Consider the following 57,671-nt stretch of genomic DNA (forward strand, 5'->3'; position numbering starts at 1 on the left):
TGGGGGGACATACGTAGATGATATTGAATCCGTAATTACCAAAATGGTGCATGAGGGATGGAGCGTCAGAGCAAAACCAATCGGTGGTACAGGTAATACGGTTGGGATATTAAAGAAACCATTAGAGCTAATAGTCGGCTATGAAGTAGACGAAAGCCTAGTCCATTTAGTAGAAACGGCAAAGTTAGCTCCGGAGCGTGTCATTGGTAATGAAAATGGCAAAAAACAACAAGCATCAGTTGAGGCGAGCGTCGAATCCGGAGAAGTAGATTACCCGACAGACGAAAAAGTATATAGAGAAATCAAAACGAGAAGAGGTCAGGCTCAATTTCGAGAGGCGCTAATATTGGCTTACCAAGGCAAGTGCTTCGTCAGTGGCAGTGCCGTCAGGAACGTTCTCGAAGCCGCACATATTGTGCCGCATTCAAACGAAAGCAATTATTCTGTTAACAACGGGGTATTGCTGCGAGCTGATATTCATACTTTGTATGACCTTAACTTGCTCGGAATAGACGGAAACGGAACTGTTCACATTCATCCCGAGATTGCAGGCAGTGAGTATAAAAAATATGACAAAAAGCAAGCGAACTTCGAGGTTTCTGGCGAGTTATCAAATAATTTGAAATCCCGGTATGAAGCGCACTTTTGGGAAGAAAGTTAACAGTACCTGCTACGGACAAACGCTTTATGTTTTTGACCACATATTCGCCTCCAGCATCAGAACGAGTATCTTTAGTACTCACACATAGTTTTGTAAGGGCAAGTTGAGGCTATACAACCAATATAGTTGTTTGAAGCGGATAGTTGCTCCAGGATAAAAACTGAAAAGCAACTATCTACATACTTGTACTAGCTCAGACTTGATCTGACAGTTACCGGTTTGCGTGGTGGCTGTCAGATTATATTTGAGTCAGATTTTTTTCACCCAATTCTGTTTTCCATTCGGGAAAGTATTCATTGGCGGTCTGCCATCACATATCTTGTACAGAGAAGTCAGGTCATTGATTAAATATACCAGTCAGTGATTTCTGAATATGCCTGAAAAACATACACTGGTTAAGTAAACAGTATGGCGTGATTTTAGAAACTGCTTAGTATGTGATTTATGAATGGTGTCGCATGGTATAGCCAATTCAGCGAAATGGCAGTAAATTTTCCGTGCTGGCGCTCTAGTTTGATGATTATGGTTAGTTTCTCAAGCCACCCTGATGGTGCAGCAAATTTTGAAAGCATATACAGAATGGTTATTTTCAGCAGTGCAAACAGTAAATGGTTGTGTTAATAATAGAAACGTAACAAGGCAGTTTATATAAAACATTAATAATTGAAGCTAGGTATATGGATATGGCAAAGCTTACATTAAGAAGGAAAAGTGACAGCGCTGAAGCTTTGTCAGCAGCTCAGTCTGCGATGGGGCTTATGTCATCCCAGCAAGTTCACGTCTGCGATAGGCACTTTAAAAGCATCGATGAGCGTTTTATCACTCACTATCATCATGTTATTCCTTTTAAAGCAGCACGTTATTCACCGCTACCTAGTGGTTTAGATGCGCGTTTAACAGAATATTTGCGAACCTACACTTCGCAACTATATGACCATCAGGCTGCGGCACTGTATCAGCTTCTCAAACGTAAAAATGTGTTGTTATCAACTAAAACTGCCAGTGGCAAGTCGCTGGTGTTTATGACATATGCCATAGATAAATTATTAAAAGTACCAGAGAGTCGGGTATTGGTATTTTACCCAACAAGGGCACTGATAGAAGACCAATTGTTACGATGGCAAGAAATCAGCAGTAACTTTGGCTTTAAAGCTGGCTTTTTACATGGGCAAGTTGAACGGGAAGATAAAATCAAGGTTCTTGAAACTTGCCAGATTGTGTTGTGTACACCAGATATCATCCACTATTGGTTTATGCCTAGCTTGCATATACCCGCAGTTGCAAAATGGCTAACAGCTCTTCGTTTTGTCATTATTGACGAAGCTCATGCTTTTTCCGGCGTGTTTGGCACCAACGTTAGTTATTTATTAAATCGAGTTGAGCAATTCGCCAAAAGCATTCAATACTTCGCATCGACAGCAACAATTTCTGGTGCTAATCAATTTATGATGGAACTGACTGGCAAGGAGTTCGTAGAGGTTGGGCTACCTGAGGATGGCTCCCCAACTTATCGCAAAGATATATTATTTGTTGAGCCCGCTGATGACGAAGCTATTAATGCATTACTGGCTGAGGTCATTAACAGCAATACTAAGTTTATGTACTTTAAAAACTCCAGGCAGGGTATTGAGTTCCATTTAGCCCAATTGCTTGAAGGGGATTACGGTTCGGCGATATTGCCGCAAATTAAAGATGGTTTTGTGTGTACCTATCGTGGTGGATACGAGTCCAAGGATCGTAAAGTCATCATGAAATCGCTGAGGTTAGGCCATTTAAAAGGGGTGCTCTGTACTAGCGCGCTGGAAGTAGGGCTTGATATTGGTGATGTCGACTTAGTAATCATCGACGATATATCGCCCAGTATAAATGCATTTTGGCAACGATTGGGCCGTGCAGGACGACAAGGCCCATCATTAGTCATACAAATATTATCTGGTAATTCACTGCTTGCGCCAGCAGACTATCTGAAAAGTCCGCTACTTAAACCTAACCTGTATCAACAGCTACCTTTCTTTAAGAAGTGGCACAGCGACTGTGCTTTGCAAGAACAAGTCATGTTCAAAAAACGGGCTGCTATGGTTCATAAGCTACAGTTTCGGCATAGTTTTCGTAATATGGGCGCCACTTTTAAACTGGGTTTAGAAATCAATCAAGATTTAGATTTAGGCGATGTAGACTACGAGCAATATTTAAATGAAGCATTTCCGGGCGCAATTTACCGCTATTTCGGCCGTCCACATCGCGTCGGATGGCGCAACAAAAACTTTATTAAGTGCTATGTAACAAAAGATATCAGCGTTTTCCGAGAAGAAATTATGTTCTCATTGCTTTCACCTTCTCACCTGGCTGAGGGATTTAGCAGTTATCTAACAGCGGCGCAAACTGTACGTGCAATAATTGGCTTTTCACAGTTCAATCATAGTTTCTATTACAGTGCCAGCTCGAGTTGGTGTAAAAAGCCTATATTTAAACTATATGATTCAACTGCATTAGTAGTTGATGTTGCAGCAGACCGTCAACCAAATTCCGCTCAAATAGCAGAACTCATTAAGGTTTTTGCCATTCAAGCTGCTTTTGATAAAAATGACGTAATTTATCATTTTGACGATGTCAGATCGTGCTTGATAATTCAGGCAATAGTCCCTGATACGGGTTTAATAGAAGAAGTTTTGTGGACACAAAAAGATATGCTGCTTGGGCTTCTTGCTAAGCAACTTGCCGACGAAGAGCCGGAACTTGTTAAGGATACCCGCTACTATTTAGAGTCTCACCAGTTAGACCCGCTAAAAACGTTGCTTGTTAAAGGTGCTAAGTATGGCTTTTATGTCGATGAAAAAGCCGGTAAATATGTGTTTTTACCTTACCGTTGCGTCAATGAGCAAGGTTACTATGAAATCATGACTGGCACAGTTGCTAGCAGATTAATCAGCCCTAAATACTTTAATCAGGTTTACGAGCAGCCATCTCAAGTCATAGCTGATTTAATGTTGAATGGTTACGCCAACGTAATTGAACCTGAAAACCTATTAACTGATATTACAGAGCTACCTGATGCAGAAGTATTAGGTCAACATAATGGAACTGAGCATTGTCTAGCTGATTTAAATTTGTAGAGAAAAACTCATATTTTATATTTTTAAATAGATTTTTTTCTAAAATTTACTTGGCTGGGGCGTGAAACTGACGAGAGGGACGCTCTGAAGTATAATTTCTACTATCAAGTTCTTCATGTAGAAGACGGTAAAGTATTGATGCCCCTCTGGCACCATTAATAGTTTGAGGTTGTGTGGTATTTAACAAGTGCATTTTATTTAATATCTCGTCTGTACTCATATTTTTAAACTCAGACATTTCGGTTACCCTGGTTAGTATTTTAGTTCAGATATGTTAGTTCATCTCAGATTGGTCTTTTTAGAACAGCCATTTAAACAAAAAATAAAGTTATAGCATTTTTTGTTCAATCAGAATTAAAGCTTAATTTTTTAACTTTATCACTGTAGTGTTACCTCTTGATTTTGCTGGATATAAATAAAAGAGGCAGTAGCTGATGCTTCATTTAGAGTCTGTTTTTTAAAATCCAACTCTCCGCCAGTTCCGGCACCAGACTAACTGCATCCCCAGGCCAAACTGTAAAACCAATAGGCGCTTGGTGAACGGTTTTATCAATCAGGTACTTCTCTGCTGCTACATCGCAGCTGTATAGCAAGCTGGCTGCTGGTTCTACCTGAAGTGAACTGCCGACAACTAGTACTTTGCCTGCGGTGCTTAATAGTTCACTGGCAGGCATAAGGTTGGCAACAGCTTCACCAAACCAGACAATATTAGGCCGCCACAACTCTGCTTGCCAGATTGAACCATCTGGTGCTGTGTTGCCCGTTGTAAACATGCTATTGCCTACGTCATATATTTGCCCTGGATTTTCCATTGAACGTAGCTCATTTAGTTTGCCATGCAAGTGAATAACCAGGCTGGAACCAGCGCGTTCGTGTAGATCGTCAACGTTTTGCGTTATTACTACCACCTTATAGTGCTGCTCCAGCTTGGCAATCGCCAGATGGGCAGCATTGGGTTGTGCTTTTGCTGCGGCCAGGCGCCGGCTTTGGTAAAAATCATTGACCAATTGTGGGTTAGCGGCAAACCCGTCAGGCGTAGCCAGCTGATAAACATCATACTCTTGCCAAAGCCCGGCACTGTCTCTAAAAGTTGGTAAGCCGCTGCCTGCACTCAAGCCTGCGCCGCTAAACACGGCAATAAAGTTCGGATCAGGTATATCTACATAGTTATTGGTCAATGTAAATCCCTTCTAATATTTATCCAAATAATGGTTTTAAGTTGGCTGGGTTCAATCAGCTTCAGGTTCCTGCTCTAACTTTAAAACATAGCGGCTTGATGAATAGTTTATAGCTAAAAGCTGTTTAGGTAGTAGCAGCAGATTTCCTTCCCGTGCCAAGGGCATGTATGTGCCCTGCAGCATAATGGTTAACCTGTCTTGTTCTGCAGTATTGTTTGTGTTTGATAAAATTTGCACCAATTTAGTTTGCAATTCTGCAGGCAAAATATGCCAACACGTTGAGTTCTTAGTCGGTGTAATAACATAATCCTGCTCAGACAACGCTTCAGGCAGGATCAAGAAATTGTCGCAACGCTCCAGAGGTATAGTGATCACGGTAATCTCGCAGTCATCTTTGTAATATTGGCTATTTTAAAGCGATGTAGCGACAACTTAAGCCGCACTGACATAATGCTGACAGACATTATTCAACATGCGTGAAAAGCGTACACTGAGTAATTAAACAGTATGGTCAGATTTTAGAAACTACTTAACAATAGCAGTCGTTACTCTGTAAATATGGAACGCAGTGGGTTATGACAGCAGCAAGATACCTTACCAAATCTCGTTTTAAGCTGGTGCTGGTTAAGAATTATTTTCCACAAATTACTGATGTTCATAGTTAATAGCTTTTCTATCTAATTCAGTCTGTTAGTATTCATGCGCATGTTGTTTGATATCGAATAGTACTACACGAAGCATCGTGTTATTTGTGAGGTAGAATTGAGTTTGATTGGTTGGGTCGATTTTTCATCCTTAGAGCGTGAGCGCGTTGCACAAATTATGTCTATGCTGCAAGAAAAAGGCACACTTGATGAGCTAGGCATTGGACAACTACGTGATGCGTTTGCTGACAAACTTTTTCCAGGTTTTTCTACGATACAAACACGTGCCAAGTACTTTGTGACCCTACCTTTTTTGTTTCATGATTATCGACAACTTAAAACTCATGAGCGTCTCAAAACGCCGTTAACTGAGTTTCTTAGCGAGCGTGAAGATAAACTGGCTAGGATGCTTGTTAAGAATCACATTGATGACATGCCTTATGGAATTATTGGCAAAGACAGTTTAGACAAAGGCGTCGCAAGAAAGCCATCATCGGTTTATTGGAATGGTATTCGCAAGCTTTCTATCGCCAATACCGACCTGTCATTAAAAGAATTTATTCGTCAATTTGAAGATCACTATTGTTCAGTGAGGGATGCTCACGCAGATGACGATCATCAAAGCTCAAATCTTGCTGATTGGATGACAAAGCCTGATGGTTACTCTCCTGACTGGTTGACCAAAGCAAAGATCGAGTTAACTCTGAGGGAGGCCGAATTTCTCAAAGATAAGCTGTTAAACACAAAACGTATCGAGCATAGCATTCCAGCACAATTAATTAAGCATAACCTAGTCAATGAGGTGCTAGAGCTCAATGAACATTTACCCTCAGGCAGTTGGCAGGCATTCTCATTACATGAGCAACTCAAGAACTCAGCTGTCTCGTCCCAGACTAAGAGCACACTCGCCAAAGCTCTCGAGTTTAGTTTTGTGTTAGAAGGTGCCCACATTCGATATAACTTACTCATCGCACAACGAGCTGAAAACTCAGCTTTCATCGATAGGCTGAAAGAAGATTTTAGCGAGTGGCAGGCGAAAGCACTAAGCCAGCGAGATAGTTTCACTGAAAATGCGATTAACAATTGGTATTTATCCGCTTTTGACGCACAGAAAGCAGCCAGCAGCCGAACCCGTCAATTCATTGAAAATTGGTGTCAATTGGTAAGGGATGAATCGAGTGAAGATGACTTGGATCAATGTGTAAAACGTCAAGCTATCGCTAACAAAGGTGCGCGATGCTTACTGAAAAAGGCCTTGAATTCAGACCAGGGCTGGGTTGGGATGCGCCTATTAGAGTTTAGGTGGCCGACAGCAAAGATTATTCTTCGCGATATTCAGGAGGGGTTGAGTGTTATTACCTGATAAGAATCGCTTGGATTATGGAGAGCAATTGATTGCTCCAGAAGGCTATGAAATTACTCATGCTATCGCGACAACCTTTAGTCTTGATCTTAACACCTTACTTACGGTGCCCATTGCCATGTGCTTTGGCCACACGCTCGAAGGCTCTGTCGAGCACATGCGAATAGCACTGCTGGATGCACTGGGCACACTTGGTGACAAACTGACCGTGTTTTATCAGCAAGGTAATATTAAAGTTCCTGACAAATACAATAGCCTCTTCGGATTGTTAGAAAAAAGCTTAGTGCCCGTTGTACCAAATTCAGGGCTTGAAAACTCCGCTTTTTCATCATTCCACCCGAAAGTGTGGTTGTTGCGTTTCGCCAGTAACGATCCGGAAGCAAATATTAAATACCGTTTGATGGTTCTGTCTCGTAACCTGACATTTGATCGAAGCTGGGATCTCTGTGCAGTTGTAAATGGCGAATCTAGAGGAAAGCGAAAGCCGGGGAATAGAGCGCTAGTCCGTTTCTTTGATGAGGTGTATAGATCCTCGCATAAGCAAGGTTTCAGTGATGTTATTGACCCGGAAGAACTGATGCGGGTGCTTTGGAAAAAGCCAGACAACGTTTCGAATCTGGATTTTCTCTCTAGCATTTTTGAGGAGGGGAAACGTCAAAGGCCTATTGATATCCCACGTAGCAGCCGAGCGATGCTTGCAGTTTCTCCATTTATCAGGGGAGGAAGTAGAGTGGATGCATTGGATTGGCTGCAAAGTTTTGCGCCAGATGGTAAACGATACCTCTTTAGCCGAAAAGAAGAGTTAGATCTTGCTGGAGAGAAAGCCTTAGCGGGTTGGAACTGTTACTCATTTAATGAGCATTTAGTAAACGCTGAAGAACTAGAAGAGATGGAGCAGTCTCAATTCGTTGAAAATGACCTCAATTTACACGCGAAACTACTGGTAACTGATGAAAACGCAGCTGAATCAAGCTGGCATTTAGGCTCGGGGAATATTACTCAAGCTGCGCTAGGGGATTCGACTCATGCGCCAAGAAACACTGAATTCATGCTGCGCCTAACTGGCGATCCAAAATATATGGGGGTTCAGGCGTTAATCACGCAATGGGTGAATGCAGAAAATACCGGGTTGTTCGTAAAGCACGAGTTTTCAGTTTTGCAAGATAACCAAGATGACGCATCAGAACGAGAGTTACGTCAACTTACGTTCGAATTAATAAAGACAAAATGGTACCTGAAAGTTGAGCCGAGTGAAGATAACTACAAATTAATATTGGATGCAGAACCGATTGATTTACCAGACCATTTTAACGTCAAAGTATCGACACTAAGCATTTCACAGCCCCGAGACCTTGCTGAACGGGTTGAATGGGATAAGTTAAAACTTTCTCAAATAAGCGCATTACTTCGGTTTGATATTGTGCAAGATGGCATTGTGGTACAGCACTTAGTGACACAAGCCAATTTGAACTTTCCCAATAATTTGGATAGAGATAGTGCCATAACCAAAGAGCTTTTGGCGAACACCTCGCAGTTCATGGACTATATCTCGATGTTGCTACAGATAAACCCTAGTAAGCAAGATTTGTTCGATAGCGAAACTCACCAGAACGGTAATGGTGTTGGTGCTGAGTTTTTCAATTCCGATAGCGTTATTTTTGAAAAGCTAATGCGTGCAGCGGCAGTGACCCCAGAATTATTTGAACGGATCGACAAGCTTCAATCGCAAGTGGATGAGTCGATAATCCCACAACAATTTAAAAAGTTATGGTTCGTCTTTGCTCAACTCATAGCAAAGAAAATGTCAAAGCAGAACAAGAATAATAAATGATAAACATAGAGATAGATCAACAATTAGAGCGAGTGTTAGCCAGCTTAAAAGACTTTCAATTCGCGACAGTAAACAACACCTTGGTTAAATTTCAAGATCTTAAGCACAGTCATCGAGTATTGGTTGCAGACGAAGTGGGCTTGGGCAAGACGATAGTAGCAAAAGGGGTGATCGCCCGCCTGTTACGTTTGCATCTAGAGCGCGAGACAGGCGTTCCGTTACGTGTCATTTATATCTGTTCGAATTTAGCCTTAGCAGATGAAAATAAGCAGAAACTGGCCATATTTAAAGGAGAGCAGGCTGCCCGATGGGTGAAACCATCAACTTTTGGCCGCTTGGTTGAGCTGGCTATAGAATTGAAAGAGGTCAGTCAAACGAGCAGTCACATTATTGAGGTTTGCACACTAACACCAGCGACGTCTTTTACTCTTACAGCAGGGGCTGGCAATCGCAGAGAGAGAGCTATATTAGCTGTGCTTCTGTCCCAAACTTCCATATTTAAAGACAAAGCACCTTCGATTTATCAGCTGTTCAAAACCAGCTACATTAGCCGAGATGATCGCTGGAAAGATGAGATTTGCTATATCAAGAACTCGTTCAATATCGACCCAAGGGTAATAGTTGACTTAGAGGAGCGTTTAGCCAGGCAGTGTTTATTGCCGGGACTTTCTTGCAGGTTCAAAACGCTAAAAGAAGCAGCTTTATATATAATCACCGACTGGGATAAACACGGCGGTGAAACTGAAGTCAATAAGCAGCTTTTGAACCTGTTCAGAGCTGAAATTCGCAGGCAAGTCGCTCAGTGCTGTGCATCTCATTTGCAGGCGGATTTATTCATTTTGGATGAGTTTCAACGTTTTCAATCATTAACTGATCAAAGCTCTGAGTCAGAAGAATCACTCATTGCTCAACAAGTTTTTAATAGTAATGTCAAAAAAACAACAGCAAAGCCTAAAGTGCTTTTGTTGTCAGCGACGCCATTTAAGGCAATGACTACCTTGCATGACGAAGATGATGAGACCAGCCACCATGAACAATTGCACAAGTTGCTGGATTTTTTGTCCAGCAATGATGTCGATTTTGTTACTCAGTATGAGATAAACCGCGACTTGCTTCATCGCGATATGCTGGTGCTCTCCTCTGGCAGCTCTGACTTCGAGAACATTAGAGATATTAATGCTCGCGCAGTTGAAAAGCTTCTTCAAACTTATATTTGTAGAACTGAACGAGGTCAAATCAGTAAAGGATTTGAGCAGCTGATTGAGTCAAGTGAGCTATGTTGTGGCGAAGACTTTGACATAACAGAGGTACTGGGGTACCGAGCACTAGAAGCGTTGAGTTCTTTGCTGCCTAAAGGCCGCGGCGGCGTTTCATTGATTGAATTTGCTAAAGCAACACCTTGGGCGTTGTCTTTTCTCCATGGCTACGCGTTTAAGGATCTTTATCATCGCAATATCCAGAAACCTGAAGTTAAAGCACTGCTCAGACATTCAAAGCACAGTGAACAGCATCTAGCATGGTTGTCCCGTAGTGCTATTCAACGCTATCAGTTGAATGTCGGGCAAAGTGCACCAAGCGCAAAGATTAAAGCGCTTAGCAAAGTTATTTTTGAACAACAACCAGAAAACTTACTCTGGGTGCCTCCGTGCAAGCCTTACTACGAATTTGATGGTGTTTTTAAAAGCAATGATAACTTTACCAAAACACTATTGTTTTCCTCTTGGGCGCTCGTTCCCAAAGCACTAAGTTGCCTTTGGTCTTATGAAGCTGAGCGCAGGGTATTGAAGGGGAAAAGCAGAGTAGTTGAATATTACAGTGATAAAAATGCCTCTCCGTTACTCAGATTTGAAGGTAAGTCAACGCTTAATGTTTGGCACTTGCTTTATCCCTGCAAGTCGATTTCTGAGATAAGTTTCTCAGGGCAAAATCTTTATGAGCTGCTGCAGCAACAGACAGCGTTGATTAGAGAAAAACTTGACTGTTTAAAACGTTATGAGAGCGAAGAAAAGAGTAGTAGTAATTGGTATCTACTTGCACCTATGTTACTGGACAAGTTATCTGGTAAAGCTGAGCATGTGAAGTACTGGCTGCAAGTCACTGAATCTCATTTAAACAATCAAGGCCGCTTGAAGCACTTTTGCGAAATCAAAGACTTGTTTGAAAAAGATAAAGCCTTGTCGTTGGGCAAAATGCCTGATGATTTAGCACAAGTGTTGGCTTATTCGAGTATTGCGAATCCCGCAGTGTGCGCGATGAGGACAATTCAAAAGCTCTGGGCGAAAGATATACCTGCACAAGAGCTTATTGGCTGTTCGGTTAGGCTTGCCGAATTGACAGTGAGACTATTCAACCACGAGTATGCGATCCCTATCGTGAAGCGCAACATTAAAGGCACCCTTGAAGCTGGTCGAACTGCGTCGCCGAATTGGTACAAAGTGCTAGTGTATTGTGCTCATGGCAATTTCCAATCGATGCTTGATGAATACTGTCATTTACTCGCCTCATCAGGTTGTAGCTTAGAAGCTGCATTGCACAAGATTGAGCAATCAATGGCAATTAGAAGCTCTAACGAACAAGTGCATTTCTGGGAAGACAGAGCAAAAGCGAAAGATAAATGCTCTTCGTCAATGCGTTGTCACTTTGCTGTCCCGTTGGGAAATCAGAAACTAACGGATGATAGTGGTTTGCAGCGTGTTGTGAGTGTGCGAGATGCGTTTAACTCTCCATTTAGACCCTTTGTTTTAAGTTCTACTTCTATTGGTCAAGAAGGGCTAGATTTTCACTGGTATTGCCGTCGAGTTGTTCACTGGAATTTACCCAACAACCCGATCGATATTGAACAACGTGAGGGGCGAATAAATCGTTACAAGTCTTATGTGGTAAGAAAGCGTATTGCTGAAAGCGTTTCACCTAATCTTGATGGCCAAACAGATATCTGGGAGCAAATGTTTGAGTTGGCAAGAAAAGTGGGTGGTGAAAATGGCAATGATTTAGAGCCATATTGGTATATACAAAGTGGTACAGCGAAAATAGAAAGAATAGTACCCACTTACCCCATGAGTAGAGAAGTTGCCAAGTACAGAGATATTAAAAGAATATTGGTTCTGTATCGGTTAGCGTTTGGGCAACCAAGGCAGCAAGAGTTGCTTGAACGGTTTACCGGTTGCGATGTTAACAATGAAAAATTTCAAGAAATCAAAGACTCGTTGATTATTAACCTTGCGCCAATAAATGAAAAATAAAACTGTTAATGAGTTTTGAGGCGAAAATACGTAGTAATAAAGGTTTTGCACTGGTAATTTTCTTTTAACTTACTTCCAGCATATGGAGTAAATAGTAAATATATTTGCATTTACTGAAAATATATTACATATCTGCTGGTGAAAAAAGCCGCTTGCTGTTAGGCTGCATTAAAATGTTTCTGGTTTAGTGAATCTATGAAAATCCTTATCTCCTGGCTGGGTAAAACTGATATCGACAATATGCAGGCAAACGAGCTAGCCTCTATAGCAACTCTAGCAACTAAGCATGCCCAACCCTTTGATAAAGTATTGATCCTGGCTAATGCCTGGGAAGAGCACTGGCAAACCTATGAGAGCTGGTTAAATAAACGGCTTGCTGTGCTGCATCGCCCTGCAACCGCAGAAATTAAACATCAGTCGCTTAGCTCCCCAACAGATTATCAGGCCGTCGCGGCGATTATGCAGCGAAACCTGCAAGCGCTTTGTCGTGCTGACAATCAGATTTATATAAATCTTACCTCGGGCACGCCAGCGATGACGGCAGTATCGGTTTTACTGGGGAAAGGGATTTATCAGTGTAATTTTTTGCAGTCCGCTCGTGATAACACTATTGAAGATGTGCGCATACCGTTTGATTTTGACGCAACTTATGCCAAAGCTGCATTAAGCAGTATTTCGGCTAAAGTCGTCGCAGGTCCCAAGCTTTCAAGTGCATTTGATGACATGGTCTCTGAATCTGCGGCAATGCAGGCAGTAAAGCAAAAAGCACAAAAGCTGGCTATGACTGAGCTACCAGCCTTGCTGCTGGGCGAAACCGGCACCGGTAAAGAGGTATTAGCCACGGCTATTCATGCCGCGAGTAATCGCAGTGCTAAAGCGCTAAAAACCGTTAACTGTGGTGCTTTACCTGAAAACCTGGTCGACTCCATTTTATTTGGCCATGTTAAAGGCGCGTTTACTGGCGCAAATAACGACCATGCCGGCTTATTTGAGCAAGCTGATGGCGGCACTCTGTTTTTAGATGAAATTGGCGAGTTAACGCCCGCGGTACAGGTAAAACTGCTGCGGGCCTTACAGCAGGGCGAAATAACCCGGGTAGGCGATAGTAAAACCCGCCAGGTGGATGTGCGGGTTATAGCTGCTACCCATCGCCAGTTAACGGCTATGGTGGCTGAAGGCACCTTTCGGGAAGATTTGTTTTATCGCATAGCGGTGGGGGTGATTGAATTGCCGCCGTTGAGAAATCGTATCGCCGATATACCTGATTTTGTAAAAATATTTTTAGAAGATATTAATTCCGTCCATTCCAAGCAACCCGGTTATGAAAGTAAAATAATTAGCAACTCTGCAATTAAATTTATAGAAGAGCAGCTCTGGCCGGGTAATGTCAGGGCACTTTGGAACGCGTTAAACCGTGCCGTGCTATGGGCAGATAATGCTGAGTTAACGGTTAAAGACATCAAAGACGCGATAGTAGAAACTAGCCATTCAGCAGAAAAACCGACAGTTGTACCTGAATTAGTTGCCGGATTCGATATTCAGCAATATATTGATGGCATTAAAGAAAATCTCGTTAAAGCGGCGCTGGATAAAACCGCAGGAAATAAATCTAAGGCAGCAAAACTGCTGGGGCTGGCTAACCACCAAACGCTGGCCAATTGGATGAAGCAGCTGGGTATTGAAACTGAAAATTAAGTTGCGTTTCAGGTTTGGCGCTAAAGTTGCGACATGGATGATAAGGAGTACAGTGGAATGAAGCACGCACTGAGTTTTAAACATCTTGAAGCGCTACCGGAATTATATCAACTGGCTGCTTTTGCCCAGGGGTTATCTACGCCGGCGAGCGACTTGAAATATGCAGTCGGCAAGAGTTGCAGCAGTTGATGGAGCAGGTAAACCTTGAAGTGTTTAGATTCACCGTAGCCGAGCGGAAAGCCAGTGAACTGCTCCGCCGGCAGCAAGCATCAAAACTTGGTTAGTATGGCTATTTTGATGGCTAGCGTTTAGTCGATTGAGTAAAGGTCCTGCTAAGCAATAACTGTGTTCCTGTAAGGTAACAATTTCTGGTATGGTAACTAAAACATTTAATTAAAAGCGAATACATGAAGATAACGGAATATCACGCTAAATACTTCGCGCATGAGTTGTCCATTCTCCATGCAAACAACGGTGTTGACAGACTGTCTCAGTCATTATTTGACGCTAGTGTAGACTTAAACCCACATCAGATAGACGCAGCGCTGTTTGCCCTGGAGAACCCTTTAAATAAAGGGGTGGTATTAGCTGATGAGGTTGGCCTGGGTAAAACTATTGAAGCAGGCCTGGTGCTTTGTCAATATTGGGCAGAGCGCAAACGTAAGCTACTGATTATTTGCCCTGCATCATTAAGGCGGCAGTGGGCTCAAGAGCTACTTGATAAATTCAATCTTCCCTCTCAAATCCTGGATGCCAGAACTTTTAATCAACTGCAAAAAGAAGGAGTTTATAGCCCTTTAAATAACAAGCAAGTCGTGATCATGTCTTACCACTATGCGGCGAAACTCGAAGAGCAGTTAGTAGGCCACATGTGGGATCTGGTGGTTATAGACGAAGCCCATAAATTACGAAACGCACATCGTGAAAGTAACAAAATAGGTCAAGCGTTAAAACGTGCGCTATTTGGCAGGAAAAAATTGTTGCTTACTGCAACGCCATTGCAAAACTCGCTTATGGAACTTTATGGCATGTCGACGCTGATTGATGAGCATATCTTTGGCGACGATAAGGCATTTCGAAAGCAGTATATGCAATCAGACAGTGGCCAAGCTGAGCTCAAACAGCGTTTATCGCATTTCGTCAAACGCACTTTAAGAAAGAATGTGCTGGAATATGTCAAATATACGCAGCGTAAGGCTATAACAATACCATTTACGCCTTCAGACAAAGAGCTAGCGCTATATGACGCCGTATCGTCAATTTTAGATAAAGAGGATAGTTACGCGCTTCCCAGGCGGCAGCGGCATCTAACCGGTTTAATTTTACGCAAGCTTTTAGCATCAAGCTCTTTTGCGGTTTTAAACACACTTGAAGTAATGCAACGGCGTTTAATTGACCTAAAAAACAATAAAAAGAAGCTCAGTGACGACGTTTTACTTCAGATCATCGAGGATGACGATATCGAGACAGACTATCTCGATGAGGAAGATTTGCAGGCCATAGTTACTGAAGAGCACGTCGGCGAAGCAATTGATCATCAAAAGCTCACGTTAGAAATAAAGGAACTAGGTGCCTATATTCAGCAGGCGCAGGACATCAGAAATGACGAAAAAGCCAATGCCTTGCTAAAAGCATTGTCACTTGGTTTTGAACAAATGAACACCATGGGTGCAGCTCAAAAGGTGATCATTTTTACAGAATCTAAGCGAACACAAGCTTACCTGGCAGCATTTTTATCTGAACACGGTTTCAAGGACAAGTTAGTCACATTTAGTGGTTCAAATAACCATCCTGAAGCAACACGAATTTATCAGCAATGGCAACAAACTTATGCCGGTTCAGACAGAATAACGGGTTCCCCCCAGGTTGATAGACGTACGGCACTTATAGACTATTTCAGGGACAGTGCCGAAATTATGATTGCTACTGAGGCTGCGGCTGAAGGCGTTAATCTGCAATTCTGCTCACTATTAATAAACTATGATTTACCATGGAATCCACAAAGGGTTGAGCAACGGATCGGACGCTGCCATCGGTATGGTCAAAAATTTGATGTTGTCGTTATCAACTTTATTAATCAACGTAATTATGCCGATCAGCGTGTATTAGAGTTACTCAGTGAAAAATTTAATTTATTTGATGGTGTTTTTGGCGCGTCGGATACGGTGCTAGGCACATTGGAAAGCGGCGTTGATTTTGAAAAACGTATTCAACAAATTTATCAAGAATGCCGTTCCCCAGCTGAAATTGAGTCAGCCTTTGCTGCATTACAAAAAGAGCTGGAAGCCGATATCAATGAGAAAATGCAGCAAACCCAACAAGTTTTGCTAGAGCATTTCGATGAAGATATCCACGACCTATTAAAGATTAAGCTCGATCAGGCCAAAGATCGTCTAGACAAAGTGGGTCGGTGGTTTTGGTCGGTAACAACCCACCAATTACAACAAAAAGCGTTATTCAATGAATCGGATTATAGCTTTATGCTAACAAATTCAGTTGCGGAGCAACCGCCAGGTAAATATCAGTTTATCCGTAAAGGTGATGAGCAAGCACAAGTTGTTAATAAACACACCCGCGTTTATAGAATAAGCCATCCGCTTGGTGAATATGTAATCGACTCTGCCAAAGCCGCAGACACACCACTGAGTTTATTAAAGTTCAACTACCAAAGCCATGATGGTAAAGTGTCGGTCGCTGAGAAACTACAAGGGCAAGCAGGTTGGTTATCGTTGCATTTGCTGAGTATCGAAGCTTTTAATATTGAGCAGCACCTGGTATTCACAGGCGTTACCGATTCAGGTCAATTAATAGATACAGAGGCGTGTAAAAAACTGTTTAATATTGGTGCGGATGCAACTGAAGCCCCAGCATTATCTACTTCCCCTGAAAAGCTCCGTGAAGCACAGACACGCAATCTTGAAGCGCAATTAGCCATCGCGATGGATACCAACAATAAGTACTTCCAGGATGAGCGAGATAAGTTAGACAAATGGGCTGATGATAAAATGCTGGCGGCAGAGCAAGCGCTTACCGATACAAAAAATCAGATTAAGTCGTTAAAACGAGAAAGCAGACATGCTATTTCGGTTGATGAGCAGCAACAATTTCAACAACAACTTAAAGAGCTAGAGCTTAAGCAACGCCGCTTGCGGCAAAACATCTGGGATGTTGAAGACAGCATCGCTGAGAAACGTGATGAGCTAATCGCCGCCTTAGAAGCGAGAATGAAACAAAAAACCGATATAAAAGAATTATTTACGGTGCGTTGGAAAGTTATTTAAACCAATAGTAACCAACGTACTGTTTACCCGTATTAAAGGAACTGCATTACCATGAGTAAGTACAACGAGCTGGTAAAAAAGCTAAAAGAGATTTTTCAAATCGATAAGCCAGAGCTGGATTTTGGAATTTATCGAATCCTTAATATGCGCGCTAAAGAGATAAACGACTATCTTGATAATAAACTCAAAGCAAAAATTCAGGCAGCGCTTGCTGACGCGGGTAACGCTAATAAAACCAATATAGAGCAACAATTGCAAGCTGCGATAAAAGCAGCGACGGATGCCGGTTTTGAGCCTGAACAAAGCCCAAAAGTACAGGAGCTTAAAAAGCAATTAGCAGCAACAGCGTCGGGTGTTAGTGAACACGAAAATGCCGTGTACTCGCATTTGCTTACGTTCTTTTCCCGCTATTACGATAACGGCGATTTTATCAGCCAACGCCGTTACAAAGGGGACACTTACGCTATTCCTTATGCCGGTGAAGAAGTAATGCTGCACTGGGCTAACAAAGACCAGTACTACATTAAAAGTGGTGAAAATTTTGCCAACTACTCTTTCAAACTCACCGATGGCCGCAAGGTCAGTTTCAAACTGCTAACGGCTGATACAGCAAAAGACAACCGGAAAGACAATGAGGCTGACAGACGTTTTGTGCTTATTGAGCCCCATGTTAGAACAAAAATTGATGAAGATGGTGAAGAGTACGAGCAGCCCTATAACCCTGTTGAGGTTGTAAAAAACCGCATCATTCAAGATGGTCAGGAAATCGAGCGTGAAGAGCTTATCATTCATTTTGAATATAAAACTGTTAACAAAGGCACTAAACAGGATGGTTTGGTGCAGGACGCTATTTCTAAAATATTGGCTGCCCCACAGGTTCAACATCATTGGGCAGATTTAGCAAACCGAGCGCCAACAGAGACAAAGCCCAACAGAACAGAGCTTGAACGCCATCTTACTACCTACACACAACGTAATTCGGCAGATTATTTTATCCATAAAGATTTGGGTGGCTTTTTAACCAATGAGCTGGATTTTTACATCAAAAATGAAGTAATGAATCTCGATAATTTGCAAAATGCGCAGGTTTTCGCAAGTGTTGAGAAGCAGTTACGGATGATTCAATGTTTACGTAATGTTGCTCAAGAATTGGTGATCTTTCTTTCTCAACTTGAGAATGTACAGAAAAATATTTGGCTGAAGAGAAAATTTGTAGTTTCGTGCGATTACTGCGTAACACTTGATTTATTGCCTGAAGAGCTGTTTGATGAAATTTGTGCAAATAAAAAGCAGTGGGATCAATGGAGGTCTCAAAGAGTAGTAGAACAAACGCAATTGGCTAATATTGGTTTTCTAAAACAAAATCTTGCATTAATGATTGATACAACTCTTTACTCCAGAGAGTTTAAAGAAAAACTGCTTCGTAGTATTGACAATTTAGATGAGCTCATTAATGGAGTTTTGATTGGTTCTGAGAATTATCAGGCAGCCAAACTGATGACCGCAAAATATAAGGGGAAAGCTGACTTAGTGTACTTAGATCCCCCTTACAACACTGATGCAACCCCGATTCTTTACAAAAATGGTTATAAAGAGTCTTCATGGGCTAGCCTAATGGGAGACCGAATTTTAGCGTCTAAGTACTTACTTACAGATGACGGAGTAATTAGTTACGCAATTGATGATACAGAAGCATCGTTGTTAAAAGAGCTCGAAAAGCAAGTCAACCCGGAACGCGAAGTCTTTCAATGTATTGTAGAGCATTATCCTGGCTCAGGTACTGGCCGTTCAAATGTGTCTAGAACTCATGAGTACTGTATTTTTTCTGTACCTAATGGTGCTGACATTCTGAGAGGTGATGCGGTAGAAGATGGTATAAGAACAAGGGGCTTTAGAAGAGCAGGAACTGGTGATAACAACTTTAGAATTGGTAATCCTGGTCGACCTGAGAGCTTTTTTGCTGTATTGGTGAATAAAAATACTTTTAAAGTGGAAGGAGTCGAGCCTCCTCCGCCACCGATTGAAAAAGGTAATTACCCTCTCGAAGACACTGTCGAAGGATTCAAACGAGTATATCCACTTGGAAAAAATGGTGAGGAGAGAGTTTGGTCTTTATCTTATGAAGGCGCTAAACGAGCTGTTGTTGATGGACGACTGATATCTTCGAAGGACTTTGTTATTAATAGATTATATCACGATAAAGCTCGAAGATTGTTGTTGCCAAGCATTTGGCAAGGTACTCAATATAATGCCACAACAGGCGGTACAAATCTTTTAACAAATTTATTTGGTGATTCAGGTAGGTTTTCTTATCCAAAGTCACTTGGTACGATGAGCAGAGTTTTAGATTCAGTATTTCACAGTAAGGAAACTTCACTTACGTTTGATTTGTTTGGTGGCAGTGGAACCACAGCTCATGCTGTGATAAATCGGAATCGGGCTTTTGATGAGAATCATAAGTACGTATTAGTTGAAATGGGGCAGCATGCAGATTCGGTAATAAAAGAAAGGATATGCAAAGCAGCCTTTTCTGACCAGTGGGTCGATGGTAGGCCTATCAATAACTCTAACGGTATTTCTCATTGTCTAAAGGTTATAAAATTAGAAAGCTATGAAGATGCACTGAATAATATAAATGATAATCAAAATCACAAATTGGAAGATTTGTTTGGTAACAATGCGGTGGAGAATGAGTATTTTGTTAAATATTCATTCTCGGAACAAATTAATAAATCAAAAATAAATACAGAACACTTTAGTAAGCCTTTTGATTGTATGCTTGATATCGCTGTGGACTCTGCCGGGTCGCGAGAGCCTAAGTGCGTCGATTTGGTTGAAACGTTTAATTATTTGATTGGGCTTCATGTCAAATCAATAGAGTCAAACCTTGATCGAGGTTATGTACGTATTGAAGGTACATTACCAACTGGTGAACTCACCTTGGTCTTTTGGCGCGATTGCGACAAAATAGGTTATGAAGAGCTTGCAAAATACGCTAACCGTTTTGATTTGTATGCCAAAGAACAAACATTCGATGTCATTTACATTAACGGCGACCATAATTTGCCGACAGCTTTTACCTTGGATACCGAGCAGGGTGAAGTAACGCGCAGTTTAAAACTACGCCAGATTGAGCCAGAGTTTTTAAGCCTGATGTTCGCAGAGGAGGCTTAATAATGGCAAGGACTCAGACTGCCGGTAAAGCGGTTAAAAAGCAAAGCAATAGTAAGCTAAGCTTTCACAAACAACTGGTTTTAAATCGCTTTATGTTTCGATTTTTCAAAGACGGAACCTTGCATGGCCTGAAAATCCGCCTTGGTGAAGATCGGTTTGAAGGTATACATGAGGATGGGCAAAGCCTGTTTTTTCATGAGCTAAGCAACTATTTATTTGAAGTTGATCGCATCGATTTAGCTGATTTGCGCCGTTACGATTTAAACATTGTAAAACATTGGCAAACGATCACTGAGCATCGGAATAAAAAGGAAGATACTGTACTGAATATGAAATATTTTCAGTATCTATCTTTGCTTTTTACAGAGATTTACCTTGATTGGCATTTTAACCGCAAGCAAGAACTGTTGGATAACCTGAACAAAGAATTGGCGGCCTATAATGCAGAAAATAACCTGACGTCTAAAGATAGGGTGAATCAGTTTAGAAGCTATATTCTTGATGATCTCAACAAGTTGGCGTATTGGAATGCCACTGGGTCGGGCAAAACACTGCTATTGCATGTAAATATTTTGCAGTATCTGCATTATTTCCAAAACGGTAATCCGCACGCTTACCCTGACAAGATTATTTTATTAACGCCGGACGAGCGCTTGTCGCAACAGCATATGACAGAGTTGTATGATTCTGGCTTCTCGCAAATTCAGCTGTTCAACAAAAGCAAAACAACCCCGTTTAAAGGCACCATTGAAGTTATAGATATCAATAAACTTGCCGATGAGATGGGCGATAAAACGGTTGCCGTTGAAGCCTTTGAAGGTAAAAACTTGGTACTGATTGATGAAGGCCACAAAGGTACTGGCACAGCGGCGGGAGCCTGGATGCGCCGCCGCGATATTTTAACCCGTGATGGCTTTGCGTTTGAGTACTCAGCGACTTTTGGCCAGTCGGTTTCCGATGGCAAAACCGTTGAGGCTGTCGAAGATGACATAAAAAAGAAAAAAGCCAAAATGCTGTTTGAAACCACAGCGCTAGCTAGACTGACGCAGGATCAATTATCACAGCTCGCTTTAGATACCGGAGAGCAGCGTGAGGCTCGAATTCAAGCGACGCGTGAAGTTTACGGCAAATCAATTCTATTCGATTACTCCTATAAGTTTTTTTATGAGGATGGTTACGGCAAAGAGTCACTTATTCTTAACCTTAACCCAGAACAAGATAAACAGGAGGATCGTCGATACGAGTATTTCACCGCCTGTTTGCTGAGCTTTTATCAGCAACAGTACTTATTTAATAAGCATAAAGAGCAATTGAGTGAGTTTAACATTGAGAAACCACTCTGGGTTTTTGTGGGTAATACCGTAAACGGTGAGGACTCGGATATTCATGCAGTGTTGCGCTTTTTAGCATGGTTTTTGAACCATGAAGCGCAGGCAAAAGCATGGATTAAAGATTTGGTGGATAATAAAGTCAGGCTTCTCGATACCAAAGAGCGCAACATCTTTGATAAGCGTTTCACGGCTTTAATGAATGGCCCAGAGGATATCTATGCCGATATTTTGGCGAAGCTGTTTAATACATCGCATTCCGGCCAACGGCTTAGGGTGTTAAACCTGATTGGCAGTAAAGGCGAACTGGCGTTGCAAGTGGGTAGCTCTGAGCCCTTTGGCTTAGTGAATATCGGCGATTCTCCATCGCTGTATAAGCTGTGCGAAGAAGATCCGACTTTTGACTATCAACGGGATGACTTTGCGAAATCCCTGTTTCATACCATTAATGCTAGGGACTCTAAACTTCATATCTTGATCGGTTCGCGAAAGTTCACTGAAGGATGGAGCAGCTGGCGTGTCTCAACTATGGGCCTGTTAAATATGGGCCGTGGTGAGGGTTCTCAGATTATTCAACTGTTCGGCCGTGGTGTTCGTTTAAAGGGGCGGGATTATTCGTTAAAACGAAGTACTCCTGGTCAGAGACCAAAAGGAATTCACCTAGATAAACTTGAAACGTTAAATATTTTCGGTATTCGCGCAGATTACATGGCGACGTTTAAGCAATACCTGGAGGATGAGGGGATCACACCGAGTGATGAGATACTGGAACTGAATTTTGAAACGCGCCCGAATTTACCTGCAACAAAGCTTAAAACACTAAAGTTGAAGGATGGCTACAAAGACAATCAAAAGCATGGATTCAAGCGCATTCACTTCCCTGATTTATATCAGGTTCCTAGTGAGTTTCAGGGAAAGATAAAGCTGCCACATATCAAACTGGATCTTTATCCAAAGCTTGAAGCTATTGATACGACGCGAAAAGGCGATAACACGCCAGTTAATGTTCGTAATGAAGGAAAGCTGGATTATAAGGTTGTCGCTGCGTTTGACTTTGAGCGTTTATATCTCGCGGTACAGGATTTTAAATTACAGCGTGGTTGGTCTAACCTTCGTCTTGATAAACAGCGCTTGCAAAGCTTTTGCATGGGACAAACCTCAGCATCTAACAGTTGGTATACGCTGCTGATACCAAAATCGGAGCTGGATATTAAACGTTTTGCTGATGTTAAAAAGCAAGAAGATATCATGCTGCGCCTATTACTTGATTATACTGAGCGTTTTTATCACACGCTTAAGAACGCTTATGAAGGGCAGTTCTACCAGGTAACGCAAGTTCAGGAAGACGACCCTGGCATGATTAAGATGTATCACTTCGAAATAGAAGATACAGATGACGGTAATGCTTATGTTGAACGCTTAGAGCAGTTACAAGCCATAGTTGCCAAGGGGGATATTGGTAAAGCGAAAGACTGGGATGCGCCGGGGATGGTTGCTGTGACCTTCGATAGGCACTTGTATTATCCGTTGTTGTCTGTTGAGAAAAATGCAGATTTACCATTAAAGATGCGACCAACTGCATTTGATGCACCCAGCGAAATAACGTTTTTACAAGATCTTCAGATGTTTGTTGAATCACATCGTGGCCAGGAGATCATCGGTGACAAAAGCTTGTACCTGTTACGTAACGCTGACACTAAATCTAAAGGTTTAGGCTTTGCTACAGCGGGTAATTTCTATCCAGACTATTTACTGTGGCTTGTCGACGATGCTACTGGTAAACAATGGTTGAGCCTGATTGATCCAAAGGGAATACGTAACCTAAACCTGGATGATGCGAAGTTTGGTTTGTACAAGGAAATTAAATCGTTAGAGCCAAAACTTGCTGACAAGGACTTGAGTTTAAGCGCCTTTATCGTATCTGAAACTCATCATGCTGACTTACTGAATGTATCAGAGACTAAAGAAACGCTTGAGGAGCGAAATGTGCTTTTTATGGAAGATTCTGGCCCTATTTACTTGGAGAAGCTACTTACGAAAATGGTGGCCTGATTAATCAACCACATAAAGCATACCTAATGGTGTCATAAGCGCCAGTGAGCAGGGATCTTAATTTCAAAGCTTGATTCAACGTAGCGTAAGGTGCCAAGAATTTCTTGGTGCCGACGCTGGTTGTAATCTAGCCCAGCCTTGCGCGCTTCAACAATCTGCTTCAACTCCTCTAAGTTGAACATACCCAGCGCATAAAAATTGCTCCACGTTGGCTGACCAAATAGATTATAAATTACGACAGTGCTATCACGTTCACTGGCCAGACGTTTTTCGCCTGTTATTTTATTTACGGCAGCTTCCGCTTCTTCTCGGTCTTCGTAGGTGTTGAGTAGTTTCACTTATTGCTTCGCCTATTTTTAAATTTGAATAATGTTGCAGAGTTTAACTTACCAGGTAGCCAAGGCCGATATTTTTCTATATTTTTAACGTGTATTTTTAGTAATTGATTTTAATATGATTTTAAAAGACAAAACCCAAACCAGTTCTGCATCCATTAAACTCGATGCTGGTATCAAGCAGGAACATGATGTGGCGTTTTACCTGCGTCGCGCTTATAAGCATAGCGAAAAAGTTATGGTGCTTAATGACCTTCGCATTGAGCATGATGGCGAAAGCGCACAGATAGATCACCTTATTGCGTATAGCTACGGCTTTATTGTGGTGGAGTCGAAAAGCATTCGCGGTGAGGTGAAGGTTAACGAATACGCTGAATGGACGCGCAGCTATAAAGGGCAGTGGAGTGGTATGCCATCGCCGATTAAGCAGGCCGAGTTGCAGCTAAAACTGCTAAAACAGTATCTGTGTGCGAACACCGAAAAGGTAATAGGCAAGTTTTTGGGTATTCAGCAGGGGCTGGGCATGCGCTGCTATGATGTATTTTGCGCTATATCCAGCGATGCCATTATCGATAGGACCAAAGCACCTAAAGACATTGCCGATAAACTGGTGAAATCGGAATTTGTCACCGATGTGCTGGATAAGAAGATGAACTTTATTAAGTTCTATAACGTGGTAGGCAAGGTTTACGATACCCGCCCGACGTTTAACCAGGAAGAATTGCAGAATATTTGTCAGTTTTTACTTGGTAATACAATTCAGCATGAAAGCAATAGTATTAATGAAGCTCGCGCGGCCTGGCCGGCGCCAACAAATATCACAGCGACAACTTTTGCAAAGCCTTTCACAGCTTCAGAGTTAGCCGAAAAAACCGAAAAATTAACAGTTAATGAGGCAAAGCCTATTGTACTGGAGGCTATTACTGCACAGTGTAAACACTGTGGCGATTGCAGCGCACTCAGCCCGCAGTCTGGCCGCTATGGTTACTATGTGCAATGCGGCAAGTGTGGTGGCAATACGCCGCTAAAGCGGCCATGTCCGGCGTGTAATGGCCTGAATACTAAAGTCAGCAGAGCAAGATCAGCATATAGCCTTATCTGTGCAAACTGTTCGACGCCGACTAAATTCATACTGAAAAGCAACTAACCCAGCGCTAGCTCCTATGCAATATCAGCTCTGCGCCACCAATGACCTTACCAAATGGCTTAAAAGCATAATGATATGAATACTTCTTTACTGCTTCGCAACGGCCAGCCATAAGATTGCAGCAATGTAGCTGGTGTCGCACTCGCTACTGAGCAGCAGTAAAATTTAGTGTGCTACTACTGATTAGCTGGTAATCGTTGATGTTTCCAAAATGCCGTCGAATATCCGTTAACCTGCCTGAAAAGCATACACTGAATAAGTAAACAGTATGGCGTTATTTTAGAAACTACCTAAGATGAGTTCAAAGGATGGCATGTCATTGTCGCTGTGTAGTGGAAAAGGTGCAAGATGCAGTAACAAGATATAAGAGATGACAAGTTCGATTATTAGGTCGCGCATATGCTTATTATAATAAGTCATTATAGTTAAAGCAAAAATCAATTTTTCCAACAACGTCTGACAATGCTCACGATGGAACGTTAGGCAGATAAAATTTTGTAAAAAGGAAAGTGAAATGCGAATAGATGAGAGTAATAAAATCTATCTTTTTAAAGATAATGAAAAAATGGATTGTATTGAAAATATCATTGCATCAGCTTTTCTTGAAGACATAGATGATCTCTTATCGTGGTTTATTTCGTCCTCGGAAAAAATAAAAGAAAAGTATTTTATTCAATATTTATATGATGATGGCTCTATTATTAGAGCCCATTCCGGCAAAGATGGGTATGTTAAATATGTCAGGTTATGGAAGTTTGATAGTGTATATGAGCACAGTGGCGAAGTAATACTCAATTTTTCTTATAGTAATAAAAGCGGTTTAGGCAATAAATCAATTAAGCTAGCCGAATTTATCGGAATATTATTAGACAGTAATATTCAGAAGGGCAACTTCTTCCAGATTTTCAGACCTCATGGGAATAGCCAGCATCCCGACTATCCGAAAGAACCAAATGTAATAATTACCGGGCGCAAAGCGCTGAATGACGCCAAAAGAATAGAGCTTGTAAACAAAATACCGTGTTTTAGTCTTGAAAGCGCAAAGCTTGTTCCTCATAAGTTAACGATTGATACGGACAAGTCCAGCACATCTCACTTAATAACGAAAAAATTTGAATTGTTGGATTGGATGAAACTGTCTTTCAGTAAACTTTTTTCAATTGATAACTGTGATTGCCATTATTTATCTGTAGATTTCAAAACCGATGATAGTTCACTAAATAATAAAAGAATTTTGCTTTTACGTGGCATAACCTCCCACAACATTTCAAAATTAAAGATGGATTTAGATTTATATCTAGATGAATGTAGTGTGTCGGGCGTCAAAGAGATTTCTTCGTCAGAAGAATTAGTTGATTTTATCTTCAATATTACTTTACGTGATAAGGATTACTTGGTTTCTGAATTTAGGATAAAAGAAGTCACTGAAAAGGTGAAATTAGTGAAAAAATTAGAAACAAAGCCATCAATTCTCATGCGAGATAATCTGGCAGAACTGGACGAAATAAAATCCCATTTGAAGATGCCGCTCAATAGTGTAATTCGATTTGAGCTAGATAATTATTGGTTGGAGACTGCACCAATATCCACAGATACTTTGTGCTTTAACTTTTTTTATCCAGAAGCAGAAGAGCCTATAGCTTTTTTTGCAGATCATAAAATATTAATCCCAAGTGCATTTGAATTAAGTCATTGGGAAAGCAATACATTCTGTACTTTTGACTGCAGTTTTAATGACGATTTTGTCGATGAAGCTGCCGTATTTATAGATCAAATATTTACTCATCTTTTTGATAGAAAAGCAGTTAAGATGTTTGACGTGTCAATTGAAGTTATTGATGATGGGGTTGGTGTCACTGAATATGCCAGTGACATGATTGATATATACCATGATGCCGGAATAGGTGCGGATTTCAGCCATTTTTCTGGTTCTGAAGAATTTAAACAACTAGAGATAATTTCAGAGAGTCAGTTATTTAAGGATGTAGAGGGGCTTTATAAAAAACTGGAAAAAATCAACCAAGAAGGAAGTTTTAGTAGAATATCTCCAGAACATCTCAAGGAAAAGCTTAAGTTGTTGAAGGAGTATTTTTACAAGAATTGCCTGCTCTACTCTGACAATAAAATTCTATTACAAATTTATCAAGAAAATGACTGCGCCAGTGACAGTGATGGCACTTGTTTTAACGCTTGGTACTATGAACCAGTAAAAAAACATTTTGACGCTTGGGAAATCGATGAATATAAAAAAATGTCTGAACATGTTCGCCGAATCTTTAATAGACCAGATGCTTTTTTATACTTAGATAAACGTTTGGAAAATTTAAAAAAGGTAATTCAACAAGTTAAAAAAGAGCCTGGCATTGAAAGGAAGAGCTTATATGTAGCACTTGACTTGAATGCTCGTTCTTACAGTTCAATAATTACAACTGTATTAGTGGATAATGGCATTATCATGGAAGAACAGCAAAAAAGTAAAAGAAGGTTATATCCATTATGAATATTGCTGATTACTCGTATTTATCAGCTACTTTTAGGCATCAAATATCGTGAACAAATTTAGAAAATCAATTATCGGTATAACTCGTCAACTAACTAATAAAGTAGAAGTTAAATAGGGATAATATGAAGTTTATTCACACCTCGGATTGGCATATTGGCCGTCAATTCCATAATGTTTCGCTGCTCGAAGATCAGCAGCACGTACTTAAGCAGTTACTCGCTTATATCGAGCTGGAAGCGGTTGATGCACTGGTTATTGCCGGTGATATATATGATCGCTCTATACCGCCGGCCGCGGCCGTCGAGTTACTGGATACACTGCTGAATACAATCTGCCTGGAAATGAAGGTGCCGGTCATTCTTATTCCCGGTAATCATGATTGTGCTACTCGCTTGAGTTTTGGTGCCCAACAGCTAAGTAAATCCGGCTTGCACATACTAGGTGATCTCACAAAGGTTATTGAACCCGTCGTTATCTCTCATTCTGACGGTGAAGTGGCTTTTTATGGCGTGCCCTATAATGATCCGATGACCGTGCGTAATCTATTTGCTGAAGAGGTATCAACTTATGATGAGGCCCATACCTATCTGGTTGACTTGATCAGCGCTAACAAGTCCCCTGATATATCAAACGTACTGATCAGTCACTGTTTTATTGATGGTTCAGAAGAATCTGACTCGGAGAGACCTTTGTCTATCGGCGGCTCTGATCGGGTGAGTTACCAGCCTTGTCGAGAGTTTGATTATGTTGCGCTAGGTCATTTACACAGTCCTCAATACCGCGGAGAAGAGCATATTCGCTACTCTGGCTCCTTGATGAAATACAGTTTCTCCGAACAGCATCAAAAGAAAGGTGTGACCTTAGTTGAGATGGACTCGAAGGGTTTAAAGACCCATCGTCATTTACCCCTGTTGCCATTGCGGGATATGCGTATTGTTGAGGGCGAAATGGCTACCATTCTTGAGCAGGGAAAAGTCGACCCCAACAACAAAGACTATCTACTGGTTCGCTTAACGGATCGTCATGCGATTTTAGACCCTATGGCAAAGTTAAGAGAAGTCTATCCAAATGTGCTCCAGCTTGAAAAGCCCGGCATGCTGATCACAGGTGAGCAAAAAATGAGTCGTGAGAAACTTAAGCGTGGAGAGCTTGAAATGTTCCGTGATTTTTTTGTTCAGGTCTATGGTCAGGAACTAAGCGAGGATCAAGACGATGCAATTAGAGAGACTATAACAGCCCTTCACAAAGAGGAGGGCGTAGTATGAAACCCTTAAAATTAAGCATTCAGGCGTTTGGTCCTTTTGCAAGTAGCGAAGTGGTGGATTTTACCAAGCTGGGTGACAATCCTTTGTTTCTAATCAATGGTCCCACCGGTGCGGGCAAAACGTCTATCCTCGATGCACTCTGTTTTGCCTTATACGGGCAGACAACCGGCAATGAGCGTGACGGTACTCAGATGCGTTGCGATCATGCGGATGTTTCGGTTTTGACCGAGGTGAGCCTTGAATTTGCTTTGGCCAATAAACGATTTTTGATCCGCCGGGTTCCCATGCAAGACCGCGCAAAAAAACACGGGGATGGTACTACTACTCAGCCAGCAGAAGCCCAACTTCGTGAACTGGATGGCTCAGAAGATGGGCGTCTCATGGTGTCAAAAAGTGTTGGCGAGGCCAACGATGAAATTAAGCAACTAATAGGCTTGGGGGTAGAGCAATTTCGACAGGTAATGGTATTACCACAAGGAAAGTTTCGTGAATTGTTGCTTGCAGACTCAAAAGACCGGGAGGCTATATTTAGCAAATTATTTGCTACACACATTTATAAGAAAATTGAAAACAGCCTAAAGGACAAAGCCTCTAGTATCGAAAAAGCAGTCGGGCATCACCAAAGCGAGATTAAAGGGATATTACAGGGTGCAGAGGTGAGTTCTGAGTCAGAACTTGACCAAGAGTTAGTGAAATTAAAGCCTCAGTTAATAGAGGCTGAGGGTATAAAAAGCAAAGCGGAAGACGCACTAAAGATCGCCCAAAGAAACAAAGACCAGGCTATCGTACTGAATATGCGCTTTGATGAATTAGTCAGAAAAGAAACCGAGTTGGGTAAAAAGCAAGACCAAGCTGGTGCAATGGATGTCAAGCAAACATTGTTAGATCTATCTATGAAGGCACAAGGGATCTTCCACGTCTATACCAGCCAAGTGTCGGAAGCACAAAAGTTCGCGAATATTAGCCAACAGTATGTCTTGTGTAAAGAAGCGTTGATGAGCGCCAAGGAAAGTCATACTAAAGTTGCCGAGCAATTTAAAAAGGCCAAGACAGCGGCCATTGCGGTAGACGGGCTTAAAGCCGAGCAGGCTGAACTGCAGCGTCATGAGAGACAAATGGTAGAGCTGGTCAGGACAAGAGTTAATATGAAGGCTGTTACTGAGACAGCCAGTAAAAGCAAACATAATCTTGATGATAAGAAGACAGAGCTGGGATCCCTTCAGCAGGAATTCGCTGAAAAAGAGCAAGAGCTTGTTGAATTTGTGAAAAAGATTGAGGCGCTGATCCCACAGCAACAGCTACTGACCGTACTTGACGAAAAGCTTATTGAACGGGAGGGAGTTGAACAAATTCGCAGGAGCATAGAAGCAACATTAACCCAAAAGCTTAACGGTGAAGAGCAGGTAGCAAGCCAAACCATCGCCTGCGAAGAGGCTAAACGCAATGCCACCAAAACGGAGTTGGCATGGCATTCTGGTCAGGCTGCACTGTTGGCAGAAGAATTAAAAGAAGATCAACCGTGCCCGGTTTGTGGCAGTAAAGCTCACCCCGAACCGGCAAAAGCAAGCGCTGACGGCGAGCTCATTACCAAGCAGCAAGTTGAGACTGCTCGGGAGCTAGAAAATAAAGCACGCGATAATATGCAGGCCGCTAAAGATGCCTTGGCACAAATTGTGAGTCAACGTGAGGTATTGACCAGTAGGCTTGTAGTGGCTGAGCAAAGCCTGGGTAAGTATGCCGCACAGACTATTGACGAACTAAAGCAGCATCGACAAAGTGTTCAATCGGGTGTTGATACTCTTACCTTCTTGAAATCACAAAAAGAAACGCTGGAAAAACGGCTTGCACAGATTAAGACAAGCCAGGCTCGCGGCCTTGAGTTACTCGAAGTGCTGGTGAAACAACAAGCGAGTGACAATGAGATGCTTATCCAGGCTCGAACAACTGCCGAACAACTGGAGAAACAGATCCCTGAGAAATACAGACAGGCTGATGGGTTAGCCTTAGCTATACAGGAAATCGCAAAAAATATTAACGCCTTAGCACAAGGGCTGATTGATGCTGAGCATGCTTTTAATGACAAGCAGACGGTATTAGATCAAGCGATATCCAAAGAAAGGACATTATTGTTGCAATTAAAGGAGCAGGAAGGCTTGGCTACCGCTGCAAACTCAGCCTGGCAGAGGACGTTAATGCAAAGCGATTTCGAGGACCTTGAGCAATTTTCTAATGCTCGACTAGATGATGACAGACAGTCTTCTTTGAAGATTGAAGTGGATAATTATCGTTCAGCACTGGCGAGTTTAAAGGGCGTAGTACTACAGTTGCAACTCGAGTTGAAGGAAAAGCAAAGGGCTGACTTAGATGTGATTGAACAAGTGCTCACTGAAAAATTAGATAATTTCAGAGATAAAGATAATATTTGGCGTGAACTAGAAGCCCGTGTTAAAAGTTTGAGCAGTGTCAAAGCAAAACTAGTAAAGGCCCTCGCAGCCAATGAAGTATTGAATAAACAATATGCCATTTTCGGAACGCTGAATAATGTTGCCAATGGTGCGACCGGTAATAAGATTAGTTTGCAACGTTTTGTATTGAGCGTGTTGCTGGATGATGTACTTATTCAGGCTTCCCATCGGCTTCATATCATGAGCAAAGGCCGATACCAGTTGGTGCGTAAAGAAGATCGTGCTAAAGGCAACAAAGCCTCAGGACTGGAATTGGAAGTAGAAGATGGCGATACCGGAAAACCCCGTTCGGTCGCGACCTTATCCGGTGGTGAGTCTTTTATGGCAGCCCTATCTTTGGCCCTGGGTTTATCCGATGTTGTTCAGTCCTACGCGGGGGGCATTAAGTTGGAGGCCCTGTTTATAGATGAAGGATTCGGTAGTCTGGATCAGGAATCCCTAGATGCGGCGATAAAAGTACTTATCGACCTTCAGGCCTCTGGCCGCATGATCGGTATTATCTCCCATGTTACCGAACTAAAAGAGCAGATGGCTTTGAGGGTTGATGTTACCAGCGGTAAAACCGGGAGCCGTATTGCTATGATCGCGGCATGAAACTTAGCTATCAATACTAAAATAAGATAAAAAGGCATCTGAGTTTGTCAACGTAATGGCGTCAAACACTAATCAGGTGCCGTCTTAGCTTCTTTAATCATAAGTGTCTAGCAAGGTCTGGGAAGTCCAAGTTGGAATAATGAAAATTTTTAGACGCGGCGGCAGTTCAAACCTTAGCAAAAGTGACGGTGATTTGCTCGGTAGGGTCGAAGATGGCGAGCAAAACTTGAGTAAGTAAAGCTCTTGTTAAGTCACTTGCTGTTTAAGTACATCCAACCAAATATAAATACCTAAGATTTGGCAGTCGATTCTGTGCAGAAGCACGCTAGGGCACTTGGGTAATAATGGGAAGCAACCTATATGAAAAAGGACTTCAAAGATGAAAAAGTGGTTATTTGAAAAGTCACAAGCAATTTTTATATTAACTTTAATTATATATATTTTTATTTGGGTGACTGTTTCTTATGTTGGTGTATATGTTACCTATGTGGCAGGCCCGGTTTTACTGGTTTCAGGCATGATTATGTACCTTACTAAAAATCTCGATAACTCTAAAGAACATAGAAAAAAATAAATTATTGCTTTTAAACAGGAAGTTTTTTTAAAAGAGGGACCTAATGGCAAAAATTTACCCAGACTGGGAAAACATAAATAGGCTAAGAGTCAAGCCAGAGGAAGGCGAAAGATATCTTTTAGAATATTTAGAAAGTCACTTAGATGATGACTTTGAGATCTTTTTTAATCCATATTTAGATGGGGATCGGCCCGATGTAATTATACTAAAAAAGGGTCATGGTGCGGTCGTAATCGAAGTTAAAGACTGGGAACTCTCTAATTACTGTATTGATAGTAAGAATTTATGGTATGTATTAAACAACAGAATTCGATCGCCACAACAACAAGCTTTTAGATATAAATCGAATTTATTTGAACTACATATCCCTATTTTAGGGCTTTCTGAGCTTTCAAATAAAAATTTTTACAAAGTTATAAACGTTTACGTTTATTTTCACAAAATACTTAAAATTCAACTTGCTTCCTTTTATGGATCTCCTGAGCAAGAAATTAGGAATATACTCTCGGAGACAAATGCTCTCAGGGGCGATTACAATTTTGAAGACTACGAAAAAAAGATAAATTACTGGGAATCAAAGAAAAAACAATTAAGTAGAGACTTATCAATATCAATTTGCAGAGACTCTTTAGACTTGAAAGTAAATAAAATAAAAAATATAGCCAAAAACAGTCTTTTTACAGATGAGATTTATCAAGATTTACGAAGAAGGTTAATGCCATCATCCCAAGTATTAGAGCAGGGTATAAAAGTCCCATTTGATTCAAGACAGTTGAAACTCTCTGAAAGCTCCGCCGGTTTGAGTAAGATAAAAGGAGTTGCTGGTTGTGGTAAAACATCTATTCTTGCACAAAGAGCGATTAACGCGAGAAAGCGGCATGGTGACATAGTGCTTATTCTTACATTCAATATAACGATTCGTTTTTACATAAAGGATGTTATAAGCCGTATTGCAGGGAGTAGACTCGAAAATGAAATTGAAGTAATTCATTACCATGGCTTTATCAATGAGAAAATAAATCAATATGGAATTTCTATTGAAGATGTCATGGCTAAGTTTCGAGATGATGAGCCTGATAAATTAGAAAAGGTCTACTCATATCAGAAGCTATTTGAGGGGCGTTCTATAACAAAATACAAGTCGATATTCATAGATGAGATCCAGGATTACGATCCAGATTGGATTAAAATAATAAGAGATAATTTTCTTGAAGATGATGGTGAGATGGTAATGTTCGGTGACCAGTCTCAGAATATTTACGATAGAGAAGAGAGCAAGAGAGCATCACCAATTGTTCTCGGATTTGGTTCATGGAATAAATTAACTAAGTCGTATAGGTCAAGCATAGACGCACCACTAGTCTCGTTATTTTCAGCATTTCAGAAAGAATTTTTGTTATCTAAGTATAATGACGCAGAGATATTTGAAAGCTTTCCAACTCAAAGTGGATTGCTTTTTGACGTATTAAATTACGAATTTTTACAAGGAGGCTTTAGCTTCTTAACGGTTCTTGGTCGTATTTCCGATTACATTCGCAGGTATAACTTTCACCCGAATGACATTGCCATCATAGCATCACAGGTTGAGCCGCTATTTTTAATCAATACTGAACTGTCTAAGTCAGAATCAACAAAAATTATGTTTGAAACTGAGGAAGAGCTAAAAGAGATTTTCAGGAAAAAGTTAAATAAAAAGGCAGAAATTGAAAGGATTAGAAGGCGGAAAAAATCATTTTTTTATCAAAACTCTGGACTAATAAAACTTTCTACAATTCATAGCTTTAAAGGCCTTGAATCAGAAACGGTTTTTTTTATTCTGATGCCAGATGACAACCCTGAAGTGATTTATACAGCGATAACACGTGCTAAAAAAAATCTAATTGTGTTCAATTTTGGGGAATCAAAATTTCATGAGTTCTTTGCAAAACATATGACTCCAATTTAGGGAGCTGAAGCTTACTAGTATAAGGTTTTTTTTAGGTTTAAGTGTTACCACTTCGAACTAAAGCCAAAAGCTTATGATTTATCTATTACGGGAGTTTAATCGAATGTTTACTGTATCTGAAATCCTGTAAATGCGAAGTAAAAGCATATATTTAACATTCTAGTTTTATAAAACGAATTTCAGTGGTCAAAACCGCCTACTTAGCTTGTAAAAAGGACATGTGATGTTTAAAAAAACAATTTTTATCGCCGGGCTGTTGTTTATCTACTCAACGGCCGCGAGTGGAGAAGAGTCAGAAAACGTTGTAAAAAAGAGTCGTAACGGTTACTGCCATTATCAGACTAGTGACTTTTACACTCGAACAATGCATTTTGAAAAATTTGAAACCCTGGCCGCTTGTATAGCATCAGGCGGTAAGTTCCCGCCAACTAACAAAGTAAATAATGCTACGCCAGAGGTTAAAATGAGCAACTCGATGATTTGCCATGATAAAAATAGTGCTTTTTACGAGCAGACAAAGAACTTTGTTGCATTTGAAAACTTAGAGAACTGCCGGGCTAATGGCGGAAAGTAACATTGTTGCTGGTAAATTTTTGTTGTTTATCTATTTTTGCAATTGATCGGCCCGCTCAAATTGGCTTAGGTAAAAGGATTAATATTGAGTTTAAGTAGTACTCAGGTTTCAGATGCTCCCAGGGTAATTAAACCGCATTGGTTAATGCGCTTATTTGGCAGAAAAGCAGTAAAGGTGGCTTTGGTCGGTACTGAAATGCAATTAACCTTAGCCAATGGCCATTATTTAACGGTAGTACCCGAGTCGTTAGCTAACCTGAATGGCCTGCACAGAGGTTGGTTGTTTAGCACGCTGTTATTAACCACAAATAAAGGTGCGGTGCGGTTAGGCTGTTTGCCGAACTCAACTACCGTCAGGCATTATCAGTGGCTGCAGCGGCACTGGTTGCTGCAATTACAGCCAGATATGGAAAAAACCGTTGCCGCTATTCAGGCATTAATAGCCAAAGGCTATCCTAAAACTTCGAGGTTAACTCACGTTGTTGCGCTAGCCAGGCAGGCGGTGTCACGTTTTGCCCGCTTACCTGATAAAACTGCTTTTCCGGATATCGATTTTAGCCCTTTTGAAACACTGCTATTTCAGGCTGGCTGGGATGATACTGATTTTAATTTACTCCGAGAGCGCTTTATAAATAGCGAACTTCTTACCTATAGAAACCTGTTTGATGCAGTAGAAAGCAAGCCACTGACAGAGCGGCAACGCTTAGCTTGTCTGATTGATGAAGACAATAACCAGGTGCTGGCCGGTGCCGGCACCGGTAAAACCAGTACCATGGTGGGGCGGGCAGGTTACCTGCTGCAAAGCGGTCAGGCTCAGGCAAATGAAATTTTAATGCTGGCGTTTGCCAATAAAGCGGCTACAGAGATGCAAGAGCGGATTGAAAAGCGCTTAGGTGATTGCGGAATTAAAGCCAGTACCTTTCATAAATTAGGCAAAGATATTATTGCAGCTGTAGAAGGGGCACAGCCCACGCTAACACCACTGGCTGATGACGATAAACTGCTGGCTAAGCAGGTAAATGATTGGTTTGAACAGCACTTAAAGCAGTCTGATTATCAAGAGCTGGTGTTGGAGTACTTTCAGCATTATTTGTACCCGTTGGCTAATCCTTTTGATTTTCAAACAGAGGGTGAGTACTTCGACTTTATTTTGGCTAATGATATTCGCACGCTTAAAAGCGAAAAGGTAAAAAGCCTGGGCGAGTGTTTAATTGCTAATTACTTGCTGAGGCAGGGTATAGAGTATCAATACGAGGCGAATTATGAGCACCCAACCGCCACGGTTTTTCATCGTCAATACCAGCCCGATTTTTACCTGCCAGAACAGGGCATTTATATAGAGTTTTTCGGCACTGATCGCCAGGGCAATACGGCACCTTATATCAATCGGCAGCAGTACCATGAGGATATGGCCTGGAAGCATGAACTGCATCAATTTCATGGCACCAGGCTTATTACGCTTTATCATTATCAGCACACCGAAGGCACGCTTCATCAGGAACTGGATAAACAGCTTGCTGCCTTTGGCGCAGTCGCAGAGCCATTGCCGGTACAAGCTATTTTAGAAACACTACGTGAATTTGGCGCTATTAGCGCCTTTGCTGCCTTATTAGCCGATTTGCTAAAGCGCTATCGTGCTAACTGTTATGAGCCGGGGCAACTGGAAGCGGCCATCGCCCAAACAGCTAACCCTGAGCAAGTGCAGGCGGCACTTACTTTGCTATTACCTGTGGTCGATGACTACCAGCACTTACTTACTCAGCATAACCATATCGATTTTGACGATATGATAGGTAAGGCTATTACTTATGTAAAAAGTGGCCGCTTTAAAAGCCGCTGGCGCTATATTCTGGTTGACGAGTTTCAGGATATTTCAGACGCGCGTGCCAGGTTAGTGACTTACCTGCGCGATAGCGTACCCGATGCGTCTCTATTTTGTGTTGGCGATGACTGGCAGGCTATTTACCGCTTTACCGGCAGCGACTTGCAGTTTACCACCGGTTTTACCCAGCGCTTTGGCTCAACCCGGGTAACACCGCTGGATTTAACTTTTCGCTTTAACAATAGCATTAGCGATGTTGCCTCACAGTTTGTGCTACAAAACCCACAGCAAGTGCGCAAACAGCTCAATACTTTTAGCCGGGTAGATAAACCAGCAGTGTCATTAATGCGTGCCGATAACAGAGTTAATATTGGCGAACCCAGCCGGCTGGAAGTGGTGCTCAGTAAAATTAATAACCTGGCACCGCCTGGCAGTAGTGTGTATTTACTGGGACGCTTTGGTTTTAATTTGCCGGATAGGGGCGAGCTTAATCGTTTAGCCCGGCAATTTAGTAACCTGAAAATAGAAAGCTACAGCATCCATGCTTCTAAAGGCAAAGAAGCTGATTATGTGGTAGTGCTGGGGCTGGAGAGCGGCAAGCATGGCTTTCCATCTCACAAGCAAACCCACCCGTTATTGGAGGCGTTACTGCCGGCAAAAGAAGACTTTACCTTTGCTGAAGAGCGCCGGCTGTTTTACGTAGCCGTAACCCGAGCCAGGCATCGGGTTTATCTGATCACCGATATGGCCGTGGCATCAGAATTTATCATTGAGTTATTAAATGAAAACTACCCCGTAGAGCTCAATGAGTTTGACACCTCGCTTAGCCAACAGCTATTTCATTTAATTAAATGTATCAAATGCAAAACCGGCAGCATGGTGCCAAGAGCGGGGCAGTTCGGCAGCTTTTTTGGCTGCAACAAATACCCGCTGTGTAATCACAAAGAACGCGGCTGCGCTAAATGCAGCTCACCGATGACGCGAAAAGGCCGCTTTAAGGTGTGTATTAATGACGCTTGTGATAACTGGGTACCTGTTTGTCCTAAATGTGGCGCAGAAATGATGCAGCGCAGCGGGCCCTTTGGCGCCTTTTGGAGCTGCAGGAATTACCGCAAAGAAGGGGCAAGTTGTGGCCATAAAGAGCAAGCAATTGAGTTTATTCGTGAAAGTTACGTTATTTAATGACATTTATTAAAAATAATTTCTATTGAAATTAATAATTATATTCGGTACAAGTGAATCGTGCTAATGAGTAGTGCAATTAACACAAGGGATTGTAGTAGTGGTTGTAGAATATCCTCGCGTTGTATCGAGATGTATTACCTCCCGCGTTTTTAATAGTCCAAATGTTGGCTATTTAACAGCTGACAGCTTTCTGCTGCCTGCACCTCGTACCGCAACCTTTGCTAATCCTGAGTCGTTCCTAGCCAGCTGTAAGAAAAATTACATACCTAGAAATAAAATTACAGAGTATAGGGCGCCGCTTTTATTTAAGTCACTGAATAATCGAATTAAAGTGCTTTGGCCCGCTTTCTGCAAATCTTATCTTGTCAACAAGAATGAGGAGAGCGTGATGAGTAGCCAAAAGCAATACAACCAGATGTCTGATCAACCAGCAATCAGCTCACATGCACAGCAACGTATGGACTTACGGGGTATGAGTGAGCGTGATATTGAATTAGTGCTGAAGTTTGGGCGCAGAATTCATTCCCGCAGAACTGTCTTTCATGTGATTGGCCGCAAAGAAATTAAAAAGTATGCAAGTGAGTGCCCGGAGTTGAAAGAACTTGATGGGTTGCATGTGCTGACAGTGCCGGATAAGGGCACGGTTCTAACTGCCTATCGTAACCATGATTTACGCCATATCCGGCCAAGTAAAAGAAAGCATAAGCATTTACATTAATTCCAAAAAGGTCAGTCAGATGAAGATATCGCCACACGGAAATTATTCAGGTTTGCCTCTTTTAGGAAATACTGAAGAGGCAGCGGTCACCGCAAATCATAGTGTCTATGGATACAAAGGCAGTGAAAACTATGAACATGACGATACCGGATGCATTCATAATTATTCCGGTGTCGAAGACGACGTTTTTTCGGCTTTTGCAGACAATGAAGGTTGGTCTGAAGGCTACGACTATTAATAAGACTAAAAATTAAAACAAGGTATACACAGATGTCAGAATTAAAAAAGTTTCAGGTTCAAGCTGCCCGGCCATTACCGGTTATCGTACTCGCAGATACCAGTGGCAGCATGTTTAAAAACGGTAAAATAGAGGCGTTGAACCGCGGTTTGCAGGATATGCTAAAAACCTTTGGTGGTGAAAGTAGACTGCGGGCAGAGATACAGGTTAGCGTAATTACTTTTGGCGGCTATCAGGCTGAAGTCAGTTTAGGGCTTACACCTGCTCACAGTATTGAAGCTTTTAATCCGCTCACTGCCGATGGTCCAACGCCATTAGGCGGTGCGTTACGTTTAGCAAGTGAGCTGATTGAAGACCGCGAGCGGATCTCCTCCCGTGCTTATAAACCAGTTATTGTTCTAGTATCAGATGGTTACCCGACAGATGATTGGCGTCAGGCGTTTGAGACATTAAAAAATGGTGAGCGTTCAGCGAAAGCAACCCGCTTCGCCATGGCTATCGGCGCTGATGCAGATTTTGCTATGCTAGCGGATTTCGCAAATGATCCTGAAGCACCGCTATTTAAAGCGGAAAACGCACGTGACATCCATCGTTTTTTTAAAGCAGTGACGATGAGTGTTAGTGCCCGAAGCCAATCTACCTCACCTAATCAATCAACTCCGTTGCAGTTGCCTCCTGAATCTGAAGATGATTGGGATTTTTAATGCGTTTAGTTGCTTCAGGTGCGTCGGTTATTGGACCGGCGCATCTCCAGGATAATTTACCTAACCAGGATGCATTTAACGTTTGCGGCGTACATGGCGGAGTTTTTGCCGCGGTTGCAGATGGGTTGGGGAGCAGAGCACTTAGTCATATCGGATCTTGTAAGGCTGTAAAGCTGGCGCGGGATGCGGTTAAGCAACTGCAAACTGCTGCGCCGGAAAAGCTTATGACCTGTTTAAAAGCACAATGGCTTGTTGCCTGTGGCAGTGATTTTCGGGATTTCGATACCACTTGCCTGTGGGCTCATGTGTCTGATTCCGGCGTGCTGAGGTTGGCCCAGGTTGGGGATGGACTGGTAATGGTTAAAAGTGCCGGAATATTCCGGGTACTAACACCAACGCGGGATGGATTCGCCAATCAAACTGACACTCTGGGGTGCGCTAAACCAGAGCGGTGGACATGTAGTCAAATCCAGTTAAGTCAGCCTGGAGATGGTGTATTGCTGTTAACCGATGGAATTTCAGACGATCTTATTCCGGAACAACTTGGTCAGTTTTTTGATGCCATCTATCACAGGACATCGCGTTTGAGTAAACGGGCTATGCGCCGCTGGTTAGAGCAGGAATTAGCGCAATGGAGTACTCCGCTGCATGGTGATGACAAAAGCCTTGCTGGCATTTTCAGATTGGATTAACTCAAATGTCGAATAATCAGAATAAACGAAGTAATCGGGAAGTTTTAGACACCCATGGCTCTAGTTATGAGCTTGGCGCTGAAATGAATAGGGGGGGCCAGGGTATTGTGTATTACACCCAGCTTCCTCGAGTTTTAGTTAAAGGTTTTACTGATAAAAATGAGACTAAACGTAGTCTTTGGCGCAAGCATATTGCCTGGTTAATCCAGCAAAACTTACATGAGTTAAAAATTGCCAGACCTCTGGCATTGCTGGCCGAGCCACGAGCTGGATATGTGATGGAGTTAATGGATGGGCTAGTACCTGTGCAAAGCCTTTTTGATGAATATATTGACGCCAGTTCTCCTGAACAAAAGTATCTGGAGCAGGGCGGGGTGCAGCGGCGGGTCGATATCTTATGCCAGCTAGCGAGGACACTTAACCAGTTGCATAGTCGCGGTCTGTTATATGGTGATATATCACCCACCAATGTTTTTATTTCCGAAGATCCTCAATACTCCGAAACCTGGTTGATTGATTGTGACAATATTAGTTTAGAAGCCCATTGTGGCCTGACGTTACACACCGCAGATTATGGTGCTCCTGAGGTGGTTCGTAATGAGGCGTTGCTATCCAGTTTAACGGATTGCTGGAGTTTTGCAGTGTTAGCTTACCAACTGCTGACACATTGCCATCCATTTAAAGGCGATATGGTTAACGACGGTGAGCCAGAGCTGGAAGACGCTGCACTCAGAGGTGAGATTAGTTGGATAAACGACCTTACCGATAATGACAATGTTAGTTCTTATAATCAATTAAATCATCTGTTTGAGAACAGTGAGTTAATGGCGCTGTTTCATCGTTGCTTTGAAGCAGGGCGGCACGATCCTTCAGAGCGGCCTTTGATGTCAGAGTGGCTGGAAGTGCTAACCGAGGTAAAAGAGCGCTTAATTACTTGCTTGCATTGCAATTATCAGACGCTGATTCCTAAAGAAACTCTGTTCGACGACATTCCGGATTGCTGGATGTGCGATACAGCAGCTGATCACGGTTTAGTAGTTTTTGAAGAGTATATTTTTATATCTGAAAGCGAAGCGAAAAAGCATCCTGAGTTGCCAGACAATTGGCTCAAAACCGGCCGCTTGGTATTCCTGCAGCAGGGTAACACGCAGGAATTGAAGCGGATGATGCCATCTTACAGTTATGATCGTTGGCCCTCAGATCACGTGAAAGTTGAATATACAGAAAAAGGATTGGGTATTTATCCACTCCAGGGCTGCACTCTGAATTTGCAACGCGGTATAAAGATAAAGCCTCTTGAGAAATATCAAGGCCTTAAGCTCGAATCACGAGACTCATCTGCCGCTCCATTTCAGCTTCATATTGGTGCACTGGATCAGATGCACGTTATTTGGCAATTCAGGTGGTAAGCGTACATGGAACTTAAAGAATACCCATTTTTAAACGCTGATTTGCTAACACTTAGCTCAGACGAAGACCTACCAAGATTTGTAAATCACCTACCTGTGAAGTTAATGGAATATCAGGGGGAATTGCTAATAGTACAGGGTGATATTCAGGCGGTAGTTAATTGTTCTGCTATTGATACAGCGAAAATAATGCCATTAGTCAGACGCGATCAGGTTCGCTGGTTGTTGAGTATGATTAAAGATAAGAACTTAATGCTGCAGTACTGCACGCCGGTTGAATTGATAGAAATGCCAATTGAAATTGGTATTGATCCACTTATTGCTGATGACTTATTTTCAAAGCAAGAAATTTTAACAAAAGACATAGGCTTAGCCTGTACATGGATGGCTGAAACCTTTTTGGTACCTGATATGCCAGAAGGCAACTGGTTGACTGTGGCACGTTTTAGCAACAGTCAGCAGGACATTACTGCCGGTTTTCAAATGCTGGGTCTTGGTTGGCGAGCAGACATTGAGCAAAGCCGCTCAGGTGGTTTTCTGGTAAAAAGGTTAACCCGTTCAGTTAGCCGGGATGCTAGTTTTTCATTGTTGACTGGTTATATCGCCTTTGAAGATGTGTCAGTTGCGACTCAGCTCAATAGCCCTGCAGCTCTTGCGTCCCTGAAGGCTGCACTCAGAGACAACGCAAGCTATCTAGAGCTTTGGCAACTGTACAATGATAAAGAGTGGCAAAGCGCACAAAAGGAAGCCAGTGCACTGGGTTCTTTACATTTTATCGACAGCGAGCCCTTTGAAGATGGGCGGGATAATGCCTGGCGATTAATTCCTAAATCAGCTGATGATTTTAATGAGTTTCATAAATTGTGGAAGTCATTAGATCTGAAGAAAAGCTCGGAGGTTGATGTAAATTGTGACCCACCTAATTGGGCAGAAGAGCTTAACGATACTGCTAATCCAGATAGTATAAAGCGTTCGCGCGGTACTATCCGTTTTGAAAATGGCAGTGTAGTTTTTAAACCTTCGGGTCGTTCTAAAAGCGCTGGGATCAACTTTCAAAATGGTTGGGTTTATTTATCCCTTGCGGGCTATAAGACAGCAGGTAAGCGCAGACTAGCAGCTAAGCAGGCTATTGATAGCGGTAAAAGACTGCCGCAACTTAAATGGCTGTTAGATGGGGTACCGATACCAGCAGAGCGCCGCCGTAAGCTTAATGGGCTAACTACATATGCTAAAGAATCGTTTAAAGGTGGTAAGCCAACGGAGAAACAATGCCTGGCTTTAGAAACTGCCTTAAACACACCTGATATCGCCGTTATTATTGGCCCTCCGGGTACTGGTAAAACACAAGTAATAGCTGCATTACAAAGACGTCTGGCCGAAGAAGCAAAAGATCAGAACCTTACAGGTAAGGTACTAATTAGCAGCTTCCAACATGATGCTGTTGATAACGCTTTAGAGCGAAGTGATGTATTTAAGTTACCGGCTAACCGGGTTGGTGGCAAGCACCGAGCAGAAGCAGATGAGCGTTTGATTGAGCCATGGTTAGCTCGTCAATCAGCGCATTTGCAAAGCAACATTGCCAAAGAGTATCAAAAGTATCCTGAGCTTGAACTGATAAATACGTTATCGCAAAAAATAACGGTAGTCCGCATCAGTAATCAATCAACGAGCGATTTAATGACTGATTTTGTCGATATGCTGACTTCGGTGCGAAAATTAGAAGCCTTTGGTTTGTCTTTGCCTTATCAACTTGAGCAGCAGTGGGAAGATTATGTTGCTTCGCTGAAACAAAAACAGCATGTTCAAAAGTCACATAACAACATCTCTGAAGGGGTACGCATAGCTCGTGCGTTAAGAACAGACGCTGTGTCGTTTAACGATGATGGTCCAGATCGCTGCTGGGATGCTTTACGATGGTTAGAGCGATCGCCGGAGAAGCAAATACCAGTGCTATTTGATCTTTTGTCGCGAGCAGCTAACAGTGAAACACTTAGCCAGCACGATCTGGATGCGCTGGCTGCTTGGCAGTCAACGTTACTTAATTTGTATCTTCCGGATTACCGCCCTGAGTCGTCAAAGCAACAACTTGACAGAGGCGCTATTAGTTTACTTGATGGATTAGAAAGGCATCTTGAACAGAAAATACAACAACGAAAACTTGGTATTGCCTGGGCGTTACAGCAATTGCAGAACAGTATTGAGTCTGACAGAGCAGCAGCTTTGGCAGTGATTGAAGAATACTCGATGGTTATAGGCGCCACCTGTCAGCAGGCTGCAAGTGAGAAAATGGCTGCTTTGAAGGCTGTAACTGAACTGAGTTCTGATGGTATTGAGTTTGATACCGTTATTGTTGATGAAGCTGCCAGGGCAAATCCACTGGATTTGTTTATTCCTATGTCTATGGCAAAACGACGGATTATTCTGGTTGGTGATGACAGACAATTGCCTCACATGCTGGAACCGGATATTGAGGGTGACCTTTTACAAGAACACCAATTGACAGAGCTGCAATTGGCTGCGTTCAGAAGCAGCTTATTTGAGCGTTTGCGGCTTCAGCTCACAGAGCTTGAAAGTCATGACAATATCAGACGTGTAGTCATGCTTGATACCCAATTCAGAATGCACCCTAAACTTGGTGATTTTGTGAGTCAGCAATTTTATGAGGGTGTTGGTTTGGGGAAGATACATTCTGGACGCTCAGCAGAAGATTTTTGTTTCTCAGAGACGTTCCTGGCAGCATTAGCGCAGGAAAAAGTGATGTTTGATCAAAAGATATGCCAGTGGATAGATATACCGGCAGCTCTAGGCAAAGCTAAAAAAAGTGGCACTAGTCAGATTCGGGAAGTTGAAGCTGACAGAATTACTGAGGAGGTAGCGCGTTTATTGAAAGCGGGCGGAGAGGAACTGTCGATTGGTGTGATTACCTTTTATGCCGCTCAGCGAGACCTGATTTTACAGAAGCTTACAGAATTGAAAGTGAATGGAATTACGCCCATGGTCAGGAAAAATGGCGAAATTGAGCCACATGAAGACTTTAAATGGGTTCGTAAAATTAATTCTGATGGCTCTGTAAATATGGAAGAAAGGCTGCGGGTCGGCTCTGTGGATGCATTTCAAGGTAAGGAGTTTGATGTTGTTTTGCTGTCTTCAGTAAGAACATACAGACCCTTCAATGTTAAAGCCGGGGTTCAGCATAATCTGAGCGAGGAAGAACTACGTGAAGATCAGTTTAACCGGCAATTTGGTTTTTTGCGTTTACCAAATCGTATGAATGTTGCAATGAGCCGGCAACGTAAAATGTTGATTTGTGTTGGTGATGCACAATTAGCTTCTTGCGAGGAGGCAGCGGAAGCTGTACCAGCGCTTTATGCATTTTATAAAATGTGTGGGGGGCAGTATGGCGTTATTCGTTGAAAATCAGCTTTATATTCAAGTTGGCAGTAAACCTAAAGGCCGTTTAAAAGCCATACTTTGGCCTGTTCTTATTCACCGGGTTATCTATCCGGAAATGCGCCGGGCCGAAGCAAATTTGTTTCAGCGGGCAGTGCTGGCATTGTTGCGGGCAAAAACGGATAGCATTGATAGTCTGGCAGAGCTAACCGGGCTGCATGAAGATCTGATCAGGCTTGTTGTTGCGCAGTGTCAGGCTAATGGCTGGTTAGCACCAGATGGCAAAAGGCTTACAGAAAGTGGTATGACATTGCTTGATGACGAAGACGAAGACAGCACAGATCTGAAGTCTGGTTATGTCTTTCAGGATGCTATTACTGGCAGACTATGGCCACGATTTAGTCGTTCACTACATGAATTAACTGTGCTGAACCCAACTGAGAAATTTCCACAGTTTCTGGAAAGCCGGCAAAGCGGAAGAAAATTACGTCCTTATTTAATCAATAGTAAAAAAGCGCAGAGTGCTGATTTAGATATCAACGCTTTTATGTACGCTTATCGTGAATACCGTGATGATTTCAGAGCAATGTGCCAGCTTGGAACAGCTAAAAGCCATTTAGATCAGATTAGATTGCCCGGTATTCAAAGTGTTGATTCCAAACCCAAGTCTGCGCGGGTTCTAGTGTGGCTGAATGTAAATAACAATAGTGATTTACCTTTTGCTATCCGGGATCCTTTTGAGTTAAGAAATGAAGCCTATTGGCTGCAAGATGCTTTGCTTGAAAGTGTAAAAGCCGAACAGGGCTTACTTAAACATATAGGCGGTTTGCTTGATAAACCCGTTGCAGAAAAACAAACAGTAGATGAGTGGGTGCAAACGTTGCGCCAACAAGCGGAGATAAGGGTATTAGCTGAGTATCCCTGGCTTGACTCCGAGAATGATATTGTTAGGTATCTAAGTGTAATACTAGAGTGGAATGAAAAACTTTCGTCTTATAGTCCTCATATTAATGAGCTAGAGGCAGCAGTTATTGACTGTCAAAAACTGTTCGAAGTGTTTTTCCAATGGTTAATAAAACGCTATCCAGCGGACCAAAATAATTTGCCGAAAAGCAATAAAAATAATTGGGAAGTTAATGCTGCAGCATTAAATGCTTTGAATATCCCTTCTTTTTCTAAAGATGTGGTAGACGCACTTAAAAGGTTGTCACCTAAAGATTTATTTAAGGTGATTAGCAGGCCCTCTCACTCATTAAAGACCTTAATGCTTGCTGCAGCTTTTGGCGTAAAAGACCATCCTAGGCACCCTTTCAAAACATTAACTAATGAGCAGCTTCAGCTATCAACGCTTTTGAAACTAGCTGATGCCAGAAATGACAGTGGTCATGGCAACAGCGTTTATTCCCCGCGTAAAACAGAAGAACTCACAAAACACTTAGTTGATGAATACATTAAGTATTCGCTCGACTTTATAACGCTTTTCAAGGATTGGATGTAATGGCAAAGAACAGAAGAAATAACGGCGCACCTGCCAAAGCGGTGATACCAGTTAATAAACCAGTGGTTGAAGCGCCAGCTAAAGTAATGAATTTGGTCAAAACCTCTGTAGAAAAAGCTGAGCAGTCAGCTCAATTATATTTAGAAAAAACTGATATTTTTTTGTCGGCAGAAATCGAAGCTGCTTTCTCTAATTTAACTGAGAATGTAAATCAAAAAATTGTAGATGAGTGGCTTAGCAAGCTAAAAACCTTTGCCTTGGAACTTGGTACCTTTTACAAGCAAACACAGGAAAAAATCAAAAATGTTGAGCTTCGTGAAGATGAATTAAGTACGCAAGAACTTTCAGTTTATTTAAGTAAAGAATCAGTAAGTAAACTTGAGGCAGAATTAAGGGTGGAAGCAGAAGCTCAAGCCGGCTTAAAAACAGAGTTGCTTGAACGAGAGCGAAATTTAATCCAGCGTGAACTTAACGCTGAAACTGGTTTTGCTGCGCAAAATGAAAAGGCACTTGCTGACTTTGAGCAAGGCAAAAAACTTATTGAGCGCGAACATGTTGCAAAGGTGGAGCTACTGCTGGTTGAAAAACGTGAGCTAGAAGCACAGATTCGAGCAGCCCAGTTGGAGTTGACTAATGTTAAAAATGCAACCAGTGACGAGGAATCTGCTCGCCGTCAGCGGCTGGATGAATTAGAGGCCAAGCTCGATTCTGACAGAAAAATGATGGATCGCACCAGGCTACGTTTGGATGGTGAAAGCCGAAGGTTAGCCCGAGAAGAGGAGCAACTTCAGGAAAGGTTGAAAGTTGAGATCCGAAATGAACTTGACGCTCATCAGCGTGACCAGGAAAACTTAACTCTAAAACTAGAAAATGCCTGGGATAAGATAAAACAGCTTCAACAAAAAATGATGGACTATAGAGAGTTACAAGACGTTTTAGGTGACCAAGATCCTGCTGATATAGCAGCAGAGCTGGAAAGTCTTCGAAATGACAACAGAGAGCTTAGAAAGCAGTTTGCAGAAACAGATACTGCAGATCTTCATCGCGAGAATAGTCATTTTCGTGAACGAGTTGCTGATTTAGAGCGCGATATACAGGACGCCAGAATCAAATTAGACGAAGCAGGACGTGAATTAAGTATAAAGCGTGTATCGGCAGTAAAGCAGGAGGAAATTGCACTAGAAAATCGGCTGCTTAAGGGTACAAAACAAGTTCTGACTTCGCAAGTCGATGACCTTGAAAGCCGTATTGAACAGCTAACAGGCGCTCAAAAAGCGCAGACGCCATTTCCGGCTATGTCAGAGATTGATAGTAATCGTGATAGTAGTATCAGGGTTGAACATCAACCTGTTGCGAGTTTAAAGGACTTTGCATCAGAGTTGCAACACCGGATTGCTCAAGCAGAATCAATTGAACTTTATTACCCAATTGAGGATATCCAGGTATTACTAGCCGGCCTGGCAATGAGCCAGCTACATGTATTCCAGGGCATTAGTGGTACGGGTAAAACGAGCTTGGCGAAAGCCTTCGCCAAAGCTATGGGTGGTTTTTGTACGGACATAGCCGTTCAGGCAGGGTGGCGTGATCGTGATGATTTGCTCGGGCATTACAATGCTTTTGAGAAGAAATTTTATGAAAAAGACTGCCTGCAAGCGCTTTACAGGGCACAGACAACGCAATGGCAAGATAGCTGTAATGTGATTCTGTTGGATGAAATGAATTTATCCCGTCCTGAGCAGTATTTTGCAGAGTTCTTATCAGCACTTGAGAAGAACGATGAAAACGAACGGTTGATCAGTTTGTCTGAAACTGCGCTACCAAATGCTCCTAGAATGTTAATAAATGGCCGGCAAATTAAAGTGCCAAAAAATGTATGGTTCATTGGCACGGCTAACCATGATGAAACAACCAACGAATTGGCAGATAAAACTTACGACCGTGCACATGTCATGACATTACCTAAGCAAGATCATCGTTTTGATATTAGAAAATATCCTGATGTGGGCTATTCCTATTCTTCTTTGCAAAAAGCGTTTAATAAAGCTTGTGCCAGTTTCGCACCTCAGGTCCGAAGAATGTTGGATACTTTGACTCAAGGCGAACTAACCTTGCAGCTGAACGAAGATTTTGCATTAGGTTGGGGAAATCGTTTTGAGCGGCAAGCTTTAAGGTTCATTCCGGTAATGCTCGCCAGCGGTGCTACTGAAGGTGAAGCGCTTGACCATCTGCTTTCTACCCGCGTGATGCGTCAGGGTAAGGTTACCGGCAGATACGATGTAAATGCTGATACTGTTCGCTCATTAAAAGATGCACTGGAAAATTATTGGGTTGAAACAAACCTCAAGGGCGACCCGTTAAAATCTTTTGCTTTGCTAGATGCGGATATTAAAAGAAAGGCGGGTGGCTTCTAATGTGGTTGGATAGGGTAACAGGCCAGAAAGTGATGAGCTTACCTGTTGCTGTAGGGCAGGGAAAGTTTTTCACTTCACAACCAATCAATGAAACTCTGGCTGTGTTGCCTGGGAGCCCTGGCCATTTAGTAGCCGCAGGGATTGAAAGTCTGCAACCTGAGTTTAGTCGATTAAAATTTGATGGAATTGCTCCTGAGCATCAAGCAATGGCAGAGTTGCTTTGCAGAGCAATTGAAACCATTGACAGTGCAATGGATCAAGCTAGTAGCTTGGCGTCACCTATGATGCCATCGGCAGTAATTAATGCTGAAAGTCACTTATTACCCTTTGAAGAGTTACTGCTGATAGTTATTGAAAAGGGTCATTTGCATCATATTTCATTATATCCCCGTGTAGATCTACATTATGAGGATGAGGTAACAGATATAGCTCGTGTTAAGCGCCTTGCTAAAGGCGCATTAGTGCACCTTGCATCTCATTCAGAGTGTTGGCAACGACAAACATTGACTGGTGTTATACCTAAGAAAGCACTGGCCCGTTTTAGTGATGATGATTTTAATATTTATGAAAATCGGGTCTTTGCAAGATTAGTGGATAAAATGGATCTGCACTTAACACGTCGACTTTTAATCCTTAAAGATCTGCAGAAAAACCTTAGTCAAGCACTTGAGCTTTATACGGCAACAAAACTTAACCATCGTTTAACTCATGAGATTTGTTCATTGTGGGGACAAACATTTTCTGAAAATGAAACTGATAAAGCGTCTCAAGTATTGGACGAGACATATGCAACATTAATAAAGTTACAAGGTGCAGTGGCCGCGTTAAAGCAAGGGCCACTTTATCAAAAAGTGGATAGGCGTGCTCAGGTTGGCCATTCCATTCATATGACTAATATCCTTAGCCATGATAGCCATTACCGTCACCTTGCTGTGCTTTGGAATGAGCTGGCAAAAATAGATAATCATAAGGTAACAACACCTGAAGAGTTATATCGCAGAAATTGCTACTTAGCTAAAGCGTATTCAAACTATGCCGGTTTAGTATTGCAACACGCCTTAAAGCCTTACATTGCAAATAAAATGACCGGAGAGTGGGGTGGTTTAAGATTTAGTTTGCAACAAGAGGGACTTGAGTGGCAGCTGCTAGTGAATGACAACCTAAAAACCCAAACTAAGGTGTTATTGACGGTGATCCCATGGCTAACATTATCAGAGAGCAGTGAGCTGGAAGTTCAAGAGCTGACACAAATGAAAGACTCGGTACGAGTTATTTTTTGGCCGGATTCAGCCATCAAAAATAAAGATTTATGTGACATTACAGCTGCAATACCGCTAACTCCATTAGACTTATACTGCGTTGAAAGAGTGGGCAGATTGATTGACCAGGTTATTCTGAGTGAGCTATTACGCGCGTACGCTGAGAAAATACCCAAAATACCTCTAAAGATACTGGATTTCGTTGCTAATACGTCAGGCAACACAGCATTAATCACTGACAAAGCAGGTATGACTTTAACTCTTCGTGAGCAGATTAACCCTGAATTACTTAATTCAGTGGTTGCTTTGTTACACGAGTCAAATGCGATAACGCAGGCACAGCTGCTTATCCAAAGACAAAAAGAAATTGCCGCTTTAGAAATTTGTTCGGTCTGTCAGGAAAAAGTAAAACTAGAGTACCAACAGCCGTTGGGATTTAAATGTATCTGTAAAACGTGCAAAGCAGAAAGATACTTAAGAAAACGTGATACTGGCTGGGAATTTGAGCAAAAAATAGCAGGTGAAATCAATTTTACTAAGTATGGGCGACGGAGCATGATGATCAGTGGATAGTTCATTATTGACATATTGTTATATTTAATAATTAGTTATAGAGGGCTGTATTTTATGAAAAATGAAGGAAAACGTTATGAGTGACTGGGAAGAGCTATGTGAAATGAAAGGATTGGATAATGACGACGAAGCCACCGATAAGCTTATCGATCTTATCCATTCATCTGAAGGAACAATTAACTCAGATCAACAAAAAACCAAATTATACATTAAGAAAAGCGCTAAAGTTGAAGACGTTGGTGGAACGTCGTGTGATGAAGATATACCCCTTTAGCAGCATTTAGTTTTATTTCTTATATTAATCACGGCGGGATTTACCGCCGTTAGTTTAACTCTTAGTAATAATGTTCCAGTAATACATCGCCACTTTCATGTAGTTATCTGGCATCAAGCCGAAGATAACAATCTAATTACTCTACCGAGCAGCAGTAAAATTTAGTGTGCCACTACTGATTACATGGTAATCGTCCATGCTTCCAAAATGCCGACATATATCCGTTAACCTGCCTGAAAAGCATACACTGAATAAGTAAACAGTATGGCGTGATTTCAGAAACTACTTACTATGTTTACGAAGGGGATGAAATGTGAAAATTTCTGACAATAAATAAAACTCTGTACACGTTTGATTTTTAAGGTTAGATTTATTGTCTATTGCCAATTCAGGGACGAATGATGCAGATAGCTAAGGAACAGTTTATTCCAGCTTCCCCCCCTCATGTGCGTTCATTCATTAAAGAAATAGCGATAATTTGAACAGAGTATTGAAGCTATCGATTATCCATTATAGCCATGGACTATTGGGTATTAAGGTTGTGCTGAAAGATTAAGGCGCTTTACTTGACCCTTTAATGCAAAAGCCTTTTCCGGCCAGTTATAACCAATACAACAAGGATGTTATGAGTGATGAATTTACTTCCATAAACGATAAATACCTTTATGGGCTAAGCGTGGTAGCCGATTGGCTGACGGTGTCTGAATAGTTGCTAAAGTTTGCTGAACGTATGAATGTAAAAGTAGAAACCGGTATATAAGCCTCACGGCTAAACCCACTTGAAGCAGATTAGTGATCAATATTAATTATAAAATTTGCTGTAAAGATCTTTAAGAAAACAACTTAAATGGAAGTAATAAATGAACGATTATGCAGTAGTAAGTAACAAAGTAGAGTTAAAGCGGGCCATTGAGAATAAAACCAAGCAGATTATCGTCACAAACGCTGATCTCGCTTCAAATATTAAAACTGTTAGGGCGGCTTCTAAAGCTACTCTTGCAATAGCTATTACAGCGGCAGGCGTTGCAGCAACCAACTTTTGGAATCCAGCTGGTTGGGGAGCTGGTGCTGTTGGGTTTGTTGCTGCTGGTTCTACTGTGACGGCAATTATTACTCTGGGGGGCGGTGCTGCCATCGTTTACGCAATTTACCGTGACTTTTCAATTACAGGAAAATGTCGGGTAACCACTCCTGATGGAGCAGAATATGAAGCCGAAATTGTCATGGAAAAAAAATGAGGGAGATACACGTGGTTATTTTCCACCTCCAGCTCACATTGTGTCTTGTTTTTAATAAGTGAAATCAATTGACGGCAACAATGAGAGCAGGGTAGTACCGATTTGCAATTAAATATAGTTGTGCTTAGTTACGCCAGTTTTAAGGAAATTTATGCCAATACAAACAAGGGCTTTCAAGATGTTTTGCCCATCTTGCGGCTGGAGCAAACTGTTTGCTCCTATGGGGGATGTGCGATTGCCCGGCCAGGTGCCGGATAAGTGCCCATCCTGCGGCAGTGAGCAATTGAACCGTGTTAAGCCAAACATCGCTGAAAAAATGCTGGTTAGCATTAAATCTAAGCTCTGACTAAGCGGGAATGTGTAATGGCGTTATTTAATACCGACTGGACAAAAGAACTCGAGCAAGTAAATCAGGTGGCGAAGAAAATTATTGATGATGATATTTCGCCCCTGATTGACCATAAAATTGGCTTAATTAACAAGCATGCTGACGAGCTAATGAGAAAGTCAGCCTATCAGGCAGATTCTCTGGCCAAAGACATGCTTAAAGAAATTGAACTGCAACGGCAGAAATTAGTGAGAGACATAACTATAGTCGGCCTCTTTTTTCTGCTGGGTTTTACGCTGTCAGGTGCATTCCTGATATGGCTATTTTTTCTTTTTAAAGATCGGTTCTAATGGCTAACACCACAAAGATGAACTACTTATTCTGCGCCACCAACGCGCTAACCAAATGGCTGAAAGCCGACTTACCACGCTTGCCTGCCGCGCCTGGCCAGCAAGTTGGCGTGAACTCTATTTTTAGCACCCGCGAGCAAATGTGCTGGCAGCTGCATATTATTGAAAATAGCTATAGGTCCTGGCATAAAACCATTATTGCCACTGAGGCTAACAGCCGTTTTACAGTGTTTATCCCGGTTGATTTACTGATGACGCCAGAGCAATTAAGCAAACGCCTGCAAATGGAGTGGCAGTGGGTGTTAGCGGAGACGTTACAACAGCATAGTGATATGCCGCGCAGCGACATAGCGTTGCTGTTAAGTAATTTGAGTGACATTAACTTTGAAGCTGAGTGGGTTAAAAATACCGACCTTAGCGTCAACGGCCACATCGGCGACGCCGGCCTATGGGTTACCCAGACGCTGGCTGATAAACGGCGAGCGCAGCTATCACCTGAATTGGCGCTGGAGTTAGCCATTTACCTGAATACTCAACCTAAGCGGGTGAATAAAGGTAAAAACAAGATTATTCCTGCGGTAAAACTACTGGCGTATTGCAATGCTTTAATTGAGGCATGCCAGGCAACCACGCAAGATGAGAAGTCCAAAGAGCAGCTGCAATCTAGTCAAAGTAATGTGGTTTTTTTAAAAGACTTTAAGCACTGAATATTTGAGCTAGATTGGGCGTTAAAAAATAAAAAGAGCAGTCCTGAGTAGGATGCATGGGTTTTATGATAATCGGAGAAAAAATGAAAGAAGCAGTAGAGTGTACTCCTTATTTATCATCCCTTCAGAGCTGTAATCTAATTGCTAGACAAGAATATATGATCGTTCAAGATTACTTTGAGCGCTGCGATACCGTTATTAAGACGCTGAGCACAAAACTGCAAGAGGTAATTGAACATGGGAGTAAGACACTATCTTCATACAAGATGGTAGAAGATGGCTTGACCAATATGCTGCAGGAACTTGAGGGCGACTATAAGAAGTTGCTTTCGAAAAGAAGCGCCAACCTCGCCAAGCAGAAAAAAAGTCTTGATTGTTTCAACGTCATGCTTTTTGGCCGAACTATGGCTGGCAAGAGCACTATTCGTGAGGCAATCACCCGAGGGGATGGACAGACCATTGGTAAAGGAGCACAAAGAACAACACGCGACGTCAAAGAGTACGAATGGAATAACTTGAGAATCATCGACACTCCGGGCTTTGGAGCTTACAACGGTCAAGAAGATACAGAAGTTGCCCATGAGATCCTTGAACAGTCAGATGTCGTGCTCTTCATGCTCAATAGCGACAGTATTCAGGAATCAACCTTTGTTGAGCTTGAGCATGTTCACAAGCTTAACAAACCCTTGATCTTCATATTGAATATGAAAAAAGATCTGGAGAATGACGGTAACCGGCGACGTGCCCTGAAAAGTCCAGAGAAATATATTTTCAAAGAAGAAGATATCCAGGCCCATGCCGACCGACTAAAGAATCTTGCCGGTCGTGCAGGTATGAATCCGAGCACAGTCCAAATCATCCCAATTCATGCCCAAGCAGCATTCCTGGCAACCACAGTTTCAGGGGAAGAAGGTCTACAATTACATGAATTGAGCCGAATCGATAATGTTCTTAGTGCACTAATTGGTGAAGTTGAAGGTAACGGGCCGATCCGAAGGATCCAGACATTTCTCGATTCGAGCCTCCACCATATTGATGAACAAAGCCTGCTCATCCTCAATCAAAGGGATCGACTTAACAAGCTCTTGCCACAATATGAAAGTAGCTTCACTCGTATATCTCACTGGAAAGTGAAAACTCTTCGTGATGCACCCCGGATGCTCTCAAAGGAAGTAGATGCTGCTTTTAAACCACTAATCGACTCTGTAGCAGATTTTGTTGATGACCACATTGAGGACGAGAATGCAGCAGGAGCTTGGGAGCGTCATTACAAAAGCTTAGAAATAACAAAAAATTTAGAGCGATCGGTACAATCTTTGGCAGAGCAGGTGGTAGATGAGCTTCAAGATTATAATCGAGAACTGAACGAGGGCTTGGATATTAGCTTGTCTTTCGAGGTTGCCCACGATGGCAAGAGCTTCAGCGAATCTGACTTCAAGCGTATAAATGGTTGGGGTTCTGCAATGGCAGGTATTTTAAGCGCGATTGCCTTTTTTAACTCATGGAATCCAGTAGGCTGGTCAGCCGTTGCTGTTGGTATAGTTTTCTCAATATTTTCTTTTTTTTCTGATAGCCGTGCTAAAAAGCTAAAAGTGGCCAAGTCTGAACAACGTCAGACTTTGCTAAAGGATATAGAGAAAAGTAAGCGAAAAATAAAAGCGGATTTAGAAAGCTGGTTCGAAACCAATCTCCATCTGGCAAATATTTTACCTACAGAGAACAACCTGTCTCTTCTTTGCCAGGCGCTTAGTAGGTTTATAAGAGAGCTTGATGATACTGATAAACAGCTCCTTATATTGAAGCACGAGATAAACTCGCGAACATTGCATCGAGTCGCTTATGTTATCACAAAGCAACATTTCTCCTTTCCACGAATAATAAAAATAGTGAGGCTTCCAGGATATGCTTGCTACTTCATGATTTCAGATTATTTTCGGAATACTGAGCTTTTAAAAGCCATGAGCAGTGCTATGAGAGAGACAATTCTTGTTATATATAACACAAGTCTGGATAAGAAAGTTGCTCATCTTTACAAAGGGCTCGTAGAAAAAATTGAGGTTTCCGAGCCAGATAAAGTCACACTGTTCGCTCAGAAAAAATATGTTAGCAAAATTATCGGAAAAGAACATCGCAGAATAAAAATGGTGGCAGCCTTATGTTCCTGTGAAATCAAACTTATTGCCATTTAAGGGGCGAATTATGAGCGAGCTTGTTTACAATATTCTCAAAGAGAAGATCGAAATCCTTTACCAGCGCTCTGGCGGTCTATGGAATGCTAATAATTTAGAAAGCTCTGAAACAGATTTTGCGACTGATGTAGCACCGTTGAATATTGTTTTTGCTGGTCAGTACAGCGCAGGTAAATCTTCTCTTATTAAGATGCTGACAGGTATTGAAAGTATTAAGGTAGGTGCTGGAGTAACAACAGATATGGTCACTCAGTATCAGTATAAATCGTTAAACATTTGGGATACTCCAGGGATTCATGCTGGCGAGTGTGAGCAGCACGATGCCACAGCGCTTGAAGCCATAGCCCAAGCAGATCTTCTGGTCTACGTAATTACTAATGAACTATTTGACGATGTCGTAGGTGCGGCCTTCCGCAACCTCTGTTTTAACCAGGGGCGCGCAAAGGAAATGATGATTGTTATCAACAAATTTGAAAGTGACTCGGCCGACAAAGAGACCAAGATCATGGGCATCACCCAAGTCCTTGAGCCCAAAATTCCTGAGGACTTTCCCATCGTCTTCACTGACGCACAGTCATTCTTCGATTCATTAGATGAGGATGACGAGCAAGATCGACAAGAGCTATTACTTCTTTCCAATTGTGATGGGGTTTCCAAAGCTATTGACGAGTTTGTTGCGCAGCGTGGCCTATATTCTAGATTGACTACGCCACTGCAGCAGCTTCAAATACACTTGGAATCCAAAATTGACGTACTGACTATTTCTGACCCACTGCAACAGGGCTTGGTTAGCTTGCTCACTCAGAACAAACGCGTTTTCCAAGCTAACAGACGGGACCTAATTAAAAAGGTCGGTGCAAATCTAGATAAGCTGAATGGCCAAATTGTTGAGCTAGGAAACCGGCTTGCCGATGCTCTTGGGGGAGAGAAAGAAGAATTTGAAAAATTGCAGGATAATTCGATTCTCGAATGTGAGCGGCTGATAAAAGCTGCATTGGAAGATATACAGATCACTGCAGACGAATGTCTTTCAGATCTTGAAACCGAGCTAGTCGAGTTGGCAAACACACCTGCTAGCTTGAAGATTAATGAAGCTCTGGAAGCTGCAAAAAAATTCAGTCCTGAAGCCGAGACTGGGAATGTAAGCAGCGTCTCCAAGGATGGCCCATTAAAGCTTAACAATACTCTTAGCCAGAGTATGACGAAGTCTGCAGAGAAGGGATTTTCATTTCTTGCAAAAAGCGCTGTGGGTGATGCATCTAAGACAGGTCTCAAATCCGTTTCAGGCAGTACACTGCATACTGCAGTAAAAGAGATTGGTGGATTCTTCGGTCACAAGTTTAAGGCTTGGGATGCAGTGAAAATAGCGGATAAAATAGGAAAGGGAGCAAAATTTCTAGGCCCAGCCATGGCGATCTTCGGGGTTGGTATGCAAATAGTTGACGACTATCAACAGTCTGAACATGAAAAAGAGATCATTAAAATTAAGCGTGACATCCGTAAGAATTATAAAGAGCACAGCAATACTGTTAAGAAGAGTATTGACGCGCAATTCGATAAACTATTAACTATCGGCTTTGACCAGGCGATCGACAATATAGACGAGGCTCTATTTGAAATAAGAGATCAGGCTAGCAAGAAATCAGATGCTGCTAATTCGCTACGAGCACAACTAGAAGATGTGATCAACCTTCGCGAAGAAATACAATCATTATATTGAACA

Annotated in this window: 36 protein-coding genes (1 of these 36 only partly in view); 33 read left to right on the plus strand and 3 right to left on the minus strand. The window is 42.0% G+C overall.

Annotation, left to right across the window (positions count from 1 at the left end):
* Together CRO03_RS15675 and CRO03_RS15680 are read left to right on the plus strand one after the other, a co-directional pair.
* Window positions 1-661, plus strand: partial view of an HNH endonuclease gene (locus tag CRO03_RS15675; RefSeq protein ID WP_097112586.1) — the 3' portion only. 131 nt of this gene lie to the left of the window's left edge; the window shows 661 of its 792 coding nt (coding positions 132-792); the start codon falls outside the window, past its left edge; the stop codon is at window positions 659-661.
* Window positions 662-1,344: 683 nt separating this feature from the next.
* Complete coding sequence (locus tag CRO03_RS15680) at window positions 1,345-3,774, plus strand: DEAD/DEAH box helicase (RefSeq protein ID WP_170949037.1); 2,430 nt, start codon at window positions 1,345-1,347, stop codon at window positions 3,772-3,774.
* A gap of 443 nt (window positions 3,775-4,217) precedes the next feature.
* Here CRO03_RS15680 and CRO03_RS15685 read toward each other — a convergent pair whose 3' ends face one another.
* Window positions 4,218-4,952 carry an SIR2 family NAD-dependent protein deacylase gene (locus tag CRO03_RS15685; protein WP_212682435.1) on the minus strand — a complete coding sequence of 245 codons (735 nt, stop codon included), beginning with the start codon at window positions 4,950-4,952 and terminating at the stop codon, window positions 4,218-4,220.
* A gap of 51 nt (window positions 4,953-5,003) precedes the next feature.
* Complete coding sequence (locus CRO03_RS15690; RefSeq protein WP_141397756.1) at window positions 5,004-5,327, minus strand: hypothetical protein; 324 nt, start codon at window positions 5,325-5,327, stop codon at window positions 5,004-5,006.
* 387 nt (window positions 5,328-5,714) lie between these two features.
* Here CRO03_RS15690 and CRO03_RS15695 point away from each other — a divergent pair, with 387 nt between their 5' ends.
* From CRO03_RS15695 to CRO03_RS15725, 8 genes are all read left to right on the plus strand, one after another.
* Window positions 5,715-6,959, plus strand: a complete 1,245-nt coding sequence (locus CRO03_RS15695; protein WP_097112589.1) for a DUF6361 family protein — start codon at window positions 5,715-5,717, stop codon at window positions 6,957-6,959.
* Window positions 6,946-8,790: a phospholipase D family protein gene (locus CRO03_RS15700; RefSeq protein ID WP_097112590.1), complete on the plus strand. Its 1,845-nt coding sequence runs from the start codon at window positions 6,946-6,948 to the stop codon at window positions 8,788-8,790. The genes CRO03_RS15695 and CRO03_RS15700 overlap by 14 nt, the downstream gene beginning before the upstream one ends.
* Window positions 8,787-12,032, plus strand: coding sequence for a DEAD/DEAH box helicase (locus tag CRO03_RS15705; RefSeq protein WP_212682436.1), 3,246 nt, complete (start codon window positions 8,787-8,789; stop codon window positions 12,030-12,032). The genes CRO03_RS15700 and CRO03_RS15705 overlap by 4 nt, the downstream gene beginning before the upstream one ends.
* A 195-nt stretch (window positions 12,033-12,227) precedes the next feature.
* Window positions 12,228-13,727 (plus strand): sigma-54 interaction domain-containing protein, encoded by a 1,500-nt coding sequence (locus tag CRO03_RS15710; RefSeq protein WP_097112591.1) that lies wholly within the window; start codon window positions 12,228-12,230, stop codon window positions 13,725-13,727.
* A gap of 57 nt (window positions 13,728-13,784) precedes the next feature.
* Window positions 13,785-13,916 carry a hypothetical protein gene (locus CRO03_RS18650; protein ID WP_281256397.1) on the plus strand — a complete coding sequence of 44 codons (132 nt, stop codon included), beginning with the start codon at window positions 13,785-13,787 and terminating at the stop codon, window positions 13,914-13,916.
* Window positions 13,917-14,134: 218 nt separating this feature from the next.
* The gene (locus tag CRO03_RS15715; protein WP_097112592.1) at window positions 14,135-17,008 is read left to right on the plus strand and encodes an SNF2-related protein; all 2,874 of its coding nucleotides are present in this window, start codon (window positions 14,135-14,137) and stop codon (window positions 17,006-17,008) included.
* 51 nt (window positions 17,009-17,059) lie between these two features.
* Entirely contained in the window at window positions 17,060-20,182 is a 3,123-nt protein-coding gene (locus tag CRO03_RS15720; RefSeq protein WP_097112593.1) for a DNA methyltransferase, read from the plus strand.
* A gap of 2 nt (window positions 20,183-20,184) precedes the next feature.
* Window positions 20,185-23,562 (plus strand): DEAD/DEAH box helicase family protein, encoded by a 3,378-nt coding sequence (locus CRO03_RS15725; RefSeq protein ID WP_097112594.1) that lies wholly within the window; start codon window positions 20,185-20,187, stop codon window positions 23,560-23,562.
* Window positions 23,563-23,594: 32 nt separating this feature from the next.
* On the opposite strand, the gene CRO03_RS15730 is transcribed toward CRO03_RS15725, so the two are convergent.
* Window positions 23,595-23,900: a hypothetical protein gene (locus tag CRO03_RS15730; protein ID WP_097112595.1), complete on the minus strand. Its 306-nt coding sequence runs from the start codon at window positions 23,898-23,900 to the stop codon at window positions 23,595-23,597.
* A 115-nt stretch (window positions 23,901-24,015) separates the two neighbouring features.
* On the opposite strand from CRO03_RS15730, the gene CRO03_RS15735 reads away from it, so the two are divergent.
* From CRO03_RS15735 to CRO03_RS15845, 23 genes are all read left to right on the plus strand, one after another.
* A complete protein-coding gene (locus CRO03_RS15735; protein WP_097112596.1) occupies window positions 24,016-25,044 on the plus strand; it encodes a nuclease-related domain-containing protein in 1,029 nt (342 codons plus the stop codon).
* A gap of 514 nt (window positions 25,045-25,558) precedes the next feature.
* Complete coding sequence (locus CRO03_RS15740) at window positions 25,559-27,544, plus strand: hypothetical protein (RefSeq protein ID WP_097112597.1); 1,986 nt, start codon at window positions 25,559-25,561, stop codon at window positions 27,542-27,544.
* A 125-nt stretch (window positions 27,545-27,669) separates the two neighbouring features.
* A complete protein-coding gene (locus CRO03_RS15745) occupies window positions 27,670-28,812 on the plus strand; it encodes an exonuclease SbcCD subunit D (protein ID WP_097112598.1) in 1,143 nt (380 codons plus the stop codon).
* Window positions 28,809-31,871, plus strand: a complete 3,063-nt coding sequence (locus tag CRO03_RS15750) for an AAA family ATPase (RefSeq protein WP_097112599.1) — start codon at window positions 28,809-28,811, stop codon at window positions 31,869-31,871. Before CRO03_RS15745 ends, CRO03_RS15750 begins: the two co-directional genes overlap by 4 nt.
* A 379-nt stretch (window positions 31,872-32,250) precedes the next feature.
* Complete coding sequence (locus CRO03_RS15755) at window positions 32,251-32,445, plus strand: hypothetical protein (protein WP_097112600.1); 195 nt, start codon at window positions 32,251-32,253, stop codon at window positions 32,443-32,445.
* A gap of 43 nt (window positions 32,446-32,488) precedes the next feature.
* Window positions 32,489-34,390, plus strand: a complete 1,902-nt coding sequence (locus tag CRO03_RS15760; RefSeq protein WP_097112601.1) for a nuclease-related domain-containing DEAD/DEAH box helicase — start codon at window positions 32,489-32,491, stop codon at window positions 34,388-34,390.
* 223 nt (window positions 34,391-34,613) lie between these two features.
* The gene (locus tag CRO03_RS15765; protein ID WP_097112602.1) at window positions 34,614-34,964 is read left to right on the plus strand and encodes a hypothetical protein; all 351 of its coding nucleotides are present in this window, start codon (window positions 34,614-34,616) and stop codon (window positions 34,962-34,964) included.
* An 84-nt stretch (window positions 34,965-35,048) separates the two neighbouring features.
* A complete protein-coding gene (locus CRO03_RS15770) occupies window positions 35,049-37,967 on the plus strand; it encodes a UvrD-helicase domain-containing protein (protein WP_141397757.1) in 2,919 nt (972 codons plus the stop codon).
* A 391-nt stretch (window positions 37,968-38,358) separates the two neighbouring features.
* Window positions 38,359-38,688 (plus strand): DUF4258 domain-containing protein, encoded by a 330-nt coding sequence (locus CRO03_RS15775; RefSeq protein ID WP_097112604.1) that lies wholly within the window; start codon window positions 38,359-38,361, stop codon window positions 38,686-38,688.
* Between the two features lie 19 nt (window positions 38,689-38,707).
* Window positions 38,708-38,926 (plus strand): hypothetical protein, encoded by a 219-nt coding sequence (locus CRO03_RS18400; RefSeq protein ID WP_141397758.1) that lies wholly within the window; start codon window positions 38,708-38,710, stop codon window positions 38,924-38,926.
* A gap of 32 nt (window positions 38,927-38,958) precedes the next feature.
* Entirely contained in the window at window positions 38,959-39,630 is a 672-nt protein-coding gene (locus tag CRO03_RS15780) for a vWA domain-containing protein (RefSeq protein ID WP_097112605.1), read from the plus strand.
* On the plus strand, window positions 39,630-40,322 hold the full coding sequence (locus CRO03_RS15785; protein WP_097112606.1) for a PP2C family serine/threonine-protein phosphatase: 693 nt from the start codon (window positions 39,630-39,632) through the stop codon (window positions 40,320-40,322). The genes CRO03_RS15780 and CRO03_RS15785 overlap by 1 nt, the downstream gene beginning before the upstream one ends.
* Window positions 40,323-40,327: 5 nt before the next feature.
* Window positions 40,328-41,731 (plus strand): protein kinase domain-containing protein, encoded by a 1,404-nt coding sequence (locus CRO03_RS15790; RefSeq protein ID WP_097112607.1) that lies wholly within the window; start codon window positions 40,328-40,330, stop codon window positions 41,729-41,731.
* Between the two features lie 6 nt (window positions 41,732-41,737).
* Entirely contained in the window at window positions 41,738-45,145 is a 3,408-nt protein-coding gene (locus CRO03_RS15795) for a DEAD/DEAH box helicase (RefSeq protein ID WP_097112608.1), read from the plus strand.
* A complete protein-coding gene (locus CRO03_RS15800) occupies window positions 45,129-46,619 on the plus strand; it encodes a hypothetical protein (RefSeq protein ID WP_097112609.1) in 1,491 nt (496 codons plus the stop codon). The genes CRO03_RS15795 and CRO03_RS15800 overlap by 17 nt, the downstream gene beginning before the upstream one ends.
* Window positions 46,619-49,030 (plus strand): AAA family ATPase, encoded by a 2,412-nt coding sequence (locus tag CRO03_RS15805; RefSeq protein ID WP_212682437.1) that lies wholly within the window; start codon window positions 46,619-46,621, stop codon window positions 49,028-49,030. The genes CRO03_RS15800 and CRO03_RS15805 overlap by 1 nt, the downstream gene beginning before the upstream one ends.
* Window positions 49,030-50,862 carry a hypothetical protein gene (locus CRO03_RS15810; RefSeq protein ID WP_212682438.1) on the plus strand — a complete coding sequence of 611 codons (1,833 nt, stop codon included), beginning with the start codon at window positions 49,030-49,032 and terminating at the stop codon, window positions 50,860-50,862. The genes CRO03_RS15805 and CRO03_RS15810 overlap by 1 nt, the downstream gene beginning before the upstream one ends.
* Window positions 50,863-50,938: 76 nt before the next feature.
* Complete coding sequence (locus tag CRO03_RS15815) at window positions 50,939-51,136, plus strand: hypothetical protein (RefSeq protein WP_097112610.1); 198 nt, start codon at window positions 50,939-50,941, stop codon at window positions 51,134-51,136.
* Between the two features lie 860 nt (window positions 51,137-51,996).
* Window positions 51,997-52,374, plus strand: a complete 378-nt coding sequence (locus tag CRO03_RS15820) for a hypothetical protein (protein WP_097112611.1) — start codon at window positions 51,997-51,999, stop codon at window positions 52,372-52,374.
* Window positions 52,375-52,737: 363 nt separating this feature from the next.
* Window positions 52,738-53,052: a hypothetical protein gene (locus tag CRO03_RS15830; RefSeq protein WP_097112613.1), complete on the plus strand. Its 315-nt coding sequence runs from the start codon at window positions 52,738-52,740 to the stop codon at window positions 53,050-53,052.
* Window positions 53,052-53,759: an amino acid adenylation gene (locus tag CRO03_RS15835; RefSeq protein ID WP_097112614.1), complete on the plus strand. Its 708-nt coding sequence runs from the start codon at window positions 53,052-53,054 to the stop codon at window positions 53,757-53,759. The genes CRO03_RS15830 and CRO03_RS15835 overlap by 1 nt, the downstream gene beginning before the upstream one ends.
* Before the next feature lie 83 nt (window positions 53,760-53,842).
* The gene (locus tag CRO03_RS15840) at window positions 53,843-55,948 is read left to right on the plus strand and encodes a GTPase (protein ID WP_097112723.1); all 2,106 of its coding nucleotides are present in this window, start codon (window positions 53,843-53,845) and stop codon (window positions 55,946-55,948) included.
* A gap of 10 nt (window positions 55,949-55,958) precedes the next feature.
* On the plus strand, window positions 55,959-57,668 hold the full coding sequence (locus CRO03_RS15845) for a GTPase domain-containing protein (protein ID WP_097112615.1): 1,710 nt from the start codon (window positions 55,959-55,961) through the stop codon (window positions 57,666-57,668).
* Window positions 57,669-57,671: the final 3 nt, after the last annotated feature.

This window comes from Arsukibacterium tuosuense (assembly GCF_900215315.1).
Taxonomy (GTDB): domain Bacteria; phylum Pseudomonadota; class Gammaproteobacteria; order Enterobacterales; family Alteromonadaceae; genus Alishewanella; species Alishewanella tuosuense.

Coding starts and splice junctions, on each gene's coding strand:
- CRO03_RS18400 (WP_141397758.1), top strand. CDS start 38,708: ATGAAGATATCGCCACACGGAAATTATTCAGGTTTGCCTCTTTTAGGA.
- CRO03_RS15845 (WP_097112615.1), top strand. CDS start 55,959: ATGAGCGAGCTTGTTTACAATATTCTCAAAGAGAAGATCGAAATCCTT.
- CRO03_RS15725 (WP_097112594.1), top strand. CDS start 20,185: ATGGCAAGGACTCAGACTGCCGGTAAAGCGGTTAAAAAGCAAAGCAAT.
- CRO03_RS15790 (WP_097112607.1), top strand. CDS start 40,328: ATGTCGAATAATCAGAATAAACGAAGTAATCGGGAAGTTTTAGACACC.
- CRO03_RS15680 (WP_170949037.1), top strand. CDS start 1,345: ATGGCAAAGCTTACATTAAGAAGGAAAAGTGACAGCGCTGAAGCTTTG.
- CRO03_RS15710 (WP_097112591.1), top strand. CDS start 12,228: ATGAAAATCCTTATCTCCTGGCTGGGTAAAACTGATATCGACAATATG.
- CRO03_RS15745 (WP_097112598.1), top strand. CDS start 27,670: ATGAAGTTTATTCACACCTCGGATTGGCATATTGGCCGTCAATTCCAT.
- CRO03_RS15750 (WP_097112599.1), top strand. CDS start 28,809: ATGAAACCCTTAAAATTAAGCATTCAGGCGTTTGGTCCTTTTGCAAGT.
- CRO03_RS15840 (WP_097112723.1), top strand. CDS start 53,843: ATGAAAGAAGCAGTAGAGTGTACTCCTTATTTATCATCCCTTCAGAGC.
- CRO03_RS15740 (WP_097112597.1), top strand. CDS start 25,559: ATGCGAATAGATGAGAGTAATAAAATCTATCTTTTTAAAGATAATGAA.
- CRO03_RS15785 (WP_097112606.1), top strand. CDS start 39,630: ATGCGTTTAGTTGCTTCAGGTGCGTCGGTTATTGGACCGGCGCATCTC.
- CRO03_RS15765 (WP_097112602.1), top strand. CDS start 34,614: ATGTTTAAAAAAACAATTTTTATCGCCGGGCTGTTGTTTATCTACTCA.
- CRO03_RS15810 (WP_212682438.1), top strand. CDS start 49,030: ATGTGGTTGGATAGGGTAACAGGCCAGAAAGTGATGAGCTTACCTGTT.
- CRO03_RS15800 (WP_097112609.1), top strand. CDS start 45,129: ATGGCGTTATTCGTTGAAAATCAGCTTTATATTCAAGTTGGCAGTAAA.
- CRO03_RS15795 (WP_097112608.1), top strand. CDS start 41,738: ATGGAACTTAAAGAATACCCATTTTTAAACGCTGATTTGCTAACACTT.
- CRO03_RS18650 (WP_281256397.1), top strand. CDS start 13,785: ATGAAGCACGCACTGAGTTTTAAACATCTTGAAGCGCTACCGGAATTA.
- CRO03_RS15705 (WP_212682436.1), top strand. CDS start 8,787: ATGATAAACATAGAGATAGATCAACAATTAGAGCGAGTGTTAGCCAGC.
- CRO03_RS15805 (WP_212682437.1), top strand. CDS start 46,619: ATGGCAAAGAACAGAAGAAATAACGGCGCACCTGCCAAAGCGGTGATA.
- CRO03_RS15720 (WP_097112593.1), top strand. CDS start 17,060: ATGAGTAAGTACAACGAGCTGGTAAAAAAGCTAAAAGAGATTTTTCAA.
- CRO03_RS15775 (WP_097112604.1), top strand. CDS start 38,359: ATGAGTAGCCAAAAGCAATACAACCAGATGTCTGATCAACCAGCAATC.
- CRO03_RS15735 (WP_097112596.1), top strand. CDS start 24,016: ATGATTTTAAAAGACAAAACCCAAACCAGTTCTGCATCCATTAAACTC.
- CRO03_RS15815 (WP_097112610.1), top strand. CDS start 50,939: ATGAGTGACTGGGAAGAGCTATGTGAAATGAAAGGATTGGATAATGAC.
- CRO03_RS15760 (WP_097112601.1), top strand. CDS start 32,489: ATGGCAAAAATTTACCCAGACTGGGAAAACATAAATAGGCTAAGAGTC.
- CRO03_RS15830 (WP_097112613.1), top strand. CDS start 52,738: ATGGCGTTATTTAATACCGACTGGACAAAAGAACTCGAGCAAGTAAAT.
- CRO03_RS15835 (WP_097112614.1), top strand. CDS start 53,052: ATGGCTAACACCACAAAGATGAACTACTTATTCTGCGCCACCAACGCG.
- CRO03_RS15715 (WP_097112592.1), top strand. CDS start 14,135: ATGAAGATAACGGAATATCACGCTAAATACTTCGCGCATGAGTTGTCC.
- CRO03_RS15755 (WP_097112600.1), top strand. CDS start 32,251: ATGAAAAAGTGGTTATTTGAAAAGTCACAAGCAATTTTTATATTAACT.
- CRO03_RS15820 (WP_097112611.1), top strand. CDS start 51,997: ATGAACGATTATGCAGTAGTAAGTAACAAAGTAGAGTTAAAGCGGGCC.
- CRO03_RS15780 (WP_097112605.1), top strand. CDS start 38,959: ATGTCAGAATTAAAAAAGTTTCAGGTTCAAGCTGCCCGGCCATTACCG.